This window comes from Allobosea sp. (assembly GCF_017308075.1).
GTDB lineage: Bacteria > Pseudomonadota > Alphaproteobacteria > Rhizobiales > Beijerinckiaceae > Allobosea.
In genome coordinates this window covers 1-54,509 of the sequence record NZ_JAFKFX010000040.1, presented here as the reverse complement: position 1 = coordinate 54,509, position 54,509 = coordinate 1, and the positions used below count along the sequence as shown (strand labels likewise).

The following is a 54,509-nucleotide window of genomic DNA, read 5'->3' as shown; positions in this document are numbered from 1 at the left end:
TCGCCGGCCCGCCCGAAGTCTTCGAGCCGTGAGCAGCGCGCCCGCCGCGGCTGGAGCGGGGCGCGTACTCTGCCGCGATTGCCTGCGCGACCATGGCGAGGCGCCGCCCGCCGCACCGCTGCGGCGTTGCGCGGCCTGCGGCTCGCCCCGGCTGCTGCGGCATCCCGAGCGGGACGAGCTCCATCTCGCCCATATCGATTGCGACGCCTTCTACGCCGCGATCGAAAAGCGCGACGATCCGTCCCTGCTCGACAAGCCGGTGATCGTCGGCGGCGGCAAGCGCGGCGTCGTCTCGACCTGCTGCTACATCGCCCGCATGTCCGGCGTGCGCTCCGCCATGCCGATGTTCAAGGCCCTGCAGGCCTGCCCGGAAGCCGTGGTCATCAAGCCGGACATGGCGAAATATGTCGGCGTCGGCCGGCAGGTACGCCGGCTGATGCAGGAGCTGACCCCGCTGGTCGAACCGCTCTCGATCGACGAGGCCTTTCTCGATCTCGGCGGCACCGAGCGCCTGCACCACGCCAGCCCGGCACTGGTGCTCGCCCGCTTCCAGCGCCGTGTCGAGGGCGAGATCGGCATCACCGTCTCGGTCGGCCTGTCCTACGCCAAATTCCTCGCCAAGGTCGCCTCCGACCTCGACAAGCCGCGCGGCTTCTCGATCATCGGCCGGGCGGAAGCGGTGGCTTTCCTGGCTCCGAAACCGGTCGGGATGATTCCCGGCATCGGCCAGGCCGGCGTGGCGCGGCTGGCGCAGGCCGGCTTCCGTCGTATCGGCGACCTCGCCGCCGCCGAGGTCGAAACCCTCTACCGCACCATCGGCAAGGACGGGCCGCGCCTGCGCAATCTCGCCCGTGGCATCGATCCGCGCCAGGTCACGGTCGAGCACGAAGCCAAGACGGTCTCGACCGAGACGACGCTCGATGTCGACCTCGCCAGCTTCGAGGAGCTGGAGCCGATCCTCTGGCGGCTCTGCGAGAAGACCTCGAAGCGGTTGAAGGCGCAGGGTCTCGCCGGGCGCACGATCACGCTCAAGCTGAAGACCCAGGATTTCCACATCGTCACCCGCGCCTCGCGGCTGCCCGAGCCGACGCAGCTCGCCGCCCGCCTGTTCGCGGCCGGCCGCGACCTCCTGAAGCGTGAATGCACCGGCCCGCGCTACCGGCTGATCGGCATCGGTGCGAGCGACTTCTCCGATCCGGCCGATGCCGACCGCGGCGACCTCGCCGACACGCAGACGCCGCGCCTGAAAGCCGTCGAGAGCGCACTCGATGCGGTCCGCGCCCGCTTCGGCGATACCGCGATTGGCAAGGGCCTGTCGCTGCGCGACCGGCGCAGCCCTGCTTCCGGCCAGACTATTTCGAGCAGTCGCTCCCCGGCAGAAGATCCAGACGCGTGAGCGTGCCGCGCAGCGCGAAGGACCCATAGTCCAGCCGGATCGCACCGGTGACGCCGTTCTCGTAGAGCTCGAAGGCGACGGTATAGGCCGGCGTGGTCTCGCCCGAGCCGACCTTGAAATAGGAGATCGTCACCGGCCAGCGCGCCAGCTTCTCGAATTCCGGGCGCTGCAGCGGCGCTTCCCCCGGCTTGGCCTCGATCTTGCGGCCGATCACCGACAGCGTGTCATAGACGTCCTTGCCGCTGTTGGCACCGTCATAGAGGCGGACATTGAAGGTGGTCTGGCCCGCCCGCGCCGCCTTGATCACCGCCTTCATCTGTTCGTTCGGGAACATCGCCATCGCGGCTTCGCGGTGCGTCTCGGCCTTGGGCGCGCGCAGGCTCACCTCATAGCCGGCATCGCCCTTCTTCGCGGTGCCGTCGACCACGTCGGGCGGCGCGCCGGCTGTCGAGCTCTCGGTCTTGAAGCGGTAGCTCTTGGCGTCTCCTTCCTCGAAGCTCGTGGTGCGGGCATCGATGATGCGCGGACCGATCTCGCTGGTCAGCTCGGTGACCTGGCGGAAGGAAAGCGCATAGCCGTCGCAGGCATCCCCCGAGAAGTCGAAGGCGATGCGGCCACGCGCCGTGGTGATGTCGCGGGAGGGCTTGGTGCTGTCGAGGGTAAGATCGTAGATCGCGCGATGCGGCACCAGCACGACACGCTCGGCCGGAGCCTGCGCCTGCACCGCAGGCGCCAGCATGACGGCCAGCGCCGCGCCCGCGATCCCATAGCCGCAACGTTCCATGCCGAACCTCGATCCCGATTCTCGCCGCAGCGGCCAGAGCCGCCATCACTACAAATTAGGTGCACTGCGGCGATGGCGCAAACATGGCGCGAGGCTCGGCCCGGCACACGACGGGCACGCTTGCCCGGCTTGCGACCATCGGCCATGAAGGAGAGCCTGCCTTTGCCGGCCAACCCGAGAGAACCGCGATGAACGCCATCGACACCAAGCTCGCCGCCCTCGGCATCACCCTGCCGGCGCCGGCCGCGCCGGTCGCAAACTATGTGCCCTATGTCATCACCGGCAATCTGCTGGTGATCTCCGGCCAGCTCTGCTTCGGGCTCGACGGCAAGCTCTCCGACGCGCACAAGGGCAAGCTCGGCGCCGAGATCTTCAACGAGGCCGGACTCGAGGCGGCCAGGCTCTGCGCCATCAACGTCCTGGCCCAGGCCAAGGCGGCGCTCGGCGGCGATCTCGGAAAGATCAAGCGCTGCGTCCGCCTCGGCGGCTTCATCAACGCCACCCCGCATTTCTCCGCCCTGCCCGCGATCATGAACGGCGCCTCCGACCTGATGGTCGAGGTGCTCGGCGATGCCGGTCGCCATGCCCGCTCCACCGTCGGCGTCGCCAACCTGCCGGCCGATGCCGCCGTCGAGGTCGAAGCGATGTTCGAGATCGCCTGATGCGCGCAGAGCCCTGGCTGACCGCCCGTCCGATCGCCCATCGCGGACTGCACGATCTCGCGAGCGGCGTGATCGAGAACTCCCTGTCGGCGGCGCAGGCCGCCATCGCGGGCGGCTTCGCCATCGAATGCGATGTCCAGCTCAGCGCCGACGAGGAGGCGCTGGTCTTCCACGACTTCACTCTGGACCGGCTGACTGGCGAGACCGGGCGTGTCGATGCCCGCAAGGCGGCCGAGCTTTCCGGCATCGGACTTAAGGGCTCCGGCGACAGGATCCCGACGCTCACCGGCTTCCTCGATGCGATCGGCGGCAGGACGCCGCTGGTGATCGAGATCAAGAGCCGCTTCGACGGCGATCTGCGCCTGGCGAAGCGCACCGCCGAGATCGTCGCCGGGCACAAGGACCGGCCGATCGTGCTGAAATCCTTCGATCCAGTGATCGTCGCGGCATTGCGCGAGCTGGCACCGGACTTCGCCCGCGGTATCGTCGCGATGAACGCCTATGAATATGGCGACTATGTCCATCTCACGCCGGCCCAGAAGCACGCCCTCGCCAATCTCCTGCATTTCGGGGAAAGCCAGCCTGACTTCGTCTCCTGGAAGGTCGCGGACCTGCCGACCGCCGCACCCTTCCTCTGCCGCAAGGCGCTCGGCCTGCCGCTGATGAGCTGGACCGTGCGCACGCCGGAAGATCGGCTCCGCGCCGCCGAGCATGCCGACCAGATGGTCTTCGAGGGCTTCCGCCCTTGAGCGAAACCGGTCCGCACGGGGGCCTCACCGTCCGCGTCACGACCTCGCTGAAAGGCGTCCCGGCCGCCGACTGGGACGCCTGCGCCAATCCCGGCGCCGCCGCGAAGCTTGAATCAACCTCTCAGCCAGCGGATTCATTTTCTCAGCAAGACCCTGACAACCCATTCATTTCCTACGCTTTTCTGCGTGCCCTGGAAGAGAGCGGCTGCGTTGGCGGGCGCACCGGCTGGTCACCGGCCTATCTGCTGGTCGAAGACGGGGCGGGCCGACTGATCGCCGCGGCGCCCTCCTTCGTGAAGGGCCACAGCCAAGGCGAATACGTCTTCGACCATAGCTGGGCCGAAGCCTATATGCGCGCCGGCGGCCGCTACTATCCGAAGGTCCAGGTCGCCGCCCCCTTCACGCCCGCCAACGGCCCGCGCCTGCTCGTCGCTCCTGGCGCGCAGGCGAACGCAGCGCGCGAGGCGCTGATCGCCGGCCTGGAAGCCGTGAGGGAGCAGGTCCGCGGCTCCTCCGTGCACGTCACCTTCGCGCAGGAAAGGGACATGGCGGCGCTGCTGGAGGCCGGCTATCTCGAACGTCACGACATCCAGTTCCATTGGCGGAACGAGGGCTTTGCCAGCTATGACGACTTCCTCGCCCTCCTCGCCTCGCGCAAGCGCAAGGCGCTGAAGCGCGAGCGGCGCGATGCGCTCTCCGCCGGCATCGAGGTTTCGGTACTTTCGGGCTCGGACCTGACCGAGAGCGTCTGGGACGATTTCCACGCCTTCTACGAGGACACCGGCTCGCGCAAATGGGGCCGGCCCTATCTCAACCGCCGCTTCTTCTCGGAGATCGGCCAGAGCATGGGCGAGCGCGTCGTGCTGATGCTGGCGCGCCGGGCCGGGCGCAACATCGCCGGCGCCATCAATTTCCGCGGCGGCAACACGCTCTATGGCCGCAACTGGGGTTGCATCGAGGATCACCCCTTCCTGCATTTCGAGCTCTGCTACCACCAGGCCATCGACTATGCGATCGCGCACAAGCTCGTGCGTGTCGAGGCCGGCGCCCAGGGCGAGCACAAGCTGGCGCGCGGCTACCGGCCGGTGATCACACGCTCTGCCCATTTCCTCGCCGATCCCGGCCTGGCGCGTGCCGTCGCCGCCTATCTGCCCGGCGAGCGCCGCGAGATCGCCGCCGCGAAGCTGGCGCTCGAAGCCGAACTGCCCTTCAGATCCGGAGCCGACCTTGCCGACTGAGTTCTGCAGCGACGATACGCTGGGCTACCGCCGCAGCCTGACCGACTTCTCCTCACCGCTGGCGCTCGACGAGAGCTACCGCCTCGCCCATCTGCCTTTGCTGGCGCCCGAGCATCCACGGGTGATCCCGCGGCTCGACGATCGCGGCTACGAAATGGGCCGCCATGCCGAGATCTTCTCGCTGGTGATGCCGGTTCCGGAAGACGCACCGGGCGCTTCGCCGGCCTGGCGCGCGCTCGAGGCCGAGCTGCGCGCCGGCCCCTTCGCCGGCAAGATCGCCTGGGACCTGCTGCCGAAGCGCGCCGCACGCCTGCACGCCACCATCGTCGGTTCGCTCGGCCGGAGCGAGCGTCCCGTGATCGCTCCGGAGATCCGCGCCCGGCTTGCCGCCATCGCGCCCTTCGAGGTCGAATTGCGCGGCCTGTTCTCCGGCAACGTCAATCGTGGGCGGCTCTATCTGCGCGCCTATCCGCAGCAGGCGCCGGGCCTCAACCCGTTCCAGCAGATCCAGCAGGCCTTCGGTCGCCCGGCCGGCGACCTCTACCTCCTCGGCTACTACAACCTGATCGACGATCTCGACCCGCAGGAGACGCGAGCCCTCGCCGCGCTGCTGGCGCGCTGGTGGGACAGGCCGCTGCTACGCCTGCGGGTCGACGCGCTCTGGCTGATGGGCGCCAGCGACGATCTCGTGCTCGATAGCCGGATCACCGAGACGCTGCCGCTCGGCGGCGCGCCCATCGCTTGACCTCAGGCCTCCCTCAGCCCCAGCTTCACTCGCCAGATACGGGAACCACCGCCATGATCGCCTACGACCAGAACAACATCTTCGCCAAGATCCTGCGCGGCGAATTGCCGGCCCACCGCGTCTATGAGGACGACAAGGCGCTGGCCTTCCTCGACATCATGCCGCGCGCGCCCGGCCACACCCTGATCATCCCGAAGAACCCGGCCCGCAACCTGCTCGATGTCGCGCCGGCCGATCTCGCCCATGTCGCCCAGGTTTCGCAACGCATCGCCCGGGCCGGGATGAAGGCTTTCGCGGCGGACGGGATCACGGTGCAGCAGTTCAACGAGAGCGCCGGCGGTCAGGTCGTCTTCCATCTTCATGTCCACGTCATCCCGCGCCATGACGGCATCGCGATGAAGCCGCCGGCGAGCGTGATGGCCAAGCCCGAGGAGCTGACCGAGGCCGCCGAGAAGCTCCGCGCCGCGCTCAAGGACGCCTGACCCGAAAAAATTTCGCGGCGCATGTCACGCGCCCGCACGCTGCCTCGTCCTGGTCTGCATCAGCCAATGATGGAGACCAGGATGACCCAACGCCTCAACGCCTTCCAGGCCGCCCCCGACGCCTACGCGGCCATGCGCGGCCTGCAGGACTATGTGAACCAGTCGCCGCTGGAACATAGCCTCCAGGAGCTGGTGAAGATCCGCGCCTCGCAGCTCAACCGCTGCGCCTATTGCCTGCACATGCACATGGCCGATGCGCGCAAGGCCGGCGAGAGCGAGGCTCGCATCACCCTGCTCAGCGCCTGGGAAGAATCAGAGCTCTACACCCCGCGTGAGCGCGCCGCCCTGCGCTGGACCGAGGAGCTGACAAGGCTCACCGAGCGCAGCCCGAGCGACGAGGCCTTCGCCGAACTGCGCGAGCATTTCAGCGAGAAGGAGATCGTCGATCTCTCCGTCGCCATCGGCATGATCAATGTCTGGAACCGGATCAATGCCGGCTTCCGCACCCGCCATCCGCAGGATCGTCGCCGCGAGACAGCCGGGGCTTGAGCGGCACTCGTACAGCCGGCCGGGCGCGGCTTCGCACCGGCCGGGCTTTTCCCTCCTGCGGAGATCCCGCCATGACCAAGCGCCTGAACCCCTATGTCGCCGCGCCCGACACCATGAAGCCGCTGATCGCGCTCGAAGCGACGCTCAAGGAGAGCGGGCTCGAACACGGCCTGATCCATCTGGTGAAGATGCGGGCCTCGCAGATCAATGGCTGCGCCTATTGCCTGCACATGCACTCCGCCGACGCGATGAAAGAGGGCGAGAGCCCGGCGCGACTCTTCCTGCTCGACGCCTGGCACGAGTCGGCGCTCTATAGCCCGCGCGAGCGCGCCGCCCTCGCCTGGACCGACGCGCTGACGCTGGTCTCGCAGACCCACGCGCCGGACGAGGTCTATGAAGAGGTGCAGCGCCATTTCAGCCCGGAGGAAACGGTGAAGCTCACCATGCTGATCGCCACGATCAACAGCTGGAACCGCATCGCCATCGGCTTCCGCTCGGCCCATCCGAACGACCGGGCGGTCGTGGCCTGAGGACGGAACCCGCGATGACCTCAGCGCCTGCCACCGACCCGTTCGACAGCCATCGCCGCTTCCTGACCCGCCTCGCCTATCGCATGCTCGGTTCGGTCAGCGATGCCGAGGATATCGTGCAGGAGGCCTGGCTGCGCTGGCGCGAGAGCGAGCGGGCAGAGATCGCACAGCCGCGCGCCTTCCTGGCGCGCATCGTGACGCGGCTCTGCCTCGACCAGATGAAATCGGCCCGCAGCCGCCGCGAGTTCTATGTCGGCTCCTGGCTGCCGGAACCGCTGGTCGAGGCGCTCGGCGGCGAGGTCCCGGCCGATGCCGGGCTCGATGCGCCGATCGCGCTGATGCTGGCGCTCGAGCGGCTCTCCCCGCTCGAGCGAGCCGCCTTCCTGCTGCACGACATTTTCGAGATGGATTTCGCCGAGATCGCCCGCACCATCGACCGCAGCGAGAGCGCCTGCCGCCAGCTCGCCAAGCGGGCGCGCGAGCATGTCCGCATCGACATGCCGCCGCGCAACAAGGTCGACCCGGTCGAGGCGAAGCGCTTCGTCGACGCCTTCTTCAAGGCGGCCCACAAGGCCGATCCGAGTGATCTCCAAGCCCTGCTCGCGCAGGATGTCGCCTTCCACAGCGATGGCGGCGGCAAGGTTCTGGCGGTGATCAACCCGCTCTACGGCATCGACCGGGTCTCGCGCTTCTTCGCCGGCATCAACGCCAAGCTCGCCCACCGCAACAAGCCGACCACGCTGTTCAAGCCGGTGCTGATCAACGGCCTGCCCGGCTATCTCAGCCTCGAACGCGGCGAGACCCTGCAGGCGACCGCGCTCGATATCCGCGACGGGCGCGTCCAGGCGATCTACATCGTGCGCAATCCCGACAAGCTCAGGCATCTCGACCTGTCGGACGCATAGGACAGATGCCGATCAACTTTCACCGTCATTCCGGCTGGCGCGAAGCGAAACGCCGGAATCCATTCTGGGGCTCCGGTGCTCCAGCCTCGCTCACGACCCGAGCCGAGCCAGCGTCTCCGGAACGAGGAGAGCGCTAGCCCTCAAGCGCCTCGATCATCGCGACCCGCGTCGCATGGCGGCCACCCTCGAATTCGGCCGAGAGGAAGGCGTCGACGATATCGAGCGCGAGCCCCTCGCCGACCACGCGCGCACCGAGCGAGAGCATGTTGGCGTCGTTGTGCTGTCGGATCATCCGGGCTGAAAACGTGTCGGCGCAGACGCCGCAACGAATGCCCTTCACCTTGTTCGCCGCCATCATGATGCCCTGGCCGGTGCCGCACAGAATGATGCCGAACCGGCACTCGCCGGAGGCGACGAGCCGCGCCGCCGCCTCGCCATGCCTGGGATAGGGCGTGCTTTCCGGGCTCGATGGTCCGATGTCGACCACCACCCAGCCCAGTGCCGCGAGATGAGCGGCGATGGCCTGCCGGAACTGGATCGCGGCATGATCGCTGGAAAGCACGATGCGATTGCTGGCTTACATGGAGAACGCGTCCCGGTTTCGGAGGGCGGTGCGGCTTCATGGCTGAAACCGGTTGTGTTGCAGGGCGGCGGATCATCGGTCCGCGCTCGCCGAGACAAGTGGCGATGCCGCACTATATCAGCCACCAGGCCCCGCCGATCAGCACCGCCTCGGCCGCGACCACCGCCAGCATCACCCTGCGATTGGTCAAGCGCACGATCGCGACCGGGACAGCGATCGCGGCAAGGCGGACGAGCAGCGGCACATCGGCCAGCACGCCGGGCGGTGTCAGCATCAGCTTGGCGACGACGCCTGCTAGCAGCGCCGTCGCGACCAGCCGCACCCATTCGAGCCAGGGCGAGCCGTCGTCGAGGCGACGCGCGAAGGCGACCGCGAGCCAGCGCCACATCTCGGTCGGGATCACCGCGAAGAGCAGCAGCGCCAGATAGGGCCACCAGGGACCGTCGAGAAAAGCGATCGGCGCCGTCATGTCCCGGCCTTTGCGCCTGCCATCGCACGACGACGCCAGCGCTGCACCGCGAAGGCGATCGTCCCGCCGACGAGGCCGGCGGCGAGCAGATCGAAGCCGCCGCCGATCGCCCAGCTCGCCACCGGCGACAGCGCGAGGCCGAGAAAGATGGCGAGCCCGTCGCCGAAGCCACGCACCCCGACCGTCAGCGATGTCATGAAGAAGATCGGCGACAGGGCGAGAAGTCCGGCCGCGATGGGAATCGGCACCGCGCCGGCGAGATAGTAGCCGGCATAGGTGCAGAGCGCCGAGACAAGGATCAGCGCATTGGCGAAGCCGAGGAAATAGCTCGGCCGCTGCTCCGGCGGCAGTGCCGGCAGGCGGCGCAGCGCCTCGGTCCAGGCGGTGACGGCGACATAGTGCGAGAGCAGGATCTGCATGCCGACGCCCTGCCCCGGCCGGCGCAGCAGCGGCAGGAGCGCGATCGTCATCGGCAGGAAGCGCAGGGAGGCAAAACCGATCGCCAGCGCGATCGCGCTCCAGGCGGCTCCGGCCGCGATCGAAGCGAAGAACAGCACCTGCGACGGCCCGGCCCAGACCAGCAGGGTCGACAGCACCGCCACCTCGACGGGGTATCCGACATCGCGCGCCAGCGAGCCGACGCCGACCAGGCCGAGGCCGACGACCCAGGCCGGCAGCATCAGCGCGTCGCGGAAGCCGATCAACGCCGGGCGCAGCCACTGCCAGCGGCCAGCCGAACTCATGCGGACACCGCGCCGGAGCCCGGCCGGCTCGGCGCTCGCGCGCGCGTCGAGAGCTGCGGCTCGGGAGAAGGTTGACTCATGGATGCTCGAAGAACCGGACATGCGCAGGCCGGGCCGGCCAGCGAGGAATGCTTAATGCGCATTCCCGCCACGGCGGGGCAGAGGCCTTGCCGCGCTTCGGGCCTGCGCCGGGCGCAAGCGACGGCGCGGTCAGAAGCTCTTCAGCGCCAGCCCGAGCAGTTCGTTCCCGAAGTCGACGATCTCCTTCGGCACGCCGCCGACGGCCTGATAGGCGAGCCAACCCAGATAGAAGAATGCCGGGACCAGGATCCAGCCCAGCACTTCCTCGAAGACGATGCGGCGCCGGCGGCGGCGGGCGCGCTTCTCGAACCAGCCGAGCTTCTCCTTCGGCGCGGCGGCGGCCACTGCCGTAGCCGTGGCTTCACCATCCTGCGCCCATGCGCTCTCGGATTTGCGTCGGAACCACACGGTCTCAGGCCTTCGTCAACGGGACTTTCGGGACGGTGCGGACGCTGCCCGCCGCTTTCGGCGGCGAGACCGGCGCATCCGGCTTGGGGCCGCGCTTCAGGCTGCCGGCCGGGCCGGCCTTGGCCTTGGCGCCCCCCTTGGCGCGGGGCTTGCGCGGCGTTCTTTTCTCGGCCGCGGCAGCGACATCCTTCTCCGGCTTGGGCTTGGCCGGCCCATCGGGGAATTCGAGGCCGAGCACCTTGATGCCGGTCTCGGACTGGACGACCACGACCTTGACCGCGCCGCCATTCTTCAGCCTGCCGAACAGCACCTCGTCGGCGAGCGGCGTCTTGATCGTCTGCTGGATCAGCCGCGCCATCGGGCGCGCGCCCATCGCCTCGTCATAGCCGTTCTCGACCAGCCAGTCGCGCGCCTCGTCCGAGAGCTCGATCGTGACGTTGCGGTCGGCGAGCTGGGCCTCGAGCTGCAGCACGAACTTGTCGACGACCCGCGCCACCACCGTTTTCGGCAGATGGCCGAAGGAGATCGTCGCGTCGAGCCGGTTGCGGAATTCCGGCGCGAACAGCTTGTTGATCGCCTCCTGGTCGTCACCTTCGCGCTTGGTGCGGGTGAAACCATAGGCGTTCTTGGCCATATCGGCGGCCCCGGCATTGGTGGTCATGATCAGGATGACGTTCCTGAAATCGACCTGTTTGCCGTTATTGTCGGTCAGCTTGCCGTGGTCCATCACCTGCAGGAGGATGTTGAACAGGTCGGGATGGGCCTTCTCGATCTCGTCGAGCAGCAGCACGCAATGCGGGTGCTGGTCGATCTGGTCAGTCAGCAGCCCGCCCTGATCGAAGCCGACATAGCCGGGAGGCGCGCCGATCAGCCGCGAGACGGTGTGACGCTCCATATATTCAGACATGTCGAAGCGCACGAGCTCCACGCCCAGCGACGAGGCCAGCTGACGCGCGACCTCGGTCTTGCCGACACCGGTCGGTCCGGCGAAGAGATAGCAACCGATCGGCTTCTCGCCGTCGCGCAGCCCGGCGCGGGCGAGCTTGATCGAGGAGGACAAAGCCTCGATCGCCTTCTCCTGGCCGTAGACGGTGCGCTTCAGCGTGGTCTCGAGATTGCGCAGCACCTCGGCATCGTCCTTGGAGACGGTCTTGGCCGGGATGCGCGCCATCGTCGCGATCGCCGCCTCGATCTCCTTGACGCCGATCGTCTTCTTGCGCTTGGCCTCGGTCACCAGCATCTGCGAGGCGCCGGTCTCGTCGATCACGTCGATCGCCTTGTCCGGCAGCTTGCGGTCGTGGATGTAGCGCGCCGAGAGCTCCACCGCCGCCTTGATGGCGTCGTTGGTGTAGCGCAGCTTGTGGAACTCCTCGAAATAGGGCTTCAGCCCCCTCAGGATCTCGATCGTGTCCGGGATCGACGGCTCGTTGACGTCGATCTTCTGGAAGCGCCGGACCAGCGCCCGGTCCTTCTCGAAATACTGGCGGTATTCCTTGTAGGTGGTCGAGCCGATGCAGCGCAGCGAGCCCGAGGCCAGCGCCGGCTTCAAGAGGTTCGAGGCGTCCATCGCACCGCCCGAGGTCGCACCGGCGCCGATCACCGTATGGATCTCGTCGATGAACATGATCGCCTTCGGGTGCTGCTCGATCTCCTTCATCACCTGCTTGAGGCGTTCCTCGAAATCGCCGCGATAGCGCGTGCCGGCGAGCAGCGTACCCATGTCGAGCGAGAACACCGTCGCGTCCTCGAGTACCTCTGGTACCTCGCCGCGGATGATCTTCAGCGCCAGCCCCTCGGCGATCGCGGTCTTGCCGACGCCGGGCTCGCCGACCAGCAGCGGATTGTTCTTCTGCCGGCGGCAGAGGATCTGGATGGTGCGCTGCACCTCGGCCTCACGGCCGATCAGCGGATCGATGCGCCCGTCGCGCGCCTTGCGGTTGAGATTGACGCAATAGGCTTCGAGCGCGCTTTCCTTCTTCTTCTTGTCCTTGTCGCCGTCATTGCCGGAATCGGAGCGCTGCTCGCGCTGCTGCTCCGGCTCCTCGTCGGCACCGCGCACGGCGCGCGTCTCGCCGGCGCCGGGGCGCTTGGCGATGCCGTGGCTGATATAGTTGACCGCGTCGTAGCGGGTCATGTCCTGCTCCTGCAGGAAATAGGCGGCGTGGCTCTCGCGCTCGGCGAACATGGCGACGAGCACATTGGCGCCGGTCACCTCCTCGCGGCCCGAGGACTGGACATGGATCACCGCGCGCTGGATCACGCGCTGGAAGCCCGCCGTCGGCTTGGAATCGTCGCGCCCGTCGGTGACGAGATTGGTCAGCTCCGCGTCGATATAATCGACGAGATTGCGGCGCAGCGTGTCGAGATCGACGCTGCACGCCCGCATCACCGCGGCGGCGTCCTGGTCGTCGACCAGGGCCAGCAACAGGTGCTCCAGCGTGGCGTATTCGTGATGGCGTTCATTGGCGAGCGCGAGGGCCCGGTGTAGCGCCTGTTCGAGGCTGCGCGAGAAGCTCGGCACGGTCAGCGCTCCTGATCCAGTTCTCGGGAAATGGTGGCGTTCAAGATCACTTCTTCTCCATCACGCATTGCAGCGGATGCATGTGCTTGCGGGCGAGATCCATCACCAGCGTCACCTTGGTCTCGGCGACCTCGTAGGTGAAGACGCCGCATTCGCCGACGCCGTTCTGGTGGACATGCATCATGATCCGCGTCGCCTCGGCCCGGTCCTTGTTGAAGAAGCGTTCCAGCACATGCACGACGAATTCCATCGGCGTGTAATCGTCGTTGAGGATGAGGACGCGGTAGAGATTGGGCTTGCGGGTGCGCGTCCGGGTCAGGACCGCGGCGCCGGTGCCGCTGCCGTCCCGGCCACCATCCACCGGGATCGCCGGCGGGCGCGGCTTGCTCGCCAGCCGGGGCTCGATCCGGCCGAGGCGCTCCACCGGGCGGGTGCCGGCAGGAAGGTCCGTTTCGATCGGCATGATGGCTGCTTGGCTCAAGAGTTCTCTTTCGGCGCTAGACCCCAAGATAGTGCTTCGCCCGAGAATTTACAGGCGTCGCGCCGGCTTCGCCAGCCCGTTCCGCACGAACGCCCACAACCTGTATCCGCCATGCAAAAAGCCCGGCCTTTGGCCGGGCTTTCGTAGATCGCGTTGCTGCGGCCGGCGCGATGCCGGCCTTCGGCTCATGCCGTGCAGATCACTTGGCCGGGGTCGGAACCGACTTGGCGACGATGCCTTCGAACGGCTTGTAGGCGTCCTTGGCGATGGCCGAGAAGAGCTCGCCCATCTTGGTGACCTGGGCGACATAGCCCTCGAAAGCGGTCTTGACGTAGTCGCTCTGGATCTCGATGGCCTTGTCCAGCGTCTTGACGCCGGCGAGCTTCTCGATCGCGGCCGTGCCGGCCTCGAACGACTTCTTGGCATAGTCGGTGGCCTCGACGGCGAGCGTCTGGACGCCCTTCGAGGTGGCGCCGAACGACTTCAGAGCGGCGTCGACGTTCTCTTTGGAGGCCTTCTGGATGGTCTCGAACTGCTGGATCATGTTTTTCCCACAGCGCCTCGGGGACGCCGCCTCTTGCTGGCGAGCCTTGCGGCCCAGGTTCCTCGCCCCAAGGTCGGATGAAACGCTCATCACCGGGGACCGCCTTCATATTGTGCACCGCAACATAAAAGTCAAGAACGCATTGCAATGCATCAAATGCAAAGCTGCCCAGCCCGTCGAGGGAATGGTTCGCAGCAATACCGAGGACCGGCCGGCAGGCTTAACACCTCCGTAACCGCATCGCTCTAACCTCTCTGAGTGTGTCCTTCCCGCCACGTCGAGTTTCAGGCGCTGCGGGGGCTGTAGTGTCGAGTTGAGGCGGGTTTCATGGCTTCTGGTTGCGTTGGTACCGGGCGCGGACGCTGGTTCGCGTTCATCGGTCTGGTGAGTGTCGCTGCCGTGACCCTGGTCGCGACGGCTTCCCCCGCTGAGGCGGCCCGCAAGAAGCGGCGCCAGGTCAGCGGCGGCTACGCCCCGCCCTATGCCGCGATGGTGGTCGACGCCAAGAGCGGCCGCACCCTGCACGCGGTCAACGAGGATGCGGCGCGCATCCCCGCCTCGATCACCAAGGTGATGACGCTCTATCTGCTGTTCGAGCAGCTCGAGCGCGGCCGGCTGAGCATGGACTCCCCGCTCAAGGTCTCGGCCAACGCCGCCCGCGAGGCGCCGTCGAAGATCGGCTTCGAGCCGGGCGAGACGATCGCCGTCCGGGACGCGATCCTCGCCCTGATCACGAAATCCGCCAACGACGTCGCGACCACCGTCGCCGAGAATGTCGGCGGCTCCGAGGACGAGTTCGCGCGGATGATGACCGCCCGCGCCCGTTCGCTCGGCATGAGCCGCACGACCTTCTACAACGCCCACGGCCTGCCGCATGATCCGCCGAACATCACGACGGCGCGCGATCTGACCATCCTCGCCCGCGCCATCCAGGAGCGCTTCCCGCGCTACTATCCGATGTTCGGAACGCGCGTCTTCAACTATGCGGGCGGCGCCTACCGCAACCACAACAAGCTGCTCGGCCGCATCGAGGGTGTGGACGGCATCAAGACCGGCTACACCCGGGCCTCGGGCTTCAACCTGATGACCTCGGCCAAGGCCGATGGCCGCCATGTCGTCTCCGTGGTGCTCGGCGGCCGCTCCGGCGCCGCCCGCGACAAGGTGATGGCCGATCTCGTGGTCGCCGCCCTGCCCCGCGCCACCAGCGGCGGCCGCAGCGCCCCGATGGTCGCCGAAGCGCCCGAGCCGCAACCGGAACGCGCCCGCATCGCGGCGCCCGCCGTCGCGCCGGAACCGCCGGCCCGGCCGGCGGCTATCGCCCAGGCTGCCGCCGCGCAGGCTGTCGTCGCCCAGGCGCCCGAGCCCGCCCCGATGCCGGTGCCGCGCCCGCGCATCGAGCCCGAACTGCCCGCCGCCGCCCGCGCCTATGCCGCGACGCCGACCACCACCCCGATCGCGCCGCCGCGCACGATCTCGGCCAGCGCCGGCCAGCCGCTGCAGCTTTCCGGCATGCGCCCGGTCAGCGCCACGACGACCCCGTCCGCGATGCGCTGGTCGATCGGCGCCCCGGCCGCCGATGGCAAGGTCCTGCGCCCGCCGGCGAATGTCGACACCACCTCCTCGATCGCCAAGGTCGCCGAGCCGGCGCCCGCCGCCCAGGTCGCGTTGGCCCAGCCCGAGCCGCGCAAGATCGAGGCGAGCGAGCCCAAGCCCGCCGCGCGCCCCGTGGAAAAGGCCGCACCGGCCTCGAAATGGGTGATCCAGCTCGGCGCCACCGACGATGAATCGAAGGCCAGGGACATCCTTGCCCGGGCCCGCGCCAAGGCTGCCGGCCCGCTCGCCGACGCATCGCCCTTCACCCAGAAGGTCGAGTCGCGCGGCACCACCCTCTATCGCGCTCGCTTCGCCGGCTTCGAGGAGTCCAAGGACGCCGAGAAGGCCTGCGCCCAGCTCAAGCGCGGCGGCTTCGCCTGCTTCGCGACCCGCGGCTAACCGGACCAGAGAAGGAACTCAGCCATGTTTCTTCAGCAAGGTATCCTTGGCCTGATTGACGCGGGCGGCAAGGCCGCTGGTACCCCCGGCGTCAGGATGGATGCGTTTCATCAAAGCCCTATGGGCCTCGCGAACCGCCTCCTCCCCCGCGCCCGGCTGAAGCCCCAGGATCTCGTAGGCCTCCTGATCCGTCATCGCGCCCGCGCCAGGCGCGCGGCCCTGCCCCGGGTCTCGGTGTCGATCAGCGTCTTCACGCCAGCCGGGCGCCCGGCGGTCGAGATAAGCCTCTAGCAGCCGGGCCCCGTCCGGGTCCGTCGCGAGGCATTCGCGCATCAGCACGCTGAGCTCGCCGAGATTGAGTTCGTCGAGATCGCGGCCGGCGAAACCGCCGGCCTGCACCTTTCCGGTGACGCCGCCGCTGTCATGGTCGAGTTCCATGGCGAGCAGGACCGAAGCGACCTTGGAGCGGCCTGCGGATTTCGTTCCGCCCCAGTCCTTGGCCCAATCCGGCATTTTGAGCCCGCCCGGCCCATAGGCGCTCCAGCCGAACAGCCAGGCGCCAAGGCCGCCCATGAAGATCGCCATGTCGAGGCGCCCGCGCAGCATCATCAGCCCGGCCACGGCGAGCGCCGCCGTGCCGCCGACGACCTTGCCGAGCCTGACCAGTTTCTTCGGGTCGGCACCCGCGAAGAGCTTTGAAAAATACCAGACCAGGATGACGGCTGCGATGCCGTAGAGCAGCGTCACGATTTGCGGCCCTCCATCGCCGTCAGCAAACCTTGGGCGGCCGGGCTCGCGCCCGCCAGCCGCAGCAGCGCCTCGCGGCCGCCGCTGGCATAGGCCGCGGCACCGCGCAGCAATTCGAGCAGCGAGTTCGGGGCGTTGACGTCGAAGCGCGCATGCGCCCCGCCGGTCAGCCGCGCGATTTCGGCGAAGGCCGCGCTCGCCGCCGGGTCGAAGCCTTCCTGGAAGACGAAGCCGCGTACCCCGCGCAGGCCGAGCTCGCCGGCGAGCGCGCAGAGCCTGTCGACCTCCTCCTCCATCGCATCGCCGACATAGACGAAGGCGCGGATCGGAACCCGCCTTTCCTCGTCGCGGATATGGGCCAGCACGCGGCCGATCTGGGTCTGCCCGCCCTGGCAGGCGATACCGTTCATCAGACCGGTCAGGCGCCGCGGCTCGCCGATCCAGCCCGAGGCCCGGCATTCGGCAAGGCCGCGGAAATAGACCAGCTGGACCGCGAGGCCGCCGGTCCTGTCGGCGACCTCGAACATCCTGCCCTGCAGCGAGCAGGCGAGATCCCAGCTCGGCTGGCGGCTCATCGTGGCGTCGAGCGCGAAGACCAGCCGGCCGGCCTGGCCGGTCGCGAGCGGAGCGAGCTGCTTCGCCGCCCCGAGGAAGCGGTCGATCTCGCCGGGCTTCGAGCGCGCCGCGCCCTCGCTCGGTCGCGTCTCCCTCGCCTTGCCTACTGCCTTGCCGTCTTCGTTCGCCATGTCCCTCGCCAAGTCGCTCGCCGGGATTCGCCTCTTCCGAAGATATTGGCCGCGCCGCCGGCATTTGCTACCCGTCCGACAGCGCGCCTTCCGTTTGGCCAGCCTCGGTCGGACGGTCGAAAGCCGCTCAACGCAATGGATTGGGCATCTCGGTGCGCGGAAGTGACCCTACTTCGCGGACACTGCCCGGGAGAAACGGCATGGGGCAGGTCGCGGTTTTCGAGTCGGTCAAGGCGATGCGCGCCGCGGTAGCCGGATGGCACGCCGCTGGCGAGAAGGTCGCGCTCGTGCCGACCATGGGCGCGCTGCATCAGGGCCATATCGCGCTGGTGGCCGAGGCGCAGAAGCACGCGAAACACGTCATCGTTTCGATCTTCGTCAACCCGACGCAGTTCGCCCCGCACGAGGACTTCAAGAAGTATCCGCGGACTTTCGAGAGCGACCGGGCGCAGCTCGCCGAGGTCGGCGCCGACGCGATCTTCTTCCCGCCGGTCGAGGAGATGTATCCAGCGGGCTTCGCGACGCGCATCCTGCTGCTCGGACCGGCGGCCGTCGGCCTCGACGACCGCTTCCGGCCGACCCATTTCGAAGGCGTCGCAACGGTTTGCTGCAAGCTCTTCACCCAGAGCCGGGCCGATTTCGCGGTCTTCGGTGAGAAGGACTACCAGCAGCTCAAGGTGGTGACCCGCATGGCCGCCGATCTCGATCTCGGCATCGAGATCGTGCCGCTCGCCACCTTCCGCGAGCCCGACGGCCTCGCCATGTCCTCGCGCAACCGCTACCTCTCCTCCGAGGAGCGGGCGCTGGCGCCGCTGCTCCACCGCGTCATGCAGGCGCTGGCGGCACGGCTGCGCAACCGCGACGACCTGTTCCGCGCCGTCGGCGAGGCCCAGAGCGAGATCATCACTGCCGGCTTCGAGCTCGATTACCTCGAGGCGCGGCATGCGCAGACGCTCGCCCCCGTGACCTCGCTCGCCGATGGCCCGATCCGGATCCTCGTGGCGGCGAGGCTGGGCGGCACGCGGCTGATCGACAATATCGGGGTGTGAGACCGGGCCGGGACCGGCAGGCGCCTCGCCGGGGAGGCGCCGCGCGAAGCGCTCAGCGCGGACAGACGTCCCAGAAGCCCTGGGTGCGCTCGGGGTTGGTATAGTACCAGCAATAGCCTGGCGCCGGCGCCGGCGAGGTCGCATAGGCCGTGGCCGCCGTGGCCGCGACGAAGCCGATCGCCGCTCCGGAGACGACGGCCATGCCCGGATGCCACCAGTAGCTCGTCGGGCGAACCCAAACCGCGCCCGCAGCGGCGGGCGGCCGGCGGCCCGGACGCACCACCGTGGTGCTCCTGCCCACGGCGACATTGCCCTGCGGCCCGCGGGCAGCATAGCTGCGCCCCGCCACAGCGCCGCCCCGCGGGCCGACGGCAGCGCCGCTCCGGACGACCGCGCCGCTGGTCTTGACGACGAGATCGGGTGCCGCAGCCGAGACAAGCGGAGCGGCGGAAGAGAGCGGCATCGCCGCCAGGCCCTGAAACGGCATGGCGACACATGCGGCCAGGACCGCAGCGGCAAAGCGGATCGGCATCATCGTTGTTTCCCCCAGGCTGTCGTCGCGGAGTACCGCCCTCGGCGGCCTCCGGCCCGAGAACGCCTGAGTCGCGCAGCGAGAGTCAAATACCGTACTCTGCCGCGGCCGGCATGCCCGGCATCGCGCGGCTGCGGGGCCCGCGCTACAGCAGCCCGAGTTCCGCCAGCTCGCGCCGCATCTGCTCGGGCATGGCGCCAAGATCGCCGCTGCGGCCGTCGATGTCGCGCGGCGCGTCCTTGTCCTGCAGATAGCGCCAGCCCTGGAACGGCCGGTACGGCCGGGGCTCGACCGGAACGACCACCGGCTCCATCACCAGATGGCAACGTCCGATACCCTCGGCATCGGTGAAGGGGCGGATATCGATCAGGCGCTGGCGGGCGCTGAGCTGGCCCTTGATCACCCAGTAGAGCGAGCCGCCGGAGACGATCTCCTCGATCCGCTTCGGCACCATGCGGGTGGTATGGAGCTGTTCGGCCGGCTCGCCGCGGGCGCGGCGCTGCGCCTGCCGCTCGGCGATCCATTCCTCAAGATCGCTGATCGATTCGGCGCCGACGCAGAGCTTGAGCAGATGAAGCGGCATGGCCGGCAACCTAGTCCCCTCGGCCCGGTCCGGCCAGAGGCCGCGGCCCGTTTCCCACAAGCCGGCCGCCCTGACGGGTGCGGCATGTTCGCTCGTCCTCGCGGGGATCGGAGCAGGTACCGGCCGCCGGCCAAGGCGGCCTCGCGGTCATGACGTCGCCGCGACTGCAGGCTACTAAGATCGGCGACCCGAACGGAGACAAGACATGCAAGGACTCGCAGGCAAGGCCATTCTCGTCACCGGTTCCTCGACCGGAATCGGCCAGGCAATGGCGCGGCGGCTCCTCGCCGAAGGCGCCAGGGTGCTGGTCCATGGCCGCGACGAGAATGAGGTCAAGGCCGCCTGCAGCAAGCTCGGCAGCGGCTGCCACGGGGTCGCCGGCGACCTTGCCGAGCCCGCGACGGCCCAAGCGCTGGTCGACGCGACCTGCAAGGCCTTCGGCCGCATCGACGGGCTTGTGAACAATGCCGGCATCTATCCGCGCGGCGTCATCGGCGAGAGCACCGCGGCCTTCTTCGACCATGTCTTTGCCATCAACACCCGCGCGCCCCTGCTCTGCGCCGAGGCCGCGATCCGCGCCTTCCGCCTGCAGAAATCGGGCGGAGCCATCGTCACCGTCGGATCGATCAACGCGCTCTGCGGCCAGTCCGACCTCACGGTCTATTCGATGTCCAAGGGCGCGCTGACAACCATGACGCGCAATCTCGCCGACGCGCTCGGCAGCGAGCGGATCCGCGTCAATCAGCTCAATGTCGGCTGGACCTTCACCGCCAATGAGGACGCGACGCAGCAGCGTCATGGCCGCAAACCCGGCTGGGAGAAGGACGTCTCCGCCCTGTTCGCACCGACCGGCCGGCTGATGCAGCCCGAGGAGATCGCCGCCCATACCGCCTTCTGGCTCTCGGACGACAGCGCCCCGGTCTCCGGCCAGATCTACGAGGCCGAGCAATACCCGCTGATCGGCCGCAACCGCTCGCAGATGAGCTGAGAGGTGACCGTACAGTCCGCAGAATACGCGCCCTGGCTGGCGCGCTGGGGACTCGTTCCCGATGGCGCGCCGATCACCACGCATTCCAGCCGCCTGCTGCCGGTCCGGCGCGGCGACGAGCCGGCGATGCTGAAGCTGCCGGACGCGCCCGACGAGCGCCTCGGCTACCTGCCGCTGGAATACTGGAATGGCGACGGCGCCGCCCGCCTGCTCGCCTGCTCCGACTCGGGCGATGCCATGCTGATCGAGCGCGCCACCGGATCGCGCTCGCTCGCCGCCATGGCCCGCAGCGGTGCGGAGGGCGACGACGCGGCGACCGTGATCCTCTGCGACGCCATCGCCGCCCTGCAGAAGCCGCGCGGGCCGGAGCCGTCAGGCCTGATCCCGCTCGAAACCTGGTTCGCCGACCTCTTCCCGATGGCACAGGAGCGTGGCGGCATCCTCGCCCGCTCGGCTGCGGCAGCCCGGCAGCTGCTCGCGGCGCAGCGCGAGGTCCTGCCGCTACATGCCGACCTGCACCATGACAATGTCCTCAATTTCGGAGCGCGCGGCTGGCTCGCCATCGACCCGAAATGCGTTATCGGCGACCGCGCCTTCGAATACACGATCCTGTTTTGCGACCCCGATCTCGCCGATCCCAAGCCGCCGGTCGCCACCCTGCCCGGCCGCTTCGAGCGCCGGCTGGAGATCGTGCTGGCGAAATCCGGGCTGGAGCGCGAACGCCTGCTGAATTGGATCCTGGCCTGGTGCGGACTCTCGGCCGCCTGGTTCCTCGGCGATGAGGACCCGCTGGCGGAGATCAATTTTGCCGTGGCAGCAAGGGCGGTCGTGGCGCTGGATGCGGGTTAGCACCGTCGTTCCGCGCGCCGCGCCGAGCATATTGGCGCGGGATCCCCTCTCCTGGAAGGAGAGGGGTAGGAGTGAGGTGTTCGGAGCGGAAACGTTGGCCTGAACCCGACCGCGCGGAGAAGGCTCGCGGAACTGGGTAAACAGCCTACACCTCACCCTGCCCTCTCCTTACAGGAGAGGGTTCCCCGCGCCTTCTTCGTCGGATGGGGGATCGCCTGGTGATCGCGATCCCTTCACTCCCCGAGCACCACGACCTTCGCACCCTCGGCCACCTGCGCGCCCGGCTCGGCGCCGAGTTCGGTGACGGTGCCGTCGCGCGGGGCGGTCAGCATGTGTTCCATCTTCATCGCCTCGACGATGGCGAGGCGCTGGCCCTTCACGACCGCCTCGCCCGCCCGAACGAAGAGCGCGATCAGCTTGCCGTGCATCGGCGCCTTGATCACGCCGCCCGAGCCGCCGACCGCATCGAGATCGACACTGAACGGGTCGAACAGCGAAACCGCCGTCTGCCGGCCGCGGTGCAGCGCGAGATAGGTGCCGCCCTCGGCCCGCGCCAACGTCACCTCATGCTCGCCCTCGGCCAAAGGATGGCCCGGCAGCGAGACGCGGGCATCGTCGCCGCTCCATTCGATCTTCGCCTCGATGCGCTCGCCATCGACCAGCAGCGGCAGGCCGAGCGCCGGGCGCGGCATCAGCGAGAAGGCGTCGGCGTCGAGCCAGGGCGAGCGCGCCTCGCCTTCCGCCCGGACGGCGGCGGCCTCGAGCCCGGCGAGCTGGCGCTCCTCCTCGAGCTGCAAGGCGGCAGCCGCGACCGCGGCAGCGTCGAGCGGCTGCGGCTCGGCCCCGAGCGCCGCGATGTTGCGGTCGATGAAGCCGGTGTCGAACGGCCCCTTCCGGAAGCCCTCGGCCTCGGCCAGCTTCTTCAGGAAGGCGAGATTGGTGCGCGGGCCGGCGACGATGGTCTCGCCGAGCGCGAAAGCAAGATGATCGAGCGCCTCGTCGCGGGTGCGGCCATGCGCGATCACCTTGGCGATCATCGGATCGTAATGCGGCGTCACGGAATCGCCGGCCTCGACGCCGGTGTCGATGCGGATGTCCTCACTCTGAGGGAATTGCAGCGCCCAGAGCTTGCCGGTCGAGGGCAGGAAGCCCTTCTCCGGGTCCTCGGCATAGAGCCGCGCCTCGACGGCGTGCCCTTCGGCGCGGACATCCTCCTGCGCGAAGCCGAGCGGCTCGCCGGCCGCGACCTTGAGCTGGAGCTCGACGAGATCGAGCCCTGTGATCGCCTCGGTGACGGGATGCTCGACCTGGAGACGGGTGTTCATCTCCATGAAATAGAAGCGGTCAGCCTTCAGCCCCTCGCGGCCATCGGCGATGAACTCGACCGTACCGGCCCCGACATAGCCGACCGCGCGCGCCGCCTCGGTCGCCGCCTTGCCCATAGCGGCGCGCACCTCAGGCGTCATGCCCGGCGCAGGGGCTTCCTCGATGACTTTCTGGTGGCGGCGCTGCAGCGAGCAGTCGCGCTCGTAGAGGTGGACGACATTGCCATGGCTGTCGCCGAACACCTGGATTTCGACATGGCGCGGCGAGAGCACGTATTTCTCGACCAGCACGCGCGCATCGCCGAAGGCGTTCTTGCCCTCGCGCTGGGCGCTGGCGAGCGCATCGGCGAAGTCCTCCGCCCGGTCGACCTTCTTCATGCCCTTGCCGCCGCCGCCGGCGACCGCCTTGATCAGCACGGGATAGCCGATGCGCTCGGCCTCCTTGCTGAGAAAATCGACGCCCTGCTCGGCACCGTGATAGCCCGGCACGACCGGGACATTGGCCTTCTCGACCAGCGCCTTGGCGGCGTCCTTCAGACCCATGGCCCGGATCGCCGAGGCCGGCGGGCCGACGAAGACGATGCCGGCGGCGGCACAGGCATCGGCGAAGTCGGCGTTCTCGGAGAGGAAGCCATAGCCCGGATGGATGCAGGCCGCGCCGGCCTGCTTCGCCACCGCGAGTATCTTGTCGGCATCGAGATAGCTCTCGCGGGCCGGCGCCGGGCCGATCCGGTAGGCCTCGTCGGCCATTTCGACGAACAGCGCCTCGGCATCGGCGTCCGAATAGACGGCGATGGTGCGCAGGCCGAGCCGCCTGGCGGTGCGGATCACCCGGCAGGCGATCTCGCCGCGATTGGCGATCAGGATGGAGGGCAGTTTGGCGGCAATCGACATACAAGCTTCCTCGGGGACATCCTCGAACCGATGCCCCGTTATAGCCCAGCCGCGGCCCTTGTCTGCGCCATGTTGCGCAGGGTGCGGATGGGCGCTTGCACCTCTTCGTCATTCCGGGGCTTCGCACAGCGAAGAGCCCGGAACCCATGGACACGGCGCAGCCAGGCAGACCGCCGCCCTCGACGTGCCCCATTCTGGAAGGTGGTGTTCATGGGTTCCGGGCTCGCGCCTTCGGCGCGCCCCGGAATGACGCCGAGCCTCAGGCCAGCAGCCCCAGCCGCCGCCCGAGCTTCAGCGTCAGCGTCGTGCCGGCGAGTAGCCCGATGCCGAAGACCCAGCCCGAGACCGCCCCCGCCGAAATGCCGGAGAGCAGCGTGCCGACCGTGCAGCCGAGCCCAATCACCGTGCCCCAGCCGAGCAGCGCCCCGCCGATCAGCCCGCGCAGCACATGGCCTCCACCCGGACGCTTCGGCTTGAACTCGCCGGCGGCGAGCGCCGCCGCGAAAGCCGAGGTGACGATGCCGGCGATGAACAGGCCGTTCGGGGTCAGCAGCGCGTCGCGGATCGCGGTGGCGCAGCCGCGAAAACTGTCGAGCCCTTCGAGGCGCGACGGCAGCAGCTCGAAATGCGTCGCAAGCTGGCGCGAGCGCGAGCCGATCTCGGCGGTGACGCCGAGCGGCGAGAGGCGCAGATAGGCGGCGATGCCGATCAGCCCGACGAAGAGCCCGCCGAGCCAGGACGGCCAGCGCCGCAGGAAGATCGCGGCCAGCGGATCGGCAGCGGCAGCTGGCGCGTCCGGGCCTGCGGCGCGCCGGCCGGTGCGCAGCAGCCAATAGGCAAGCCCCCCGAGCACGAAGAGCCCGGCGATCAGCGCGCCGCCATAGCCGAGCTGACGCGGCAGCCAGAGCACCGGCGATTCCGAGATCGTGCCGAGATAGAGCGGGTTCCAGCTCAGGAAGCCGAGGATGAAGCCGCCGACCGCACCGATCAGCGCGAAGGGCGAGGTCGGCGAGCCCTCCCCGAGCCGGTAGAGATGAGCGCTGATGCAGGAGCCGGAGATCGCCATACCGGCACCGAAGGCCAGGCCCGCCAGCAGCAGCGCCGGGCCGACCGGGCCGATGTGGGCCGTCGGCGGCAGGCGCGTCCCCGACGGATCGGGCAGCCAGGCGCCATAGATCAGCGTGTAGCCGACGAGCCCGACGCCGAGCGCCGCGAGGATGCCGAGCAGCCCCTGCGAATCGCGCCTGTCGAGCCAGTCCTTCCAGATGCAGAAGAAGCAGAAACGCGAGCGCTGCAGCACGAAGCCGAAGGCGACGCCGAGGATCAACGAGAGCTGGAGCTGCGCCGCCGGCTCGGCATGGCGGCCGACGAGCTGGACTGCCGCAGCGAGGCCGATCAGGACGGCGGCCGCAATGAAAAGGCGCAGCGGCGGAAGCGTACTCGCCTCCACCGCCCCGCTCTGCCGGCGCGCCTGCTCATAGTCGAGCGCGCCGCCATCGTCGGAAATGCTCATGGCTCTGGAGCGCCGCCGCTTACTTGCCGGTCCAGACCGTGCCGGCCGGGTTGCTGATCGGCAGGCCGACCACATTGCCGTATTCGGTCCACGAGCCGTCATAATTGGCGACCTGGTAGCCGAGCACGCGCGAGAGGATGAACCAGGTATGGCTCGAGCGCTCGCCGATGCGGCAGGTGGTGATCACCGGCTTCGAGCCGTCGATGCCGGCCTCGGCATAGAGCTTCTTCAGCTCCTCGACCGGCTTGATCGTGCCGTCGGCCTGGTTGACCGCGCGGGCCCAGGCGACGTTGACCGAGCCAGGGATATGGCCGGCGCGCAGCGCCAGCTCCTGGAAGCCGGCCGGCGCGATGATCTTGCCGGAGAACTCGTCGGGCGAGCGGATGTCGAGGATGCGGGCGTCCGACTTCTTCTCGACGGTGGCGACGACGTCGGTCAGGCGCGCGCGCAGCTTGCGGTTCGGCTCGGCGACGGTGAAGGCCGAGGCCTTGACTGCGACGGGGTTGGTCGCGACCGGGCGCTTCTCCAGCTCCCACTTCTTGCGGCCGCCATCGAGCAGTTTCACATTGTCGCGCAGGCCGTAAATGTCGAACACCCAGGCGCCCCAGGCGGCGAACCAGTTGTTGCTGTCGCCGTAGAGGACGACGGTCGTGTCCTTGTCGACGCCGAGCTTGCGGGCGAGCGCCTGGAACTTCTCCGGGCTCGCAATGTCGCGCGAGACGGTCTCGACGAGATCGGTGTGCCAGACGACGTTCTGGGCGCCCGGGATATGGCCGCGCTCATAGACGCCCGGCTCGACGCTGACCTCGACGATGCGGACCTTGGGATCGCTGAGGTTCTTTTCGAGCCATTCGGTGGTGACCAGCGGCCCCGACTGGGCGAAGGCGGCAGTGCTGGCCAGCAGGCCCGCAGCCAGCGCCAGGGCGCCGCGGCGAAGAAGGGATATCACGGACATTCTCGGCTCCTTGCTGCCGACCGGCCGGTTTTCGCGGGCTGGGTCGGCTTGAAATTCGGAGCCGTCATGATTTCGCCACACCCCGCCCAAGAGAAGCCGGACAGGATTTTTTTGTTTGCTATCAAGGCGGAAGAAGCCAGTCGTACGACCTTGGTAGCGATAGAAGATTATTCTTTCGCAGCCGTTTTCGCCCCCGAGGCCGTTGCCTTGACCGAGCGCCAGATCGCCCAGCTCGCCTGGAAGCAGAGGCCGGCGACGACGAGGTCGAGCAGGTATTCCGGCCAGCGCACCGGCGCGAGCCTTGCCGCAAGCCCGACCAGCGCAAAGCCGGTGGTCGAGATCGTGTCGTTGCGGCTCGAAAGCCAGGTCGCCTTGATCACCGGGTTGGGTTCGCGCCGGAAGCGCCAGAGCGCGAGCACGATCAGATAGGCGATCAGGATCGCGCTTCCCGCCGAGAAGCCGAGCGTGAAGAGCTCGATCGGCCGCGGCCGCAGAATCTTGTCCCAGAGATCGTAGAGCGTGTGCAGCCCGGCGACCGCCATCACCGCGCCGATGCCGAGCGCCGCGAGCTTCTCCGCCCGCCCGTCACGGCCGAAGACCAGCGCCGCGATGCCGTAGAGCGCGACGTCGTAGACCCAGTCGACGCCGTCCTTGAGGAGCTGACTATTGCCGATGGCGAGCGCCCAGGCGACGACGAGGGCCGCGAAGATCAGGATGCCGAGCGCGATCGCCCAGATCGTCAGCCGATAGGCCCGCTCCACACTGGGAGCCACGGGGGCGGCATGGCCGGGCTCGCCCTGATTGCGAGTGCCTTCCCCGTCATGCCCGGGCTTGTCCCGGGCATCCACGTCTTCAGGCCGTCGAAGCCCATCGAAAGCCGACATGCGAGGCGCTCCAGAGCCGCCTCGCCCAGTGTCGCGGAAAATCCGCCCGTCGCAAGACGTGGATGGTCGGCACGAGGCCGACCATGACGACAGCGGATCGGTCAAGCAGCCTCAGCCGCGGCCGACGAAGGGGGCCTTGGTCGCCATCACCGTGACGGTGAGCACATTGGCCTCGAGCGGCAGGCTTGCCATGTGCAGAACCGTCGAGGCGACGTGGCCGACATCCATCACCGCCTCGACCTTGATCGAGCCGTCGGCCTGCGGCACGCCGGTCGTCATGCGCTGCGCCATCTCGGTGAGCGCATTGCCGATATCGACCTGGCCGACCGCGATGTCGTATTTGCGCCCATCGAGCGACGAGGTCTTGGTCAGGCCGGTGATGGCGTGCTTGGTCGCGGTGTAGGCGACCGAGTTTGGCCGCGGCGCATGGGCCGAGATCGAGCCGTTATTGATGATGCGGCCGCCCTGCGGCTGCTGGTCCTTCATCAGCTTGAAGGCTTCCTGCGTGCACAGGAACGGCCCGGTCAGGTTGGTGTCGACCACCTTCTGCCAGTCCTCGAGCGACAGATCCTCGAGCATGATGCCGCCCGGCGCGTTGACGCCGGCGTTGTTGAACAGCACGTCGAGCCGTCCGAACTTCTCCTTGGTCCTGGCGAACAGCGCCTTGACCGAATCCTGGTTGGTCACGTCGGTCGGCACAGCCAGCGCCTGGGCGGCATCGACGCCCGAGAGCTTGATCGTCTCCTCCAGCGCCTCAGTGCGGCGCCCGGCGAGCACCGTACGGTAGCCGTCCTTCAGGAAGGCGATTGCGACGGCCCGGCCGACGCCAGAACCGGCACCGGTGATGATGGCGACCTTGTTGTGCCCAGACATGCGTATCCTCGCGTTTCCCGTGTTTTCAACCGTTTCAGGCGGCAGGACCATAGCAGCGTATGCAGTATGCGGAACTGCTTTTCCAGCAGACCGGCTCCGCCCTCTCACTTGCCTGACGCAACGTCTGCCTTACTCTTCTAGCGAGGGAGGAAGCGCCATGACCAGCCTGAGCCGCCGCGGTTTCATCGCAGCCGGAGCCGCGAGCCTTGCCGCGCCGGCGCTGGCCCAGCAACCCGGCCATGAGCATCATGGTGGCCATTACGAGCGGCTGAACCAGCCCGGACGCATTCCGAAGCCGGCCCTGGCGGACTCGCAGAACGTATTCGATTCCCCCGCGCCGAAAGCCGCCGATCCCGGCCGCTGGAGCGCCAGGGCCTTGCTGCCGCTGCCCCGTTCGGAAATGGCCTGGGCGGCGGCGCATGACGAGCGCATGCATATCGTCGGCGGCTATGGCGAGCAGCGCACCGACCGGCCCTATCACCACGTCTACGATCCCAAGGCCGACAAATGGAGCGACGGCGCGCCTCTGCCGCAGGGCGCCAACCATGTCGGCGTCGCCTTTCTCGATGGCAAGCTCTACGCCATCGGCGGCTTCCTCGAGCAGAACCGCAAGCCGCATCCGCGCTGCTTCGTCTACGATCCGAAGAGCGACAAATGGGCCGAGATCGCGCCCCTGCCCCGCCCGGTCGGCTCGGCCGCCATCGTGGGCTTAGGTGGCCTGCTGCACTCGATCGGAGGGGCGATCGGTGACAGCACCGACACCAAGACCTCGGTCAACTGGCACCGCGTCTACGATCCCAAGTCCGACAAATGGAGCGAGCGTACGCCGATGCCGACGGCGCGCGACCACACCGGCACGCTGGCCATCGGCGAGCTGATCCATGTCATCGGCGGGCGGGTCGATAGCTTCCACACCAATTCGAACCTGCATCACGCCTATGACCCGGCGACCGACAAATGGGCGCCGCGCAACCCGCTGCCCACCGCCCGTTCCGGGCACGGCGCCGTGCTCTATCGCGGAAAAGTCTTCGTGATGGGCGGCGAAGGCACCAACCGCGTCTTCGGCCAGATGGAGGCCTATGATCCCGCCAGCGACGGCTGGGAGCAGTACGCCCCGATGCTGACCCCGCGCCACGGCCTCGGTGCCGCCCTGGTCGGCGACGCGATCCATGTCGCCGGCGGCGGCCCGATCATGGGCGGCGGCGTCCAGAGCGCAATCCACGAGGCGTTCAGGCTGGGCTGAGAACACCGGCAGCGCCCCTTGGCCGCCCCCGCAAGCGTTCCGGCAGGCTGACCGCCTGACAAGCTCCGACCGCGGGAGCCGGCAGGCGCTGAGATGTGCCCGCGAACGTCCGCTCCGGAGCGGGCTTTCGCCATCTGGACTGCTTTCCACCAAGCAAGCCCTGCCCATGTCGCGGGGCGCGGTGCTTGCGCGGCGATGGCAGGCTCGCCCCGACCTCTCGATGCCGCAACGCCTCGACTCGACCCGGCACGCGTTGGTCGTCCCTACGTTGCATACAAAATTCCGCATACCGACTTGTCGACAAGGCGCGACCGTTCTAGAAATTGCATACAAGAATTATCGCCACATACGGGAGGTCGACCATGAAGAATTTCCGCAGGGCCGCTTTGGCCATGGCAACGCTGGCGCTCGCCGCCGGCCCGGCTTTCGCCTTTCCGGACCGCCCGGTGCAGTTGATCGTGCCGTGGGCAGCCGGCGGCGGCATGGATGCGGTGATGCGGATCTTCGCCAACGGGCTCGAGGCCGAGCTGAAGCAGCCGGTCACCGTCATCAACCGCACCGGCGGCGGCGGCGTCACCGGCCACACTGCCATCGCGACGGCGACCGCTGACGGCTACACCATCGGCGGCGCCAGCCCCGAAATCTCCTTCTTCAAGACGCTCGGCCTCGGCGACCTGACGCCGGAGAGCATCGACATGTTCTCGCGCGTCTCGCTGATTCCGGCTGGCGTGACGGTGAAGATGGATTCGCCCTACAAGACGATCGCCGACTTCATCAAGGCGGTGAAGGAGAGCCCGAAGGGCACCTTCACCTCCTCGGGCACAGGCATGGGCGGCTCCTGGCATGTTGCCGCCGGCGGGCTGATGAAGGCAGCGGGCCTGCCGGCCGATCAGATCCGCTGGGTGCCGAGCAATGGCGGCGCACCTGCCCTGCAGGACCTCGCGGCCGGCGGCATCAGCGCCTTCACCGGCTCGCCGATCGAGGCCAAGGCGATGCTGGATGGCGGGCGCGTGCGCACCATCCTGCTGATGACCGAGGAGCGGCACCCGAACTTCCCGGACGTGCCCAGCGCCAAGGAGGCCGGTCTCGACTGGACCTATCAGAACTGGTTCGCCATCGCCGCACCGAAGGGCGTCCCGGCTGATCGGCGCAAGATCCTCTACGAGGCGGCCGAGCGCACGATGAAGCGCGAGGACGTCCGCAAGGGCATGGCCGATCGCGGCATCACCCCGGTCTGGGACACGCCGGCCGAGCTCCAGGCCTATGTGAAGACCTTCGGCGAACGCGGCAACGCCGTGCTGAAGGAACTCGGACTCGCCAAGAACTAAGCCCCGGATTCCGCGGCACCGAAGGCGCGGCGGGAAACTGCCGCGCCTTTTTCACATCCTGAAGACGCCGAAGCGGGTCTCGGGGATCTCGGCGTTGAGACAGGCCGAGAAGGCGAGCGCCAGCACCCGGCGCGTCTCCGAGGGCAGGATGATGCCGTCGTCCCAGAGCCGGGCCGTCGCGTAATAGGGCGAGCCTTCGGCCTCGAACTGGTCGCGGATCGGCGCCTTGAAGGCCTCGGCCTGCTCGGCAGTCCAGGGCTTGCCGGCCGCCTCGAGATTGTCGCCGCGCACCGTCGCGAGCACGCTCGCCGCTTGCTCGCCGCCCATCACCGAGATCTTCGAGTTCGGCCATGAGAACAGGAAGCGCGGCGAATAGGCCCGCCCGCACATGCCGTAATTGCCGGCGCCGAACGAGCCGCCGACCAGCACGGTGATCTTCGGCACCCTTGCCGAGGCGACGGCGGTGACGAGCTTGGCGCCGTCCTTCGCGATGCCGCGCGTCTCGAAATCGCGCCCGACCATGAAGCCGGTGATGTTCTGCAGGAAGAGCAACGGAATCCGGCGCTGGCAGCACAGCTCGATGAAATGCGCGCCCTTCAGCGCGCTCTCCGAGAACAGGATGCCGTTATTGCCGATGATGCCGACCGGGATGCCGTGGATGCGGGCAAAACCGGTGACAAGCGTCGTGCCGTAGAGGCGCTTGAACTCGTCGAACTCCGAACCGTCGACCAGCCGGGCGATGACCTCGCGGATATCGTACTGCTTCTTCAGGTCGGTCGGGACGACCGCTTCGAGCTCGTCCGCCGCATAGAGCGGCTCGACGCTCTCGGCGATGTCGATGTCCGGGCGCTTGACGCTGTTGAAATTGCCGGCGATGCGCCGGGCGATCGCCAGCGCATGGGTGTCGTCGCCGGCATAATGGTCGGCGACACCGGAAAGCCGGGCATGGACGTCGGCGCCGCCGAGATCCTCGGCCGAAACGACCTCGCCGGTCGCCGCCTTCACCAGCGGCGGGCCGCCGAGGAAGATCGTGCCCTGGTTCTTGACGATGATCGTCTCGTCCGACATCGCCGGGACATAGGCGCCGCCGGCGGTGCAGGAGCCCATCACCACCGCGATCTGCGGGATGCCGAGCCCGGACAATGTCGCCTGATTGTAGAAGATTCGTCCGAAATGCTCGCGGTCCGGGAAGACCTCGGTCTGGTGCGGCAGGTTGGCGCCGCCGGAATCGACGAGGTAGATGCAGGGCAGGTTGTTCTCGCGCGCGATCTCCTGCGCCCGCAGATGCTTCTTCACCGTCATCGGATAATAGGTGCCGCCCTTGATGGTGGCGTCATTGCAGACCACCATCGCTTCGCGGCCGGCGACACGGCCGATGCCGGCAATCATGCCGGCGCCATGCACATCCTTCTCATACATGTCATAGGCGGCGAGCGAGCCGATCTCGAGGAAAGCCGAGCCCGGATCGAGCAGGCGCAGCACGCGCTCCCGCGGCAGCAGCTTGCCGCGCGCGGTATGGCGCTCGCGCGAGCGGGCATTGCCGCCGAGGGCTGCGGTAGCGCGCCGCTCCTGCAGCTCGCCGCGCAGCGCGGCCCAGGCCTCGGCATTGGCGCGCGTCTCGGCCGAATTCAGGTCGACCTTGCTCTCGATGACCGGCACGACGCGCTCCCTGGCGAAATCTCTCCTCGGGGTTATGGCGCGGCGCGCGAAAAACGCCAACCGGCGCCCGCGCCCAGATGCGCCGTGCGCAAAGCCGGGCCGGACCGCGCCATGGCCCTGCGCGGTCACGTTGGACATTTGTCCTAGACAGAATTAGGACGGTTGACCTACATTCATGAGAATGGACCGGATCGATTCGGGGTTGAAGGCCGTGACCGAGAGGACGACCCGCGAACGCATCGTCGAGACGGCCGACCGGCTGTTCTACGAGCGCGGTTTCGCCCATACCTCATTCGCCGACATCGCCGCGCCGATCGGCCTCTCGCGCGGCAATTTCTACTATCATTTCAAGACCAAGGACGAGATTCTCGACGCCGTGATCGAGCAGCGTCTCGCCAATACCGGCCGCATGCTGGCGCAATGGGCGGATGGCGACGACGACCCGGCAGCCCGCATCCGCAGCTTCATCGACATGCTGATCGCCAATCGGGCGAAGATCATGGCCCATGGCTGCCCGGTCGGCACGCTCTGCAACGAGCTGGCGAAGCTCGACCATTTCGCCCACCCCCGGGCCGGCGAGGTCTTCACGCTGTTCCGCGACTGGCTGGCCCGCGAATTCGCCAGGCTCGGCCGCACGGCCGACGCCGATACGCTTGCCATGCAGCTCCTGGTCCAGAGCCAGGGCGTCGCGACGCTCGCCAGCGCCTTCCGGGATGAGACGTTCGTCCGCGGCGAGGTCGCACGGATGCACGCCTGGCTGGATGCGCAAGACCGCCCCATACCGGCCGCGTGATGCCCGGCCATTCCCCGTCGTTTTCCTGGAGAGGTCGCAGCCATGTTTGTCATCTTGCTCAGATTCTCCGGCGAGAAGGACCGAGCCGCCGAACTGATGGGCGGACATAACGCCTGGCTCGCGCGCGGCTTCGCCGACGGCGTCTTCCTGCTCGCCGGCAGCCTCCAGCCGAAGCTCGGCGGCGCGATCCTGGCGCATGCGACGACGCTGCCCGAGCTTCAGGCCCGCGTGAGCGAAGATCCGTTCGTGGCGGAACGCATCGTCGAGGCCGAGATTCTCTCGATCACGCCCGGCAAGGCCGATGAGCGCCTCGCTTTCCTCCTCGGCGGCGGTGCGGCTGCCGGGATCGCCAGCCGGTGAAAAGGACGATCCCGCTCCCCGGCGGAGTTCAGGCCGCCGGAAAGTCCGGCCGCCTGGGAATGGCGACTAATCCCGCATGCGCCTGACCGAGCGGGTCACCGTCGGCGCCGAGACGGCCCCGATCGCGCCGCCCGCGACCGCCCCGATCGGCCCGCCGATCAGCGCCCCCGTGCCCGCGCCTGCCGCGGCCCCGGCGATGCGTTGATCCGTGGTCGTGCAGGCGCCCAGCAGGGCCGCCAGGCAGCCCGCCAACAGAAATGTCCTCATCTTCATCCTCAAGAATTCTCTGATGGGGCCAGGATGGGCGGACATGGTCAACGGGACGTGAACAGCGCCCGCGACCGCCGCAGCACCTCAACCGGGCAGGACGGTCGGGCCGAAGACATGCTCGAACTGCGCCCGCAGGACGCTGTCGACCTCGGGCATGGTCAGCGGCAGGCCGAGATCGACCAGCGAGGTCACGCCATGGCCGGCGATGCCGCAGGGCACGATGCCGTCGAAATGCGAGAGCTCCGGCTCGACATTCAGCGAAATCCCATGGAACGAGACCCAGCGTCGGACGCGGATGCCGAGCGCGGCGATCTTGTCCTCGACCTCGGCGCCCTTCTCCGGGCGGCGCACCCAGACGCCGACGCGCTCCTCGCGCCGTTCGCCGCGGATGTTGAACTGATCGAGCGTGCCGATCAGCCAGGCCTCCAGCGCGGCGACGAAGCGCCGGAGGTCGGGCTCGCGGCGCTTCAGGTCGAGCATCACATAGGCGACCCGCTGGCCGGGACCGTGATAGGTGAACTGCCCGCCCCGGCCGGTGCGGTGCACCGGGAATCGCCCCGGCGCCAACAGGTCCTCGTCCTTCGCGGAGGTGCCGGCGGTGTAGAGCGCGGGATGCTCGACCAGCCAGACCCGCTCGGCCGCAAGCCCGTCGGCGATCAGCGCCGCCCGTGCCTCCATTTCGGCGACGGCGGCCTCGTAACCGACCGGAGCCTCGGCAATCACCCATTCGACCGGCGGCGAACCTGCCTCGGGCAGGAAAGAAACCGCCAGCGCCTCGCGCGTCTTCACCTTGGATTAACCCTGTCCGTTCAACTCTCGGTAACCGGCTCGCCCTTGCCGCGCCGTGCTCATGCGCCGTTTTCCACGTCGCTGGCAAGTTCGTAGAATCGTTGTGAAGTAGGTCCCCGGAGGCGGATTTTGAAGGCTGATCTCGATCTCGTCTCGATAGAGCTGACCGTGGTGCTCGGTTCGACCCAGATGCCGATCTACAAATTGCTGCGCATGGGCCGCGGCGCAATCATCGAGCTCAATTCCAGCGAGACCGACGAAGTCCAGATTCTCGCCAACAACCACCCCTTCGCCAAAGGCCATGTCGTCGTCAGCGGCACCCGAATCTCGGTCGAGATCACCGAGATGCTGAAGCGCCCGACCGTGTTCACGCTCGACACCGTCGCCGAAGCCGCCTGAATCGCGCGCATTGCACAGCGCCGGGCGCCCCCGGCCTCGCCTTCAGGGGTTGTCCCCAGCGCTTCGCTTGCCGGAAACGGCCTTTGAGCCGCCTATTTTCGCGCTTTTCGGCCTGTTTCACGCCGAAAGAGACCGGTTTTCCTGGGACCCGGCGTTAGCCGCCGAAACTTATCCCGATTTTCCTTCTCAGCCTCTTGTGGCCTGAGATTCCATTTGGTAGACCCACGCCGCTCTCGGAGTTCACCGCCACTGCGCGGCCGAGCTTCGAGCCGCTGCGGTCATGGCGGAATTGGTAGACGCACTACCTTGAGGTGGTAGCGGGGAGACCCGTGGAGGTTCGAGTCCTCTTGACCGCACCAAATTTGGGCTGATGCCCCGGGAACGGCGATCCGCAAGGGTCGCCGTTTTTCGTTGCGGCTGCCGTGTTTTCGTCGCGAAACGGTCATGCCGCGTTGCCACGAGGGCGCGCCGCTGACACAAGGGCGGCTCGCCGCCTGCAAGCGAATCCCCAGCCTCGAATCCTGGAGCCGGACCGATGGTGGAAGCCGAGAGCGCTCCCGACGAAAAGCTGGCGCGGCCGATCCGCGACGAAGACGGCGTCATGGACGAAGGATTCGTCGAGCAGGTCTCGCAGGCCGTCCTGCTCTCGGACCTGACGACGCTGCGCGATCTCGTCGGCGACCTGCACGAGGCCGATCTCGGCGGCCTGCTCGAAGCGCTCGACAGCGAGGAACGGCCGAAGCTGATCTCGCTGCTCGGCGGCGATTTCGACTTCACCGCGCTGACCGAGGTCGACGACGCCGTCCGCGAGGAGATTCTCGACGAGCTCTCGCCGGAAACGGTCGCCGAGGGCGTGCGCGAGCTCGACACCGACGATGCGGTCTACATCCTCGAGGACCTCGACGAGGCCGACAAGAAGAAGATTCTCGACCGGCTGAGCCCGGCCGAGCGCAGCGTGCTGCAGCAGGGCCTCGACTATCCCGAGGGCTCGGCCGGCCGGCGCATGCAGGCCGAGCTGATCGCCGTGCCGCCCTTCTGGACCGTCGGCCAGACCATCGACTATCTGCGCGACACGCAGGACCTGCCCGAGCGCTTCTTCGAGATCTTCGTCGCCGACCCCGGCCACCGTTTCGTCGGCACGGTCCGGCTCGACCGGCTGCTGCGCACCAAGCGGCCGGTCAGCATCGCCGATCTGATCGAGGACGACCGCCGCATCGTCCAGGCCGATGACGACCTCGAGGACGTGGCGCGGATGTTCCAGCGCTACGATCTCGTCGCCGCCCCGGTCGTCGACAAGAGCGGCCGCCTCGTCGGCGTGATGACCATCGACGACGTCGTCGACGTCATCGAGGATGCGGCGGACGACGACGTCAAGCAGCTCGGCGGCGTCAATGCCGACGAAGAACTCTCCGACCCGGTCGGCGAGGTCGCGCTGAGCCGCTTTCGCTGGCGCTTCATCAGCCTGATCGCCGCCTTCATCAGCGCCTCGGTGATGGCGATGTTCGAGGCCCAGCTCTCCAAGCTGGTCGCCCTCGCCGTGCTCGCGCCGATCGTCGCCAGCCAGGGCGGCAATGCCGCGACCCAGACCATGACGGTGGCGATCCGCGCCCTCGGCACCGGCCAGCTCGGCAGCTGGAACCGGACGCGCTTCTTCCGGCGCGAGATGATCGTCGGCCTGTTGAACGGCGTCGCCTTCGCGGTGATCACCGGCACGGTCTCCGGCTTCTGGTTCGGCAATCTGATGCTCGGCGTAGTGATCGCGCTCGCCATGGTCGCGACCCTTGTGGTCGCGGCGCTCGCCGGCGTCGTCGTGCCGCTCGCGCTTGACAAGGCCGGCATCGACCCGGCGATCTCGTCCGGTACCTTCGTCACCACGGTCACCGACGTCGTCGGATTCTTCTCCTTCCTCGGCATCGCGACAATCCTGCTGCGCCTGGGCTGACCCAGGGAAAGCCGCAACGGCCGAAGAAAAACCGGTAACGTAAACCGAGCGTCAAGATTTCTCCGCAATCTTGCCGAGGATGACGCTCCGCCGCATGCCACACCGATTTTCAGCCTCGCTCGTCCTCGCTGCCGCGCTCGCCGTGCTGGGTGGTTGCGTGGCGCTGGACCATTATCCGAGCAAGGGCGATGCGCGCCCCCATCCCGGGGTCGAGGCGGCGCGCCGGTATCCGATCCAGGGCATCGACATCTCGCGCTGGCAGGGTGAGATCGACTGGGCCTCGGTCAAGGCCGCCGGCACCCGCTTCGCCTATATCAAGGCGACCGAGGGCGGCGACCATATCGATCCGGCTTTCCAGAGGAACTGGGAGGGCGCGCGCCGGGCCGGTGTGCCGCGCGGTGCCTATCACTTCGTCTACTGGTGCCGTCCGGCCCATGAGCAGGCGGTCTGGTTCAAGCAGCAGATCCCGAACGATCCCGACGCCCTGCCCCCGGTGCTCGACGTCGAGTGGAACGGCCATTCCAAGACCTGCCCGAAGAAGGTCGAGCGCTCGCTGGCGCTGGAGAAGATCCGGCTGATGCTGACCGAGCTAGAGCAGCTCACCGGCAAGAAGCCGGTGATCTACACCGACATCACCTTCCACAAGGACGTGCTGGAAGGCGAGTTCGACGACTACGCCTACTGGATCCGCTCGACGGCAGCCAAGCCAGAGGCGCGCTACAACAACCGGCGCTGGTCGTTCTGGCAATTCACCACCACCGGGCGCATTCCCGGCATCAAGGGCGATGTCGACCGCAACGCCTTCTACGGCAACGAAGGCGAGTTCGCCGGCTGGCGCGAGGGCCGCTTCGACATCGGCACCCGGACCTGGACGCGCGAACGTGGCGTCCCGCCCAATCCGACCCCCGGCCCCGAACATCCACCGGTCGCGACGCTGCCGGGCGCGGCCGCCCCGGTCGCGGCATCGCGATTCCATCCGGCGAGCCTCGGCCAGGTCGCCGAGCAGGGCGAAGCCGAGGCGGAGTGAGCCGGCGGCGGCAGCGCCTCACCGGTTAACCAAGGCTGAAGCCGCTCGCTCGAATGCTAACCACCTCTTAACCCGGCGCCCGCCTATCCTGCCTGGACACAGGGAGGTCCGTATGGCGCGCCGCGCTGAAACCAGTTCAGGAAAGCGGCGCATGCCCGGCCTTGGCTACCGCCTGTTGATGACGGCAGGGCTCGGCCTGCTCTGCGCCACGCCCGCTCAGGCGCTCTACCCGAAAAAGGGCGATTCCAGCCCGCATGCCGGCGTCAGCGACGCCCGCCGGCGCTCGATCCAGGGCATCGACGTCTCGCGCTGGCAGGGCGACATCGACTGGGCCAGGGTCAAGGACGCCGGCACCCGCTTCGCCTTCATCAAGGCGACCGAGGGCGGTGACCATATCGACCCGAATTTCCGCAAGAACTGGGAAGGCGCCAAGAAGGCCGGCGTGCCGCGCGGCGCCTACCACTTCGTCTATTGGTGCCGTCCGGCCAAGGATCAGGTGCGCTGGATGAAACGCCACATCCCGCGCGACGCCGACGCATTGCCGCCAGTGCTCGATGTCGAGTGGAACGGGCATTCGGAAGCCTGCGGCAAGAAGATTCCGCGCGCCAAGGCGCTCGCCAAGATCCGCGAGATGCTGAAAGGCCTGCAGGAGCACACCGGCAAGAAGCCGATCATCTACACCGACATTACCTTCCACGAGGACGTGCTGGAAGGCGAGTTCAACAACCACCCCTATTGGCTGCGCTCGACCGCGGCGCCACTGCGCCATCGCTATGAGCGCAAGCAGTGGGAATTCTGGCAGTTCACCGCCACCGGCCGCGTGCCCGGCATCACCGGCGATGTCGACCGCAATGCCTTCTTCGGCACGGAACGCGAATTCACCGCCTGGCGCGAGGGCCACTTCGACATCGGCGCGCGCCAATGGCGTGGCGGCGAGCCGAAGGTCGCGTCGCCCAAACCGGCGGCACGCCCCGCGGCCGTCGAGACGAAGCTCGCCCGCGGTACGCCACCGGCACTGGTGCCGGCCCCGCGGCCGCCAAAGGCATTGCTGACGCGCCAGGTCGCCAGCACGGGCTCGATCAAGCGCAACTAGAGCCTGCCGTTCTCACAGGTGGCTTCCCTCATCCTGGGCGAGCGTAGCTCGGCCCGGGGTCCATCGTAGAGCTCGGTTTCCTACGATGGACCCCGGATCTGCGCCGCCTCGCGGCTTGCGCAGAATGACGGCGGCGTGCCCGACTTCGATCAACAGGCTCTCATTTGCAGACATGCCAGACGGACTGTCGCGAAACCGTCATATGACGGGCGCTGATGCTGGCGGACATCCCGTCAGCCGGAAGCAGCGTGTCGATACTTCAGGATATCCAGTCCCGGGCCGGTTTCATCTGGGCCTATCGCTTCGACGATGAGGGCCGTGCCAGCCTCGTGCCGCGCGACCGGGCCCCCGCGCTCGCCCTCGACGGCGCCAAATTCGTCTGGCTCCATCTCGATCTCGTCCACAGCCGCACCAAGCAATGGATCGCCGAGCGCAGCGAGCTGCCGCTCGAGGCGCAGGCCGTATTCCTGTCGCAGGACGAGCATCAGCGGCTCTATCACGACCCGGATTTCGTCTGGGGCATCACCTATGACCAGGTCCGCGAGGTCGACAGCCTCGCCGATGACTGGGGCATGATGCACTGGATCGTCGGCGAGCGCTTCCTGATCACCGGCCGCCGCCAGGCCTTGCAGGCGACACGGCTGACCCGCGACACGCTGGAGGCGGGCTTTCGCGCCACCTCCCCCGAAATGCTGTTCGAGCGCGTCATCGAATTCGTGATCGAGGATGTCGCCGAGGATGTGAACCGCCTCGCCGACGACGCCGACTCGATCGAGGACCACATCATCGACGATAGGATCGGCGACGAGGCCCGCAAGCTCGGCGCGATCCGCCGGCGCACGGTCAGGCTGCATCGCCAGCTCAACGGTCTGCACCAGCTCTTCCGCCGCTTCCAGGAGACTGCGACCGCCCGCGCCGCGCCGGAGAAGGTCAGGAGCGCGACCGCAAGGCTGCTTCACCGCGTCGACACCATGCTGGGCGACGTCCAGCTCGTGCAGCAGCGCGCAAGGCTTCTGCAGGACGAGATCGCCGCCCGTCTCAGCGCCCAGACCAACCACCATCTCTACGTGCTCTCGATCCTGACCGCGACGCTGATGCCGGCGACGCTGGTCACCGGCTACTTCGGCGTCAACACCAAGGCCCTGCCCTTCCTCGAGACCGAGTTCGGCTGGCTCTATATTCTCGGCCTGTCGGGGCTGGCGGCGGGCGCGGTCTTCTGGCTGCTCAAGCGCCGAAACGTGATCGGTTGAGTGGCGCGTGGGTCTGCTCCGGCGAAAGCGAACCTTTACCGATGGTCCGCGTAGGATCTGCGGGAGTGGGAGCCGGGCACGGGAGAAAGCTTGTGCGCAGCAATGTGCTTGTCACTGGCGGCGGCGGACGGCTCGGGCGCGCCTTGTCGCAAGTCGGAGGCCCGGGCGTTCGTGGCCTGTCGAGCCGGGAACTCGACATCACCGATCCCGCCGCCGTCCGGTCCGCGCTCGATCGGCTGCGCCCGGCTGTCGTGATCAATGCCGCCGCGCTCAGCCGCGTCCAGGATTCTGACACCGCACCGGAGCGCGCGCGCGCCGTCAACGCCGAAGCGCCGGGCGATATCGCACGAGCCTGCGCGGAGCGCGGCCTGCCCCTGATCCAGATCTCGACCGACTATGTCTTCGGGGCCGAGACCCTGCGGCCCTGGCGCGAGTCGGATCCGGTATCGCCCGTCAACAGCTATGGCCGCCTGAAGGCCGAGGGCGAGCGCAACGTCCTCTCCGCAAACGACAGGGCCTGCATCGCCCGTGTGGCCTGGCTCTTCGGCGATGGCGAGGATTTCATCGCGACCCTGTTGCGGGGCGACACCGAGACCGTCCGCGTCGCAGACGATCAGATCGGCTCGCCGACGCCGATCGTCCCGCTCGCCGAGCGCCTGCTGGCGCTGGCCGGCCGGCTCGGCGCCGGCGAAGCCACGCCAAGAATGCTGCACATCGCCGGATCGCCGCCCGTATCACGCGCCGACTGGGTCGCCGCCGCGTTCGAGGCGCTGCATCGTGCCGGGCGGCAAACGCCAGCGCTTGTGCGGGTTCCGATGGCGGAGTTCGGCGGCACCGTCCGCCGGCCCCATTACAGCGCCCTCGATTGCAGCCTCGCGGCCGAACTCTTCGGTGGCGAGATCGACTGGAGGATCGCAGCCGCCCGGCCCGAACTCTTCGCTGAACGGGTCCTGTCGGCTTAGCCGCGCAGGCCGCCCGCCACCGGCGCGGAGCCATTTGGGCTGCACGATCGACCAACCAGAGCGCCGCCCGCCACGGACGACCGCCATGGCGGACAACCGGCCTCCCCCCGCATGGCGGTCCGTCTCGGCTCAGTTTGCCGCCTTCGCGTCCGGGAAAACCCACTTGCCGCTGAGGATGGCTTGCTCGGGACGATAGAGCCGCACCGTATAGTTCCAGCCCTCGACGATCGGCAGGCAGTTCGGGATCTTGCCGTCACAGCCGCCGAGCTGGACGGTCACCGAACCATCCTCGCTTCTCTTCGCGGTGATGTCGTTGATCGAATAGGCATTGTAGGGGTTTTTCTCGAAGAACCCCTTTCGATTGTAGACGCTGATCGACCAGAATTCCTTCACCGGAACGGTCTTTGGCACATTGATGGTGTAGACCGTTTTGCCGTCGTTCTTCGCGGGCGTGAAGCTCGCGTAGATGGCGTCCTTGTCGGGAATGCCGCCCCATCCGGCGGCTGTGCCGATCAGGTGCTGGATCGGCTCGACCTCGCCACGGGCTCCGAAGGAACCGCGAAACGACGTCTGGTATTTTGCCAGCGCGAGCAGCGCATTGCGAACGCCCGTGAGGCTCTCCTCGTCCCAGTTCGGAAGCTCGAGCTTCCCTGAATCCTTCTGGCTGACCTTGATGGCGTCCTGCAGCGTGTGGACCGCTTCGAGATCCTTCGGATCGCTCGGATCGACCAGCGTCCGGATCGCGACGAACGCGTATCGCGTGCCGACCGTTTCCTTGGTCAGCGTAACCGGCTTCGTACCGTAGCTGACGATCGGCAGGTAGTGATCCTGATCGACGACCATCATCGACATGTAGCGCTTGCCGGTGTCAGGCAGTGAAAGCGTGACCGGCCCGGCGGCAAGATCGAACACGGCAAACGAATAAAGCGTATCCCGGTTCATGCGAATGACCGTTTGCCGATCGATCGCCGTCGGCTCCCGGGAGTGCAGAAACCTGCCCAACCCGCCTACGGTCTTTGCGTTCGCCGCGAGGTAGTGGTCGGTCTCGGCGCGGATGAAATTGTCGACGGTCACCGGCACTTTGCCGCCGCGTTCCTGGGCGAGCACTCCGGTCGCCAGCGCGGCCGATGCGAGCACGAGACCGATTCCAACCAATCGCAACATGGAACTTACCTCTTCTTTCAGGGATGGCGCCGGGCGAGGCGTTTCTGATCGCGCGCGGCACCGGCTGGTAATCGACTATTGCCCGGACAGCGCCGCGATCTCGGCAGCGCAATCCGGCGCCGGGCCCGTCCGCTTCGCCTTCGCAGCCTCGACCTCGGCCTTCGCGGCCTCGATATCGGCAAGGAAGGCCGGGTCTGTCTGCAGCCGAGCCACGGTCGCCGCGCCCATGATCCGCCCGGCATCGACATCGCTCTGCCAATGGGCGTTGCAGATCACGCGGCTTTGCCCGAATTCGAGACCGCGCTGGAGCAGCGCGTTCGAGCGCTCGGGATTGATCTGCGCGAAGACGAGAGCCCAGCCCCAGCCAGCAGCGGTATGACCGGATGGATAGGAGCCGTCGCTCCGCAGAATCGCCTCCTGATCGGCCCGGCAGGTCGCTTCGCCGTGAACCACGAAGGGACGGACCCGGTTGTACTTGTTCTTCACGCCATAGGTGGAGAGGCCGAAATCCGAGAGCGTCTTCTGCATCATGGCGTAGAGGCGCGGCGTCTGCTCGGCGTCGATCCTGACGCCCATCGCGCAGGAGAAATTGTCGGCGACCTGCGGAAAGGCGAGATCGGCATCGGTGAAGGCGAGCTTCCAGCGCGCGCTGTCTCGCAGGGGGATCGTCGCCTTGCGCACCTCCTCGTCCCGGGCCAGGGCAGCCGAGTCCTTTTCAGGGGGTGAGCCGAGCAGGAGCAGGCTGTTCGGCAAGTCGGACTGCTTCAGATAGCCCGGCGCGATCTTGAAATGCGGATCTGTGACCTTGGGCTGGGCCTCGCCGGTCTGCGCGAGAGCCTGCCCCCCTAGCGCCAGCAGGGCAAGCGCGGAAACAGCCGCGGCGCGTACCGTATTGCCAGTCACGAGCATTGCCATCCCTTTCGACATCGCCGAGTTCACGAACAGCCCGGTCAGAATCGGCATGTCGCAGCCAGGGCGGGGCCGCGCCGCGTCACCTCACAGGAAAACCGCCGGAGTGCTGACATTCCGCCGATTGCCCTCTAGCCGGCAGGCGAACTCCGTCGCGCTCATTTCGCGCATGGGCAGAGCGCCGGTCTTGCCATTTCGCGACAACCACGAGCCGCTATGCTCCAATCTCGCCGGCGGCGAATCCCCCGAAAGCCGGCCTTGCGGAAGGCGTCACCCTGATGATCGCGGCGAGGTCGAATGGCTGACATCCCTCTGACGCGCGGCCAGTTTCTGCTCCCTTTCGTCAGCATCCTCGACGATATCGGCGCGTCGACCGATACGCTCCTGGAGAAGTCCCGGCTGCCATCCTCTCTGGAGGACAAGAGCGAGCTCTACATTCCGCTCCTGCCGGCGCTGCGCTTCGTGGAAACCGCACAGCGCTCCCAGGGCATCGAGGATTTCGGCTTTCTCGCCGCACAGCGCCTGCATTTTTCCCATCTGAGGGAAAAGACCCGGGTCCTGATCGCCCACGCCCCGACGCTGCTCGTCGCGCTGCGACACGCCTGCCATTGGGCGTCGCGGGAAGATACGATCCTGAGCATGTGGATCGAGCAATACGATGATCACGTGCGGATCTGCAGCAGGCTCGCCGGGACACAGGGGCTGCTGCATCTGAAACACACACAATGGATCCAGAACATCTTCCCAATCCACATCATCAGGGAATTCGCCGGGCAGGACTGGATGCCGGCCGCGATCGCCTTCGAATCGTCCTATGCGCCGAGCCGCGCGACGCGATCCGCATGGCCGAATGTCCGGTTTCTCTCGAACCAGCATGCCGCTTGGGTCAGCCTGCCGACCTCGCTCCTTGGCCTCGCCAACCGATCGGCGGCTTGCCTTTCTCCGCAGCAGGATCGCGAGGACGCCCCTGCGGCCTATGACATCGTCCAGCTGCTCAAGCTGATGTTGCCGGCCTATCTCGACGATGGCAGAACCGCCCTCACCGACATCGCCGGGATTGCCGGCCTTTCTCCCCGGACCTTGCAACGCAAGCTCGCCGATCTCGGCCTGACCTATTCGGACATACTCGACACCGTCAGGTACGAGCATGCGAGCGGGCTGCTGCGCGACACCGATTGCCGGATCATCGACGTCGCCCTGTCCTCCGGCTACTCGGATCCCGCCCATTTCAGCCGCGCCTTTCGTCGTATGACGGGTGTCACGCCGCGTCAGTTCCGCGAGCAATCGAGGCTGGGCTGAATTGGTTGCGTTGAGCGCGATCCCGTTCGGGCAGCGGAGTGATTGCCGTGATGCGGCACGGTCTACCGGCCACTCAAGCCGCGCAAGGCAATAGGCTGAAACAAGAGTTCACCAGGAACCGCCCCGAGGCGAGGCCGGTATTGAATATGCCCAGCGCCCTGTCCGACGGAGCTGCGGGTCCCTTGCCCTCCGGTCAGGCGATCTTCGGCATGAACTGCGCTGCGAGCAGGATGCGCTTCTGACGTGCCGACACGTCTTGCGGACTCCAGCGGAAATGCAGGCGATGCACATACACCCAGCCGAGCTTCATCGGCGTGTGCCGGCGCAATCGCGATAGCCATGGCGTGGCATCATGGTTCGTCACCACGCTTCCACCGCCCATCATCGAATAATATCGCCCCAGCGTGCGGCCATATTGCGCATTGTCCTGCTGCGCGCGCGGCAGGGTCAGCGCGTAGCTGCGATCGACATGGTCGAAGACCTTGGTTCCAGGATTGCGCAGCCAATGGCCGACCTCATGGGCCGCAGCGATCTGGCCGGTCTCGCCACCGATTCCGCGCGCGCGCCCTGCGGTGAAGCGGTTCACGGTGAACAGCACGCTCTCATCGGTGATGCGGGTCATCCGATCGCGAAAGCTATCGCCCGGATTCGCCAGATGCGCGACTTCGATGATGGCGTGGCTGTCCGCGCCGGCCGGCTGCAGATCGACTTCGAGCACGCCCACGACATGCGCCGGCGCTTTCGGGTTGCCGATCAGCTGCTTGAACTCCGCGTCGCTCAGCGTGTCGCCTTTTTCGACCGGCAGGAACACCATCTGGTTGTTCCAGGCATTTTCGACCGTGTGCTTGAAGCGCGGGGTAAAGGCCTGCCATTCGCTGGCGAGCCAACTCCGGCAAGGCACGGGCTGGCTGCTCGCATCGATGACACTGCCCCGTTTGATGGCGGCCTGGTTCGCTGCGAGATGCGATGGCGGCGCCGGTCCCGGTCGCGTCCCCGGCAATTTGGCGCCGTGGCCCGTCCTCGCCCACGCGGTCGAGGGATCGAGCGGGACGAGCGTCACCTTCAACCTGATGCGGATCTGCGCCGGTCGCCCCGGCCCTGCGGGATCGAAGAACGAGTCGTAATTGGGCTCGAGGATGGAAGCACGGATCGCCATTTGATCACCTGTCTCGGAGAACAAGCAAATCGACGCGCAAAACATCGCGCTCAGGCACGGCCATCGCCCTCAGGATAGCAGCGGCCTGCTTCGCCGAGAAGCCGGAGGACCGCATCGCCGGTCCCATTCGCGCGAGCGCCTGCGCATCGGCGCAGAACCAACTGCCGGCTCCCGCAAGCTGACTTGCTCGCCGGGCGCGCGCTATAACGCTGGAAAGGGGCGCGGCAGCGCCCCGCCTGTTTCCAGCCGGGAGGTCACCATGCTCGCCAACGCGCCGCGCCCGTTCAATTTCGACCTCGGCGAGACCGCCGACGCGATCCGCGACACCGTCCATGCCTTCGCGCAGGAGAAGATCGCCCCGCGCGCCGAGGAAATCGACAGGACGAACCAGTTTCCGCGTGATCTCTGGCCGCAAATGGGCGCGCTCGGCCTGCACGGCATCACCGTCCCGGAGGAATATGGCGGCGCCGGCCTCGGCTATCTCGAGCATTGCGTCGCGATCGAGGAGGTCAGCCGCGCCTCGGCCTCGGTCGGCCTCAGCTACGGCGCCCATTCCAATCTCTGCGTCAACCAGATCGCCCGCAACGGCAACGATGCACAGAAGAAGAAGTACCTGCCGAAGCTAATCTCCGGCGAGCATGTCGGCGCGCTCGCCATGTCCGAGCCGGGCTCGGGCTCCGACGTCGTCTCGATGAAGACCAAGGCGGTCAGGAAGGGCGATCGCTATGTCCTGACCGGCAACAAGATGTGGATCACCAACGGCCCGATCGCCGAGACCTTGGTGGTCTACGCCAAGACCGATCCGGAGGCCGGCCCGAAAGGCATCACCGCCTTCCTGATCGAGAAGGGCATGAAGGGTTTCTCGACCCATCAGAAGCTCGACAAGCTCGGCATGCGCGGCTCGGACACCTGCGAGCTCGTCTTCGAGGACTGCGAGGTTCCCGAGGAGAATGTGCTCGGCTCGGTCGGGCGCGGCGTCAACGTGCTGATGAGCGGGCTCGACTATGAGCGCGTCGTGCTCTCGGCCGGTCCGCTCGGCATCATGCAGGCGGCGATGGACATCGTCCTGCCCTATATCCACGAGCGCAAGCAGTTCGGCCAGTCGATCGGCGAGTTCCAGCTCGTCCAGGGCAAGGTCGCCGACATGTATGTCGCGATGAACTCCTGCAAGGCCTATGTCTACGCCGTCGCCAAGGCCTGCGACCGGGCCGAAACCACCCGCGAGGACGCCGCCGGCGCCATCCTGATCGCCGCCGAGAAGGCGACCCAGCTGGCGCTGGACGCGATCCAGCTGCTCGGCGGCAACGGCTATATCAACGATTACCCGACCGGCCGCCTGCTGCGCGACGCCAAGCTCTACGAGATCGGCGCCGGCACGAGCGAGATCCGCCGCATGCTGATCGGCCGGGAATTGTTCAACAAGACGAAGTGAGGGAGCGCGACGCTTTCTGCCTTCTCCCGGATGGGAGAAGGTGGCGCGGAGCGCCGGATGAGGGCCTGCCCTCGCCGATTGAGGCCGCAGCGGCGCCGTTGCATCTCCCTTTGCAGCGGCAATCCCTCACCCCTGCCCCTCTCCCATCCGGGAGAGGGGTTCCCCGCGCGCCATGATGAGCGGACAGGACGATGCCCCTCTATTTCGCCTATGGCCTCAATATGGACGTCGCCGGCATGGCGCAGCGCTGCCCGCGCGCAAAACCGCTCGGCCTCGCCCGGCTGCCGCGCCACCGCTTCATCGTCAACACGGATGGCTACGCGACGGTGATCCGCGATCCCCGCGAGAACGTCCATGGCGTGCTCTGGGATTGCGCGCTCGGCGACATCCGCACGCTCGACAAGTTCGAGGACCTCGCCAGCGGGCTCTACGTCAAGATCAGCCAACCGGTCATCGTCGAGGGCGGGGCGAAGCGGGCGCTGATCTATATCGGGCGCAGCGGCTCGCCCGGAAAGCCCAGGCCCGGCTATCTCGAACAGGTCGTCGCCGCAGCGAAAGACTGGGCTTTGCCAGAGACTTACGTCGCCGGCATGACTCAGTTCCTGAGCAGGCCGAATCTCGATCTGAAGTCCCTGAATCAGGATGCCAGCGTGGCATTGCCGCCCGGCCCAGTTCCGGGCGTCCGTCCGCGGGCAGTCGCTCCGAAGTAAGGACATCGAGGCCGCAGGCCGGATCAGCGCGAGTTGCCCCCTCTCCCCCTGCGGGAGAGGGTTGGGGTGAGGGGTCGCGCGACGCTGCCGACGGCATTGCCGCCAGCCGACAAGGTTAGCACGACCCCTCATCCGGCCCTTCGGGCCACCTTCTCCCGCAAGGGGAGAAGGAAGGCACTACGCCACCAGTCCTTTCGCCAGCTCGCTGACCTGCTTCTCGAACAGCGCCCGGTAGGCCCCGTCCTGCCGCGTCAGCAGCGCCTCGTGCGGCCCCTCCTCCACGACCGTGCCGCGGTCGAAGACGAGGATCCGGTCCATGGCGCGCACCGTCGAGAGCCGGTGCGCGATGACGATGGTGGTGCGGCCTTCCATCAGCCGCTCCATCGCCTCCTGGATCAGCGCCTCCGATTCCGAATCGAGGCTCGATGTCGCCTCGTCCAGGATCAGGATCGGTGCATCGGCCAGGAAGGCTCGGGCCAGCGCCACCCTTTGCCGCTCGCCGCCCGAAAGCTTGACGCCGCGCTCACCGACGAGCGTGCCGTAGCCCTTGGGCAGGCGCATGATGAACTCATGCGCATTGGCGAGCTTCGCCGCCTGCTCGATCTGGGCCTGCGAGGCGCCCGGCCTGCCATAGGCTATGTTGTCGGCCAGCGAGCGGTGGAACAGCACCGGTTCCTGCTGCACGATCGCGATCTGGGCGCGCAGGGAGGCCTGCGTCGCCGTCGCGATGTCGCGCCCGTCGATGGCGATACGCCCGCCCGTGACGTCGTAGAGCCGCTGCACCAGCTTGACGAAGGTTGTCTTGCCGGAGCCGGAGCGCCCGACGAGGCCGACCTTCTCGCCGGCTTTGATCGTCAGCGAGAAGTCGCGATAAAGCGGCTCGACATGGCCTCCATAGTGGAAGGTCACGCGCTCGAAGGCGATCTCGCCGGCCGTCACGTTCATCGCCGTCGAACCGGGACGATCCGGCACGCCGAAGGGCAGCTCGTGCATCGCGACCAGCTCCTCCATGTCGTTCACCGAACGCTGGAGGTTGTGGATGTGCTGGCCGACATCGCGCAGATAGCCATGCACCACCGCATAGCTGGTCAGCACGAAGGCGACGTCGCCCGGGCTCGCCTGCCCCTGTGCCCAGAGCCAGATCACGAGGCCGATCACCGCCGCGCGCAAGGCCAGCAGCACGATCTGCTGAGCCGTGCCCGAGGCCGTGCCGCGCAGCCAGGTGCGCCGCGTACGCTGCGCCCATTTCGCCACCACACCGCCGAGCCGGCTGTCCTCGCGGCCTTCGGCGCCGAAGGCCTTGACCACGGGATTGCACGAGATCGCATCGGCGAGCGCGCCGCCGAGCCTCGTATCCCAGCTGTTGGCGAGCGTCGCCGCCGGCGCGACATAGCTGAGCGAGAGCGCCACCGTCACCGCGATGTAGATCACCGCGCCGGCGAGTACGACCGCGCCCATCGCCGGCCAGTGCCAGGCGAGCAGCACCGTGGTGCCGAGCAGCACCACCAGCGAAGGCAGCAGCGCGATCAGCACGGTATCGGTCAGCAGGTCGAGCGCCCACATGCCGCGCGTGATCTTGCGCACCGTCGAGCCCGCGAAGTTGTTGGCGTGCCAGTCGGTCGAGAAGCGTTGCAGACGCGCAAAGGCCTCGCCGGCAACGTCCGCCATGGTGCGCAGCGTCATCTCGGTGATGCCGACGAAGGACAGGTGCCGGAAGAACACCGTGCCGGCACCGAGCGCGATCATCATGCCGAGCGCCCAGAGGGCCGGATCGAGGCCGGCCGCGCGCTCGCCCGAGACGGCATCGACCAGCCGCCCGGCATAGAGCGGCATGAACAGATCGGCGGCCGTCGCCGCCATCACCGTCAAGACGACTCCCGCAACCCGCCAGGGCTGGCGGGCCCAATGTGAAAAAGTGAAGCCGAGAACGGCACGGAACGGCTCCCGCCGCCCCGGTTCCGAGGAAAGAGACATGAAAGCATCCGGTCGGCGAGAGACCGGCTCCAAATCAAGATGAAGCGCGACCGCGGCCGCGGGCTTCAGAAAAAGCGATGGAAATATTGGCTCGGGCCGCCGAGGAGGCGGGCCACGGGCGAGTCCGACCTAGTGGAAGGACCGCTTTGGGGGAGTGGCGATGTTGAAGAATTGCATTCAGCCCTCCCTTTCGTGAGTTGGAGCCAGGAAGACAGAATGCCGCATGCCCGCTTATTGTGCAAGCGGCGTGTGATGCATGGGGTGGTTGCAGCCCATGGGAGGGAAGCGCTCGCATTCCCGCCGAAATGAACCGTCACCCGCGCGCGACGATTCGCGAGAGACGCCTATTTCCAGAACAGCGCAAGCAGCCTGATTCCGATCACCAGCAGGAAGCCGGCGATGATCGTGCCGAGCACGCGCTGCCGCTTCGCCCGGTCCGGAAATTTCCGGGCGATCAGCCGGCCGAGCGGCTTGCGGAACAGGAAGGCGACGACCGCCAGGACGATCAGGAAATGCGACAAGACGCCCGCTCAGCCCTTTCTGGGCTCGGGCTCCTCGAAGGGCGCACCGGCCTTCTTCCAGGCGCCGAAGCCGCCGGCGATATGCGCGACCGGCTTCAGCCCCATCTCCTGCGCCACCTGCGCCGCCAGAGCCGAGCGCCAGCCGCCGGCGCAGAAGAAGACGAACTGCTTGTCCTCCTGGAAGACCGGCTTGGCATAAGGGCTTTCCGGGTCGATCCAGAATTCGAGCATGCCGCGCGGGCAATGGAAGGCGCCCGGCATCTTGCCTTCGCGCTCGCGCTCGCGTGGATCGCGCAGGTCGACGAAGACCGTGTCGTCACGCCCGGACAGCACCTGCGCCTCCTCGACCGAGAGCGTCTTCACCTTGGCTTCGGCCTCGGCCAGCAGCGCCTTGTAGCCCTTGGTGATCGTCTGCGGCATCCCGGCCTCCCCATGCACCCGTCTCCGGCGCGGCGCGCAAGGTGGCGCCTGTGCAGGGCCGCGTCAATCGCACTTGCCGCAGGCCGGCCCCGCAGCCAATCTGCGCACCGCTGGAGCCCGTTCCGATCGGCTTGCACGACAAGCTGACCGACAGAGCGGCCTTTATCTTAAAGTGAGAGACGGTTTCACCGATAATCTGGTCGGATCCGGCTCTAGGAGAACCCATGGCCGGCTTCACCACGCTCGACACCATCGCCCTCGCCTTCTTCCTGCTGTCCTGGCTCGGCTATCATTACGCCGTCGAGATCGGCCCGCATTCCGGCCGGAGCCTCAACGTGATGATGAATTCGCGCCGCGCCCGCTGGATCCGCGAGGCAATGGAGCGCGACAACCGCATCGTAGACACGCAGGTGATGGGCGGGCTGCAGAACGGCACCGCCTTCTTCGCCTCGACCTCGCTGATCGCCATCGGTGGCTCGCTGACCCTGCTGCAGTCGACCGACCGCGTCGTCGCGCTCTTCGCCGATCTGCCCTTCGCCGGCACCACCACGGCGGCAGTCTGGGAGATCAAGGTGATCGGGCTTTCCGCGATCTTCGGCTATGCCTTCTTCAAATTCGCCTGGAGCTACCGGCTGTTCAATTACTGCGTGATCCTGCTCGGCGCCCTGCCCTCGCCGCGCCAGGCGACGCTGGACGAGATCGAACAGGCGGTGCACGAGACCACCCAGATGAACATCGCCGCCGGCCGGCACTTCAACCGTGGCCAGCGCGCCTTCTTCTTCGCCCTCGCCTATCTCGGCTGGTTTCTCGGCCCGGTCGCCTTCATCGGCTTCACCGGAGCGGTATTGACGGCGATGTGGCGGCGCCAGTTCGCCTCCGACGCCACCCGCGTCTTCCGGCGGCCAACGCCGTCACAGCCCCCGAATGCGGAGACCGGCCGATGAGCCCGCGCGAGGACCGCGACGCCGCCCTGGAAGCGGCGATTTTCACCCTCCTTGGCGAGCGCGGCTCCGGCCGGACGATCTCCGCCACCGATGCGGCGCGCGCGGTCGGCGGCGACCATCCCGACGGCTGGGGACCGCTGATGCAGCCGATCCGCCATCTCACCATTCGCCTGATGAAAGAAGGCAGGCTCGTCATCATCCGCAAGGGCAAGCCGGTCGATCCCGACGATTTCCGCGGCGTCTACCGCCTGCGCCTGCCGGAAGCAGGCGAGGATTACGGCCCCGGGAACAGCGCGTTGGAATAGCCGGCGAGGCGATAGACCACGAGGCCGACCCATTCCTTGAAGGCGTCGTCGGCGATGTCGAGCCCGCGCGCCGCCTTGCGATAGGGCCGGAAGAAATCGGCTCTTTCGCCGCCGGTGAGGAAATCCACCGGAAAGGCCTCGACGTCGAAACCCGCCTGGCGGAAGACGCCCATGGCGCGCGGCATGTGCCAGGCCGAGGTCACCAGCAGCCAGCGCTCCCCGGGCTTGGGATCGACGAGCCTGCGCGTGAAGACCGCGTTCTCCAGCGTGTTGCGCGACTTGTCCTCGAGGACGAGGCGGGTCTCCGGCAGTCCGAGCGCCAGGAAGAGCAGGCGCGCCCCATCGGCCTCGGTCCGGACCACCGGGGAAAGCAGATTGGCGCCGCCGCCGGTGAAGACCAGTTTCGCCTCGGGATGCGCGCGGGCCAGTTCCACCGCCTTGGTCATCCGCGCCGCGGCATTGTTGAGCACGATGTCCTCCCGCGCGACGCCGATGGCCCCGCCGAGCACGATGATGCCGTCGACCTTGCCGGAATGCACCGCCTGCTGCGGGAAGCGGTCCTCCAGCGGCCGCATCAGGATGCGCGGCAGCGGGCTGAAGGCGAGCGCGACCAGGACCGCGGCGCAGAACAGCCCGAGCCAGCGCGCCGGCCGGGCGAAACGCGTGAAGGCGAGCAGGCTCGCGAGCGCGAGCCCGCCAATGGCGAGATTCACCGGCGAAGCCAGAAACCAGACGATTTTGGAGAGGGCGAAGAACATGGCGGCCTTTCTGCGCGGGCCTTTCCATAGCCGATGAAAGCTGACGGGAGGTTATGGCGATGCGCCAATATTCGACCCCCTCGCCTTGACCGCATGGCAACGCCGTTCACACATGAAACGGCGTCATCCCGGACAAGCGGTAAAGCCGCGCTGATCCGGGATCCATGCCGGAGCACTTGGCCATGAAGGTTCTGGCACGGGGCCCGGGTCTCCGCTGCGCTACGCCCGGGACGACCAGGGTGCATTGGCAGCGACGCCTACGAGATTTCTTGCTTCCGCGGGCACGGTAGCCGCCTTCCGCAGGGGGCCTATCGGATGATCTGCGGTGGACTCGCCGGGGCGCGGCGCCCGCGTCCGGCTGCAAAGCGCTCGACTTCGAGGGCCCGCTGGGCGACCTCGCGCAATTCGCAGCCGGCCTGCAGCCCGGCCGAGCGGGCCGCCGGCTGGGCGCTGCCATAGAAGGCGCATTTCTGCACGGCAAAGCCCTCCCAGGCGAACTGCAGTGCTGTGAACTGGCTGCGCCCGCCCGCGTCGAGCGAACGGCCCAGCATCTGCGTCGCCAGCGTCAGGCGCTCGCGCCAGACCGCCTCCTCGCGCCTCGCACAGACGATCTCGGCATCGCGACGATCGCCGCTGGCGGCGCGCACGCAAGGCACGGCGATCGAACCGATGCAGGCGGCGGTCGTTGCCGCGCCTCGGCGCATGCAGGAAGCGATCTGCAGCCGGTCGGCCGGCTGCACAGTGTTGCCCGGAGCCTGCGCCAGGACCGGCACAGCGGAGACCAGCAGGAACGCGGTGGCGAGGAGTGTCGTCTGACGCATCGTCACGATCATGACGGGCGGCGCGGCGTGGTCAAGGCCGCGACACTTCACGTGACCGGCAGCGGCAGCGCCGGGCGCGCTGCCGGACGCGCCGCGACCTGGGCATACCAGCGCGCCAGATTGGGGCGTTCCCGCTGCGGCACCGGCATATGCAACCAGCGATGCGCGCCCGGCGCGACCGTGATGTCGGCCATGCCAAAGCGCTCGCCGGCGAGATAGGTCCGGCCCGCCAGATGCGCTTCGAGGATGTCGAGCTTTGCTTCGGTCCGGCCGATCGCGGCCTCGATCACCGCCGCCTCGGTATAGCCCGGCGTCTTGCGGATCAGCCCCCAGAAAGCCGGCGTCATCGCCGGCTGCAATTCGGCCAGCATCCAGTCCATCCAGCGATCGGCATCGGCGCGGCGGGCCGGGTCCTCCTCCCAGATCCAGCCGGCGCCGTAGCGGGCGGCGAGATAGCGCACGATGCTGTTCGATTCCCAGATGCAGACCTCACCATCCTCCAGGGTCGGGATCTGGCCGTTCGGATTCCTGGCGAGATAGGCCGGCTCCTTGTTGCCACCGAACGCCCCGCCGATATCGATCCGCTCGAAGGGCTGGCCGACCTCGCCCGCCGCCCATACCGCCTTCTGCACATTGATCGAGCTGATCCGCCCGAAGATCGTCAGCATGTTCGTCACCTTCGCCTCATGGGGGCGCGACAATCAGACGGCGAACGAACGAAGGCAAGCGGCGCGGTCAGGCGCCCCCGCCATTGCGAGGAGGCGTCAGCCGACGAAGCAATCCAGGGGCGGCAGAGCTCCATGCTTCTGGGTTGCTTCGCGGAGCCTGTCCTCGGGCTTGCCGAAGGCAAGACCCGGGGGCTCGCAATGACGAAGCGCTCACTTGAATTCCATAATGACGGCGTCGACGGCGAGTGAGTCGCCTTCCTTGGCGAGGATTTTTGCGATGGTGACGTCCTTTTCGGCGCGCAGGACGTTTTCCATCTTCATCGCCTCGACCATGGCGAGCGGCTCGCCGGCCTTGACCTCCTGACCGAGGCTGACGAAGAGCGCCTTGACCAGTCCGGGCATCGGGCAGAGCAGGAATTTTCCGGTGTCGGGCGCGGCCTTTTCCGGCATCAGCGCCGCAAGCTGCGCCTCGCGGGCCGTGTAGACATGGGCATTGGCATAGGCGCCGGCATG

General features: G+C 67.6%; 59 protein-coding genes and 1 tRNA gene (1 of these 60 running past the window's edge). 30 read left to right on the top strand and 30 right to left on the bottom strand.

Annotated features, from left to right (window positions below):
* Together J0J10_RS20985 and J0J10_RS20980 are read left to right on the top strand one after the other, a co-directional pair.
* Positions 1-32, top strand: partial view of a DUF3572 domain-containing protein gene (locus tag J0J10_RS20985; protein ID WP_291648880.1) — the end only. It extends 328 nt beyond the left edge of the window; the window shows 32 of its 360 coding nt (coding positions 329-360); the start codon falls outside the window, past its left edge; its stop codon occupies positions 30-32.
* Positions 29-1,396: a DNA polymerase IV gene (locus J0J10_RS20980; RefSeq protein ID WP_291648878.1), complete on the top strand. Its 1,368-nt coding sequence runs from the start codon at positions 29-31 to the stop codon at positions 1,394-1,396. The genes J0J10_RS20985 and J0J10_RS20980 overlap by 4 nt, the downstream gene beginning before the upstream one ends.
* On the opposite strand, the gene J0J10_RS20975 is transcribed toward J0J10_RS20980, so the two are convergent.
* Entirely contained in the window at positions 1,353-2,180 is an 828-nt protein-coding gene (locus J0J10_RS20975) for a cell envelope integrity EipB family protein (protein WP_291648876.1), read from the bottom strand. The two genes, J0J10_RS20980 and J0J10_RS20975, sit on opposite strands and share 44 nt — an antisense overlap.
* 188 nt (positions 2,181-2,368) lie before the next feature.
* On the opposite strand from J0J10_RS20975, the gene J0J10_RS20970 reads away from it, so the two are divergent.
* The 8 genes from J0J10_RS20970 to J0J10_RS20935 all read left to right on the top strand — a co-directional run bounded on the left by J0J10_RS20970 (position 2,369) and on the right by J0J10_RS20935 (position 8,040).
* Positions 2,369-2,842, top strand: coding sequence for a RidA family protein (locus J0J10_RS20970; protein ID WP_291648874.1), 474 nt, complete (start codon positions 2,369-2,371; stop codon positions 2,840-2,842).
* On the top strand, positions 2,842-3,591 hold the full coding sequence (locus tag J0J10_RS20965) for a glycerophosphodiester phosphodiesterase family protein (protein WP_291648872.1): 750 nt from the start codon (positions 2,842-2,844) through the stop codon (positions 3,589-3,591). Before J0J10_RS20970 ends, J0J10_RS20965 begins: the two co-directional genes overlap by 1 nt.
* On the top strand, positions 3,588-4,829 hold the full coding sequence (locus tag J0J10_RS20960) for a GNAT family N-acetyltransferase (protein ID WP_291648870.1): 1,242 nt from the start codon (positions 3,588-3,590) through the stop codon (positions 4,827-4,829). The genes J0J10_RS20965 and J0J10_RS20960 overlap by 4 nt, the downstream gene beginning before the upstream one ends.
* Positions 4,819-5,574 carry a 2'-5' RNA ligase family protein gene (locus J0J10_RS20955; protein WP_291648868.1) on the top strand — a complete coding sequence of 252 codons (756 nt, stop codon included), beginning with the start codon at positions 4,819-4,821 and terminating at the stop codon, positions 5,572-5,574. The genes J0J10_RS20960 and J0J10_RS20955 overlap by 11 nt, the downstream gene beginning before the upstream one ends.
* Before the next feature lie 53 nt (positions 5,575-5,627).
* Complete coding sequence (locus tag J0J10_RS20950; protein WP_291648867.1) at positions 5,628-6,056, top strand: HIT family protein; 429 nt, start codon at positions 5,628-5,630, stop codon at positions 6,054-6,056.
* An 81-nt stretch (positions 6,057-6,137) separates the two neighbouring features.
* Positions 6,138-6,605: a carboxymuconolactone decarboxylase family protein gene (locus J0J10_RS20945; protein ID WP_291639312.1), complete on the top strand. Its 468-nt coding sequence runs from the start codon at positions 6,138-6,140 to the stop codon at positions 6,603-6,605.
* Between the two features lie 71 nt (positions 6,606-6,676).
* On the top strand, positions 6,677-7,135 hold the full coding sequence (locus tag J0J10_RS20940) for a carboxymuconolactone decarboxylase family protein (protein WP_291639310.1): 459 nt from the start codon (positions 6,677-6,679) through the stop codon (positions 7,133-7,135).
* Between the two features lie 14 nt (positions 7,136-7,149).
* Positions 7,150-8,040 carry a sigma-70 family RNA polymerase sigma factor gene (locus J0J10_RS20935; RefSeq protein ID WP_291648865.1) on the top strand — a complete coding sequence of 297 codons (891 nt, stop codon included), beginning with the start codon at positions 7,150-7,152 and terminating at the stop codon, positions 8,038-8,040.
* Positions 8,041-8,173: 133 nt separating this feature from the next.
* Here J0J10_RS20935 and rpiB read toward each other — a convergent pair whose 3' ends face one another.
* The 7 genes from rpiB to J0J10_RS20900 form a co-directional block, all read right to left on the bottom strand.
* Positions 8,174-8,605, bottom strand: coding sequence for a ribose 5-phosphate isomerase B (gene rpiB, locus J0J10_RS20930; RefSeq protein WP_366825961.1), 432 nt, complete (start codon positions 8,603-8,605; stop codon positions 8,174-8,176).
* 130 nt (positions 8,606-8,735) lie between these two features.
* Positions 8,736-9,092, bottom strand: a complete 357-nt coding sequence (locus J0J10_RS20925; RefSeq protein WP_291639305.1) for an AzlD domain-containing protein — start codon at positions 9,090-9,092, stop codon at positions 8,736-8,738.
* A complete protein-coding gene (locus J0J10_RS20920) occupies positions 9,089-9,835 on the bottom strand; it encodes an AzlC family ABC transporter permease (RefSeq protein ID WP_291648861.1) in 747 nt (248 codons plus the stop codon). The genes J0J10_RS20925 and J0J10_RS20920 overlap by 4 nt, the downstream gene beginning before the upstream one ends.
* 210 nt (positions 9,836-10,045) lie before the next feature.
* Complete coding sequence (locus J0J10_RS20915; protein ID WP_291639300.1) at positions 10,046-10,261, bottom strand: hypothetical protein; 216 nt, start codon at positions 10,259-10,261, stop codon at positions 10,046-10,048.
* Positions 10,262-10,328: 67 nt separating this feature from the next.
* Positions 10,329-12,845, bottom strand: a complete 2,517-nt coding sequence (clpA, locus tag J0J10_RS20910) for an ATP-dependent Clp protease ATP-binding subunit ClpA (protein ID WP_291648859.1) — start codon at positions 12,843-12,845, stop codon at positions 10,329-10,331.
* Positions 12,846-12,891: 46 nt separating this feature from the next.
* On the bottom strand, positions 12,892-13,308 hold the full coding sequence (gene clpS / locus J0J10_RS20905) for an ATP-dependent Clp protease adapter ClpS (protein WP_291648976.1): 417 nt from the start codon (positions 13,306-13,308) through the stop codon (positions 12,892-12,894).
* 217 nt (positions 13,309-13,525) lie between these two features.
* Entirely contained in the window at positions 13,526-13,870 is a 345-nt protein-coding gene (locus J0J10_RS20900; RefSeq protein ID WP_291639296.1) for a phasin family protein, read from the bottom strand.
* A 327-nt stretch (positions 13,871-14,197) separates the two neighbouring features.
* Between J0J10_RS20900 and J0J10_RS20895 the strand changes: the two genes are divergently transcribed.
* Positions 14,198-15,862, top strand: a complete 1,665-nt coding sequence (locus tag J0J10_RS20895; protein WP_291648856.1) for an SPOR domain-containing protein — start codon at positions 14,198-14,200, stop codon at positions 15,860-15,862.
* Positions 15,863-15,880: 18 nt separating this feature from the next.
* Here J0J10_RS20895 and J0J10_RS20890 read toward each other — a convergent pair whose 3' ends face one another.
* Together J0J10_RS20890 and J0J10_RS20885 are read right to left on the bottom strand one after the other, a co-directional pair.
* A complete protein-coding gene (locus J0J10_RS20890) occupies positions 15,881-16,609 on the bottom strand; it encodes a J domain-containing protein (RefSeq protein WP_291648854.1) in 729 nt (242 codons plus the stop codon).
* Positions 16,606-17,355: a VWA domain-containing protein gene (locus tag J0J10_RS20885; protein ID WP_291648852.1), complete on the bottom strand. Its 750-nt coding sequence runs from the start codon at positions 17,353-17,355 to the stop codon at positions 16,606-16,608. Before J0J10_RS20885 ends, J0J10_RS20890 begins: the two co-directional genes overlap by 4 nt.
* Before the next feature lie 200 nt (positions 17,356-17,555).
* Here J0J10_RS20885 and panC point away from each other — a divergent pair, with 200 nt between their 5' ends.
* Positions 17,556-18,404 (top strand): pantoate--beta-alanine ligase, encoded by an 849-nt coding sequence (gene panC / locus J0J10_RS20880; protein ID WP_291648850.1) that lies wholly within the window; start codon positions 17,556-17,558, stop codon positions 18,402-18,404.
* 52 nt (positions 18,405-18,456) lie between these two features.
* Here the strand turns inward: panC and J0J10_RS20875 are convergent, their stop codons facing one another.
* The gene (locus tag J0J10_RS20875) at positions 18,457-18,936 is read right to left on the bottom strand and encodes a hypothetical protein (protein ID WP_452115938.1); all 480 of its coding nucleotides are present in this window, start codon (positions 18,934-18,936) and stop codon (positions 18,457-18,459) included.
* Positions 18,937-19,081: 145 nt separating this feature from the next.
* Complete coding sequence (locus J0J10_RS20870) at positions 19,082-19,519, bottom strand: DUF1489 family protein (RefSeq protein WP_291639285.1); 438 nt, start codon at positions 19,517-19,519, stop codon at positions 19,082-19,084.
* Between the two features lie 205 nt (positions 19,520-19,724).
* Here J0J10_RS20870 and J0J10_RS20865 point away from each other — a divergent pair, with 205 nt between their 5' ends.
* Positions 19,725-20,507 carry an SDR family oxidoreductase gene (locus tag J0J10_RS20865; protein ID WP_291648848.1) on the top strand — a complete coding sequence of 261 codons (783 nt, stop codon included), beginning with the start codon at positions 19,725-19,727 and terminating at the stop codon, positions 20,505-20,507.
* A gap of 3 nt (positions 20,508-20,510) precedes the next feature.
* Entirely contained in the window at positions 20,511-21,356 is an 846-nt protein-coding gene (locus tag J0J10_RS20860; protein WP_291648846.1) for an aminoglycoside phosphotransferase family protein, read from the top strand.
* Between the two features lie 233 nt (positions 21,357-21,589).
* On the opposite strand, the gene J0J10_RS20855 is transcribed toward J0J10_RS20860, so the two are convergent.
* The 5 genes from J0J10_RS20855 to J0J10_RS20835 form a co-directional block, all read right to left on the bottom strand.
* Positions 21,590-23,575, bottom strand: a complete 1,986-nt coding sequence (locus J0J10_RS20855; protein ID WP_291648843.1) for an acetyl/propionyl/methylcrotonyl-CoA carboxylase subunit alpha — start codon at positions 23,573-23,575, stop codon at positions 21,590-21,592.
* Between the two features lie 259 nt (positions 23,576-23,834).
* The gene (locus J0J10_RS20850) at positions 23,835-25,088 is read right to left on the bottom strand and encodes a YeeE/YedE family protein (RefSeq protein WP_291648841.1); all 1,254 of its coding nucleotides are present in this window, start codon (positions 25,086-25,088) and stop codon (positions 23,835-23,837) included.
* 19 nt (positions 25,089-25,107) lie between these two features.
* A complete protein-coding gene (locus J0J10_RS20845; protein WP_291648839.1) occupies positions 25,108-26,043 on the bottom strand; it encodes a sulfurtransferase in 936 nt (311 codons plus the stop codon).
* Positions 26,044-26,210: 167 nt separating this feature from the next.
* Positions 26,211-26,927, bottom strand: coding sequence for a cation efflux transmembrane domain-containing protein (locus J0J10_RS20840; protein ID WP_291648837.1), 717 nt, complete (start codon positions 26,925-26,927; stop codon positions 26,211-26,213).
* 111 nt (positions 26,928-27,038) lie between these two features.
* The gene (locus J0J10_RS20835; RefSeq protein ID WP_291648835.1) at positions 27,039-27,800 is read right to left on the bottom strand and encodes an SDR family oxidoreductase; all 762 of its coding nucleotides are present in this window, start codon (positions 27,798-27,800) and stop codon (positions 27,039-27,041) included.
* Positions 27,801-27,957: 157 nt separating this feature from the next.
* Here J0J10_RS20835 and J0J10_RS20830 point away from each other — a divergent pair, with 157 nt between their 5' ends.
* On the top strand, positions 27,958-29,043 hold the full coding sequence (locus tag J0J10_RS20830) for a Kelch repeat-containing protein (protein WP_291648834.1): 1,086 nt from the start codon (positions 27,958-27,960) through the stop codon (positions 29,041-29,043).
* Between the two features lie 362 nt (positions 29,044-29,405).
* Complete coding sequence (locus J0J10_RS20825) at positions 29,406-30,371, top strand: tripartite tricarboxylate transporter substrate binding protein (RefSeq protein WP_291648832.1); 966 nt, start codon at positions 29,406-29,408, stop codon at positions 30,369-30,371.
* A gap of 51 nt (positions 30,372-30,422) precedes the next feature.
* Here J0J10_RS20825 and J0J10_RS20820 read toward each other — a convergent pair whose 3' ends face one another.
* Entirely contained in the window at positions 30,423-32,030 is a 1,608-nt protein-coding gene (locus tag J0J10_RS20820; protein WP_291648829.1) for a carboxyl transferase domain-containing protein, read from the bottom strand.
* Between the two features lie 211 nt (positions 32,031-32,241).
* On the opposite strand from J0J10_RS20820, the gene J0J10_RS20815 reads away from it, so the two are divergent.
* Positions 32,242-32,823 carry a TetR/AcrR family transcriptional regulator gene (locus J0J10_RS20815; RefSeq protein WP_291640828.1) on the top strand — a complete coding sequence of 194 codons (582 nt, stop codon included), beginning with the start codon at positions 32,242-32,244 and terminating at the stop codon, positions 32,821-32,823.
* A 42-nt stretch (positions 32,824-32,865) separates the two neighbouring features.
* The gene (locus J0J10_RS20810) at positions 32,866-33,183 is read left to right on the top strand and encodes a YciI family protein (protein ID WP_291648827.1); all 318 of its coding nucleotides are present in this window, start codon (positions 32,866-32,868) and stop codon (positions 33,181-33,183) included.
* 66 nt (positions 33,184-33,249) lie between these two features.
* Here the strand turns inward: J0J10_RS20810 and J0J10_RS20805 are convergent, their stop codons facing one another.
* Positions 33,250-33,450 carry a hypothetical protein gene (locus tag J0J10_RS20805; protein WP_291640824.1) on the bottom strand — a complete coding sequence of 67 codons (201 nt, stop codon included), beginning with the start codon at positions 33,448-33,450 and terminating at the stop codon, positions 33,250-33,252.
* 87 nt (positions 33,451-33,537) lie between these two features.
* A complete protein-coding gene (gene lipB, locus J0J10_RS20800; protein WP_291640822.1) occupies positions 33,538-34,242 on the bottom strand; it encodes a lipoyl(octanoyl) transferase LipB in 705 nt (234 codons plus the stop codon).
* Positions 34,243-34,371: 129 nt separating this feature from the next.
* On the opposite strand from lipB, the gene J0J10_RS20795 reads away from it, so the two are divergent.
* The 7 genes from J0J10_RS20795 (at position 34,372) to J0J10_RS20765 (ending at position 40,915) form a co-directional block, all read left to right on the top strand.
* Entirely contained in the window at positions 34,372-34,641 is a 270-nt protein-coding gene (locus tag J0J10_RS20795) for a FliM/FliN family flagellar motor switch protein (RefSeq protein ID WP_291648825.1), read from the top strand.
* A gap of 274 nt (positions 34,642-34,915) precedes the next feature.
* Positions 34,916-35,000, top strand: a tRNA-Leu gene (locus J0J10_RS20790).
* Positions 35,001-35,176: 176 nt separating this feature from the next.
* Entirely contained in the window at positions 35,177-36,583 is a 1,407-nt protein-coding gene (gene mgtE, locus J0J10_RS20785; protein ID WP_291648822.1) for a magnesium transporter, read from the top strand.
* A 94-nt stretch (positions 36,584-36,677) separates the two neighbouring features.
* Positions 36,678-37,610 (top strand): glycoside hydrolase family 25 protein, encoded by a 933-nt coding sequence (locus J0J10_RS20780; RefSeq protein ID WP_291648820.1) that lies wholly within the window; start codon positions 36,678-36,680, stop codon positions 37,608-37,610.
* Positions 37,611-37,761: 151 nt separating this feature from the next.
* Positions 37,762-38,703 (top strand): glycoside hydrolase family 25 protein, encoded by a 942-nt coding sequence (locus J0J10_RS20775; protein ID WP_465247233.1) that lies wholly within the window; start codon positions 37,762-37,764, stop codon positions 38,701-38,703.
* A 248-nt stretch (positions 38,704-38,951) separates the two neighbouring features.
* Complete coding sequence (locus tag J0J10_RS20770) at positions 38,952-39,953, top strand: CorA family divalent cation transporter (RefSeq protein ID WP_291648818.1); 1,002 nt, start codon at positions 38,952-38,954, stop codon at positions 39,951-39,953.
* Positions 39,954-40,045: 92 nt separating this feature from the next.
* The gene (locus J0J10_RS20765; protein WP_291648816.1) at positions 40,046-40,915 is read left to right on the top strand and encodes an SDR family oxidoreductase; all 870 of its coding nucleotides are present in this window, start codon (positions 40,046-40,048) and stop codon (positions 40,913-40,915) included.
* A 129-nt stretch (positions 40,916-41,044) separates the two neighbouring features.
* On the opposite strand, the gene J0J10_RS20760 is transcribed toward J0J10_RS20765, so the two are convergent.
* On the bottom strand, positions 41,045-42,079 hold the full coding sequence (locus J0J10_RS20760; protein WP_291648814.1) for a DUF1254 domain-containing protein: 1,035 nt from the start codon (positions 42,077-42,079) through the stop codon (positions 41,045-41,047).
* A gap of 75 nt (positions 42,080-42,154) precedes the next feature.
* The gene (locus tag J0J10_RS20755; protein WP_291648812.1) at positions 42,155-43,042 is read right to left on the bottom strand and encodes an acid phosphatase; all 888 of its coding nucleotides are present in this window, start codon (positions 43,040-43,042) and stop codon (positions 42,155-42,157) included.
* Between the two features lie 243 nt (positions 43,043-43,285).
* Here J0J10_RS20755 and J0J10_RS20750 point away from each other — a divergent pair, with 243 nt between their 5' ends.
* On the top strand, positions 43,286-44,287 hold the full coding sequence (locus tag J0J10_RS20750) for a helix-turn-helix transcriptional regulator (RefSeq protein WP_291648810.1): 1,002 nt from the start codon (positions 43,286-43,288) through the stop codon (positions 44,285-44,287).
* 193 nt (positions 44,288-44,480) lie between these two features.
* Here J0J10_RS20750 and J0J10_RS20745 read toward each other — a convergent pair whose 3' ends face one another.
* Positions 44,481-45,488 carry a hypothetical protein gene (locus tag J0J10_RS20745; protein ID WP_291648808.1) on the bottom strand — a complete coding sequence of 336 codons (1,008 nt, stop codon included), beginning with the start codon at positions 45,486-45,488 and terminating at the stop codon, positions 44,481-44,483.
* Positions 45,489-45,702: 214 nt separating this feature from the next.
* Between J0J10_RS20745 and J0J10_RS20740 the strand changes: the two genes are divergently transcribed.
* Complete coding sequence (locus J0J10_RS20740; RefSeq protein WP_291648807.1) at positions 45,703-46,875, top strand: isovaleryl-CoA dehydrogenase; 1,173 nt, start codon at positions 45,703-45,705, stop codon at positions 46,873-46,875.
* Between the two features lie 191 nt (positions 46,876-47,066).
* Complete coding sequence (locus J0J10_RS20735; protein ID WP_291648805.1) at positions 47,067-47,585, top strand: gamma-glutamylcyclotransferase family protein; 519 nt, start codon at positions 47,067-47,069, stop codon at positions 47,583-47,585.
* A gap of 177 nt (positions 47,586-47,762) precedes the next feature.
* Here J0J10_RS20735 and J0J10_RS20730 read toward each other — a convergent pair whose 3' ends face one another.
* The 3 genes from J0J10_RS20730 to J0J10_RS20720 form a co-directional block, all read right to left on the bottom strand.
* On the bottom strand, positions 47,763-49,559 hold the full coding sequence (locus J0J10_RS20730; protein ID WP_291648802.1) for an ABC transporter ATP-binding protein: 1,797 nt from the start codon (positions 49,557-49,559) through the stop codon (positions 47,763-47,765).
* 344 nt (positions 49,560-49,903) lie between these two features.
* Entirely contained in the window at positions 49,904-50,080 is a 177-nt protein-coding gene (locus J0J10_RS20725) for a hypothetical protein (protein ID WP_291640793.1), read from the bottom strand.
* A 9-nt stretch (positions 50,081-50,089) separates the two neighbouring features.
* On the bottom strand, positions 50,090-50,500 hold the full coding sequence (locus J0J10_RS20720; RefSeq protein WP_291640792.1) for a rhodanese-like domain-containing protein: 411 nt from the start codon (positions 50,498-50,500) through the stop codon (positions 50,090-50,092).
* A 224-nt stretch (positions 50,501-50,724) separates the two neighbouring features.
* Between J0J10_RS20720 and J0J10_RS20715 the strand changes: the two genes are divergently transcribed.
* Together J0J10_RS20715 and J0J10_RS20710 are read left to right on the top strand one after the other, a co-directional pair.
* Complete coding sequence (locus J0J10_RS20715; protein WP_291648800.1) at positions 50,725-51,444, top strand: DUF599 domain-containing protein; 720 nt, start codon at positions 50,725-50,727, stop codon at positions 51,442-51,444.
* Complete coding sequence (locus tag J0J10_RS20710) at positions 51,441-51,749, top strand: DUF3253 domain-containing protein (protein WP_291648798.1); 309 nt, start codon at positions 51,441-51,443, stop codon at positions 51,747-51,749. The genes J0J10_RS20715 and J0J10_RS20710 overlap by 4 nt, the downstream gene beginning before the upstream one ends.
* Here the strand turns inward: J0J10_RS20710 and J0J10_RS20705 are convergent.
* From J0J10_RS20705 to J0J10_RS20690, 4 genes are all read right to left on the bottom strand, one after another.
* On the bottom strand, positions 51,719-52,507 hold the full coding sequence (locus tag J0J10_RS20705; protein WP_291640786.1) for a YdcF family protein: 789 nt from the start codon (positions 52,505-52,507) through the stop codon (positions 51,719-51,721). The genes J0J10_RS20710 and J0J10_RS20705 overlap by 31 nt on opposite strands.
* A 308-nt stretch (positions 52,508-52,815) precedes the next feature.
* Positions 52,816-53,328, bottom strand: a complete 513-nt coding sequence (locus J0J10_RS20700) for a hypothetical protein (protein ID WP_291648797.1) — start codon at positions 53,326-53,328, stop codon at positions 52,816-52,818.
* A 47-nt stretch (positions 53,329-53,375) separates the two neighbouring features.
* Complete coding sequence (locus tag J0J10_RS20695) at positions 53,376-53,996, bottom strand: glutathione S-transferase family protein (protein WP_291648794.1); 621 nt, start codon at positions 53,994-53,996, stop codon at positions 53,376-53,378.
* A 210-nt stretch (positions 53,997-54,206) separates the two neighbouring features.
* The coding region (locus J0J10_RS20690) for an acyl-CoA carboxylase biotin carboxyl carrier protein subunit (protein WP_291648792.1) at positions 54,207-54,509 on the bottom strand (303 nt) is incomplete at its 5' end.

Excerpts from the sequence above, each read along its gene's own strand:
- J0J10_RS20975 (WP_291648876.1), bottom strand. The coding sequence starts at position 2,180 with ATGGAACGTTGCGGCTATGGGATCGCGGGCGCGGCGCTGGCCGTCATG.
- J0J10_RS20970 (WP_291648874.1), top strand. The coding sequence starts at position 2,369 with ATGAACGCCATCGACACCAAGCTCGCCGCCCTCGGCATCACCCTGCCG.
- J0J10_RS20965 (WP_291648872.1), top strand. The coding sequence starts at position 2,842 with ATGCGCGCAGAGCCCTGGCTGACCGCCCGTCCGATCGCCCATCGCGGA.
- J0J10_RS20950 (WP_291648867.1), top strand. The coding sequence starts at position 5,628 with ATGATCGCCTACGACCAGAACAACATCTTCGCCAAGATCCTGCGCGGC.
- J0J10_RS20945 (WP_291639312.1), top strand. The coding sequence starts at position 6,138 with ATGACCCAACGCCTCAACGCCTTCCAGGCCGCCCCCGACGCCTACGCG.
- J0J10_RS20940 (WP_291639310.1), top strand. The coding sequence starts at position 6,677 with ATGACCAAGCGCCTGAACCCCTATGTCGCCGCGCCCGACACCATGAAG.
- J0J10_RS20935 (WP_291648865.1), top strand. The coding sequence starts at position 7,150 with ATGACCTCAGCGCCTGCCACCGACCCGTTCGACAGCCATCGCCGCTTC.
- J0J10_RS20925 (WP_291639305.1), bottom strand. The coding sequence starts at position 9,092 with ATGACGGCGCCGATCGCTTTTCTCGACGGTCCCTGGTGGCCCTATCTG.
- J0J10_RS20920 (WP_291648861.1), bottom strand. The coding sequence starts at position 9,835 with ATGAGTTCGGCTGGCCGCTGGCAGTGGCTGCGCCCGGCGTTGATCGGC.
- clpS (WP_291648976.1), bottom strand. The coding sequence starts at position 13,308 with ATGCCGATCGAAACGGACCTTCCTGCCGGCACCCGCCCGGTGGAGCGC.
- J0J10_RS20900 (WP_291639296.1), bottom strand. The coding sequence starts at position 13,870 with ATGATCCAGCAGTTCGAGACCATCCAGAAGGCCTCCAAAGAGAACGTC.
- J0J10_RS20895 (WP_291648856.1), top strand. The coding sequence starts at position 14,198 with ATGGCTTCTGGTTGCGTTGGTACCGGGCGCGGACGCTGGTTCGCGTTC.
- J0J10_RS20885 (WP_291648852.1), bottom strand. The coding sequence starts at position 17,355 with ATGGCGAACGAAGACGGCAAGGCAGTAGGCAAGGCGAGGGAGACGCGA.
- panC (WP_291648850.1), top strand. The coding sequence starts at position 17,556 with ATGGGGCAGGTCGCGGTTTTCGAGTCGGTCAAGGCGATGCGCGCCGCG.
- J0J10_RS20875 (WP_452115938.1), bottom strand. The coding sequence starts at position 18,936 with ATGCCGATCCGCTTTGCCGCTGCGGTCCTGGCCGCATGTGTCGCCATG.
- J0J10_RS20870 (WP_291639285.1), bottom strand. The coding sequence starts at position 19,519 with ATGCCGCTTCATCTGCTCAAGCTCTGCGTCGGCGCCGAATCGATCAGC.
- J0J10_RS20865 (WP_291648848.1), top strand. The coding sequence starts at position 19,725 with ATGCAAGGACTCGCAGGCAAGGCCATTCTCGTCACCGGTTCCTCGACC.
- J0J10_RS20855 (WP_291648843.1), bottom strand. The coding sequence starts at position 23,575 with ATGTCGATTGCCGCCAAACTGCCCTCCATCCTGATCGCCAATCGCGGC.
- J0J10_RS20850 (WP_291648841.1), bottom strand. The coding sequence starts at position 25,088 with ATGAGCATTTCCGACGATGGCGGCGCGCTCGACTATGAGCAGGCGCGC.
- J0J10_RS20845 (WP_291648839.1), bottom strand. The coding sequence starts at position 26,043 with ATGTCCGTGATATCCCTTCTTCGCCGCGGCGCCCTGGCGCTGGCTGCG.
- J0J10_RS20840 (WP_291648837.1), bottom strand. The coding sequence starts at position 26,927 with ATGTCGGCTTTCGATGGGCTTCGACGGCCTGAAGACGTGGATGCCCGG.
- J0J10_RS20835 (WP_291648835.1), bottom strand. The coding sequence starts at position 27,800 with ATGTCTGGGCACAACAAGGTCGCCATCATCACCGGTGCCGGTTCTGGC.
- J0J10_RS20830 (WP_291648834.1), top strand. The coding sequence starts at position 27,958 with ATGACCAGCCTGAGCCGCCGCGGTTTCATCGCAGCCGGAGCCGCGAGC.
- J0J10_RS20825 (WP_291648832.1), top strand. The coding sequence starts at position 29,406 with ATGAAGAATTTCCGCAGGGCCGCTTTGGCCATGGCAACGCTGGCGCTC.
- J0J10_RS20810 (WP_291648827.1), top strand. The coding sequence starts at position 32,866 with ATGTTTGTCATCTTGCTCAGATTCTCCGGCGAGAAGGACCGAGCCGCC.
- J0J10_RS20805 (WP_291640824.1), bottom strand. The coding sequence starts at position 33,450 with ATGAGGACATTTCTGTTGGCGGGCTGCCTGGCGGCCCTGCTGGGCGCC.
- mgtE (WP_291648822.1), top strand. The coding sequence starts at position 35,177 with ATGGTGGAAGCCGAGAGCGCTCCCGACGAAAAGCTGGCGCGGCCGATC.
- J0J10_RS20780 (WP_291648820.1), top strand. The coding sequence starts at position 36,678 with ATGCCACACCGATTTTCAGCCTCGCTCGTCCTCGCTGCCGCGCTCGCC.
- J0J10_RS20775 (WP_465247233.1), top strand. The coding sequence starts at position 37,762 with ATGCCCGGCCTTGGCTACCGCCTGTTGATGACGGCAGGGCTCGGCCTG.
- J0J10_RS20760 (WP_291648814.1), bottom strand. The coding sequence starts at position 42,079 with ATGTTGCGATTGGTTGGAATCGGTCTCGTGCTCGCATCGGCCGCGCTG.
- J0J10_RS20755 (WP_291648812.1), bottom strand. The coding sequence starts at position 43,042 with ATGCCGATTCTGACCGGGCTGTTCGTGAACTCGGCGATGTCGAAAGGG.
- J0J10_RS20750 (WP_291648810.1), top strand. The coding sequence starts at position 43,286 with ATGGCTGACATCCCTCTGACGCGCGGCCAGTTTCTGCTCCCTTTCGTC.
- J0J10_RS20745 (WP_291648808.1), bottom strand. The coding sequence starts at position 45,488 with ATGTTTTGCGCGTCGATTTGCTTGTTCTCCGAGACAGGTGATCAAATG.
- J0J10_RS20740 (WP_291648807.1), top strand. The coding sequence starts at position 45,703 with ATGCTCGCCAACGCGCCGCGCCCGTTCAATTTCGACCTCGGCGAGACC.
- J0J10_RS20735 (WP_291648805.1), top strand. The coding sequence starts at position 47,067 with ATGCCCCTCTATTTCGCCTATGGCCTCAATATGGACGTCGCCGGCATG.
- J0J10_RS20730 (WP_291648802.1), bottom strand. The coding sequence starts at position 49,559 with ATGTCTCTTTCCTCGGAACCGGGGCGGCGGGAGCCGTTCCGTGCCGTT.
- J0J10_RS20720 (WP_291640792.1), bottom strand. The coding sequence starts at position 50,500 with ATGCCGCAGACGATCACCAAGGGCTACAAGGCGCTGCTGGCCGAGGCC.
- J0J10_RS20715 (WP_291648800.1), top strand. The coding sequence starts at position 50,725 with ATGGCCGGCTTCACCACGCTCGACACCATCGCCCTCGCCTTCTTCCTG.
- J0J10_RS20710 (WP_291648798.1), top strand. The coding sequence starts at position 51,441 with ATGAGCCCGCGCGAGGACCGCGACGCCGCCCTGGAAGCGGCGATTTTC.
- J0J10_RS20705 (WP_291640786.1), bottom strand. The coding sequence starts at position 52,507 with ATGTTCTTCGCCCTCTCCAAAATCGTCTGGTTTCTGGCTTCGCCGGTG.
- J0J10_RS20700 (WP_291648797.1), bottom strand. The coding sequence starts at position 53,328 with ATGCGTCAGACGACACTCCTCGCCACCGCGTTCCTGCTGGTCTCCGCT.
- J0J10_RS20695 (WP_291648794.1), bottom strand. The coding sequence starts at position 53,996 with ATGCTGACGATCTTCGGGCGGATCAGCTCGATCAATGTGCAGAAGGCG.